The sequence below is a fragment of the Streptomyces sp. 142MFCol3.1 genome, assembly GCF_000424945.1.
Taxonomy (GTDB): domain Bacteria; phylum Actinomycetota; class Actinomycetes; order Streptomycetales; family Streptomycetaceae; genus Streptomyces; species Streptomyces siamensis.
This window is the reverse complement of the sequence record NZ_AUKV01000031.1, coordinates 1-56563: the sequence shown is the minus strand read 5'-3', so window position 1 is coordinate 56563 and position 56563 is coordinate 1. Positions and strand designations below refer to the sequence as shown.

Here is a 56563-nt window from a genome sequence, read left to right as displayed (position 1 = left end):
GGGGTCGTCGTCCTCGGGGATGTCGTCCTCGATGGAGACGTGGGGCGGCTCCGGGGCCGGAGGCGGCGTGGGAGCGGGAGCGGGGGCGGCGGCCGGAGCATGGCTCGCGGACGGGCCGCCCTGCGGGCCCGTGGTGCGCGGGGCCGGGGCGGAGGGCTGCTGGGCGGCCGGGCGCGGCGCGGCCGGAGCCCCGCCGTACCCGCCGCCACCGCCGAAGGCCGGGCTCGCGGGGGCCGACGGCGCCGATCCGCCCGAGGCGTCGACGATCGCCTCGATCTTCCACTGGATGTTGAACTGCTCGGACAGCGCCTGGCGCAGCACGTCCTCGCTGCCGCTGCTCGCGAAGTTGTCCCGCGCGCCCGCGTTCACGAAGCCGATCTGCAGGGTGGTGCCGTCGAAGCCGGTCACGGCGGCGTTCTGGCTGAGCAGGATCCAGGTGAAGCGGCGGCGGTTCTTCACCGCCTCCAGGATGTTCGGCCACAGCTGACGGGGGTCGATGCCGCCGGAGGCCGGGGCGGGGCCGGGTGCGGGTGCGGAGGCCCGGGCCTGCGCGGGGGACTCGGCGGCGGCCGGAGCCGACGGCGGCTGAGGCTGGCCGCCGCCCGCGGGGACCGGAGCCGACGGCGGCTGGGGCTGCCCGCCGCCCGCGGGGGCCGCCGTCGGCCACCCGCCGGGGCGCCGGCCGCTGCCGGCGGCCGTGGCGGCGGGCCAGGCGCCTGGGGCACCGCCCGAGGGAGCACTCGCGGCGGGCGCGGCGGCCGGAGGCTGCGACGGGGCGGCGGCGGGCGGGGCCGCCGGCGGGGCAGGAGGCGCGCTCGCCGCAGGAGCCGCAGGAGCCGGAGGAGTGGTGGGGGTGACGGTCTCGGGGGCCGGTGCGGCGCCCTGCGGGGTACCGGCGGGTCCCGCCCCGCGGACCGCGGCACGGGCCGCCGCCGGGCCGCCACCCTGGGGAACCGCGGCCGCGGGGGCGGCCGGTGCCGCCCCGTGCGCCTCGGGTCCGGGCACGTAGCCCATCGCGGGCACGCCCGCGCCGGCCGCGAGGCTCACACCGCGCTCGACGCGGTCCAGCCGGGCCATCACGGACCGCTCGTCCCCGTACGCGGCGGGCAGCAGCACGCGCGCGCAGATCAGTTCGAGCTGGAGGCGGGGCGAGGTGGCGCCGCGCATCTCCGTCAGTCCTTCGTTGACGAGGTCGGCCGCGCGGCTGAGTTCGGCGGCACCGAAGACACCGGCCTGGGCCTGCATGCGCTCCACGACGTCGACCGGGGCGTCGACGAGCCCCTTCTCGGCGGCGTCCGGCACGGCCGCGAGGATCACCAGGTCGCGCAACCGCTCCAGCAGGTCGGCGACGAACCGCCGCGGGTCGGCGCCTCCCTCGATGACGCGGTCCACGACCTCGAAGGCCGCCGCGCCGTCACCCGAGGCGAAGGCCTCGACCACCGAGTCGAGCAGCGACCCCTCCGTGTAACCGAGCAGGGAGGTCGCCATGGCGTACGTCACACCGGCGTCGCCCGCGCCCGCGAGCAGCTGGTCCATGACGGACATGGAGTCACGCACGGACCCCGCGCCGGCGCGCACGACCAGCGGGAGCACCCCGTCCTCGACGGGAATGCCCTCGCGTCCGCAGACCTCGCCGAGGTACTCGCGCAGGGTGCCCGGCGGCACCAGCCGGAACGGGTAGTGGTGGGTCCGCGACCGGATGGTCCCGATGACCTTCTCGGGCTCGGTGGTGGCGAAGATGAACTTGAGGTGCTCCGGCGGCTCCTCGACGACCTTCAGCAGCGCGTTGAAACCGGCCGACGTGACCATGTGGGCCTCATCGATGATGTAGATCTTGTACCGGCTGCTCGCGGGTCCGAAGAATGCCTTCTCCCGCAGGTCACGGGCGTCGTCCACACCACCGTGCGAGGCGGCGTCGATCTCGATGACGTCGATGGATCCCGGGCCGTTGCGTGCCAGGTCGCGGCAGGACTGGCACTCGCCGCACGGGGTCGGCGTGGGACCCTGCTCGCAATTGAGGCAGCGGGCGAGGATGCGCGCGCTGGTCGTCTTGCCGCACCCGCGCGGACCACTGAACAGGTACGCGTGGTTGACCCGGTTGTTCCGCAGCGCCTGCTGCAACGGGTCGGTGACATGCTCCTGCCCGATGACCTCGGCGAACGACTCCGGGCGATAGCGGCGGTACAGCGCGAGAGACGACACGCATACGAGGTTATAGGCGCCCACCGACAACGCGGACCGCCCCGAGCGCATCCCCGGGCCACAGGCCGGGACACCCGCCCGGACCCCGCACCGGGCGCGCGGCCTGCACCGGACAGCCGCCCGCCGGACAGCCGCCCCCGCCGGACAGCCGCCCCGCCGGACCGCCCTTACCGGACCGGCAGCATCCCGACCGCGCTCAGCCCGGCTCCGCAGCGGCCCCGCCGCGCCCAGCCCGGCCCGGCAGCGCCCCTGCCCGCCCCGCGGCCTCCCGCGGCGCACGCCGGGCCCGCCGCCCCGCAAACGCAAGCGCCCCCCACGCACCCGCCAGAGCCGACCTACCCTTGCTGCCTTCCGGCCCTGGGGGAGTTCAGTCAGATAGCGCCACGTGAGGGGCTCCGCACAGGGTACAGGATCCTGACCGGGGGAACGAGTTCGCGAGCACTCCTCAACGTCTTGTATTGTTTGCCGCGGAGGATTCGCCTAGAGGCCTAGGGCGCACGCTTGGAAAGCGTGTTGGGGGCAACCCCTCACGAGTTCGAATCTCGTATCCTCCGCCAGTGCCTCACCGGGCACGATGTCGAAGGGCCCCACCGTTCGCGGTGGGGCCCTTCGACGTTGTCCGTCTCAGTTTCCGTCTCAGTTGGCTTTTCCTTCGGTGCCGGTGTCGGCTCCGGGCAGCCCCCAGAGCGCTTCTCCGACGTGCTGGGCGACCTTGCGGAGCACGGTCCCGGTCACGTGACGGCGTCTGACCGATCAGGCGGATCCCGTCCAAGGTGACCTGGGGACCGCGGAGGGCATCCACGGTGACGCAGGTCGAGCCGAGGGTGTCGCCTTCGTAGGCGACTACGGCCATTCGAGGGGCCGGTCGCCGCGCTGCGCGGAACTCAACGCCTGACTGTCCATGTGGGCCAGACCTGCGCCAACTCCGGCGGGTTCACAGGTGAACCCCAGCCCCTTCATCGCGGCGACTGCTTCCTTCGAACTCACGCCGAAGCGCAGAGGGCCGACGCTTTCGAGCGGTATGCGACGCCACTGCGCTCGATCGGCTTCGGCCACCACGGCCCACGGATCCGACCACATGTGGAGCAGCTCCTTCGAACAGCACTCGCGGGTCGGCCCACGTGCGCCCGTCGTAGGGCAGCTTGTCGGAGCGACAGCACGGTAAGGGATGCGGTACCTGGAGTATGGTGGCTTGTATGGCGACCAGGAAAGTGACGGTGACCATCCCTGAGGATCTCCTTGACGAGATCCGCGCGGAGGCAGCTGAGCGGGGCCTGTCGGCGTATGTAGCCGAGGCACTGCGTTTCAAGCGTGACCGGGACCGGCTGCGGGAGCTCGTGGACTGGCTGCAGGAGGAACACGGTCCGGTCACCGACGACGAACACGCGGAGGCGTTGGAGGCGCTGGCGGACCTCGACGCCGAGCACGAGCGCCGCCACGCCACGGCCAAGCGCGACGCCGGAGAGGCCGCGTGAAGAAGCGGGCGGGTGAGCACGGGCAGTCGCGGCTGCGCGTCTTCGTGCTCGACTGCGAGGCCCTCTCCCTCGCCGTGCGCGGCGACCGGAAGATGATCGCCTGGCTGGACCTCGCGGCGCGGGGCGAGGCCGAGGTGGTCACCTCTCCGATGACGCTGGTCGAGGCATACGACGGCAGAACCACCGAGCAGCGCTGGGACTGGGTGCTCTCGCGCCTCAAGGTTCCCGAGATCGGGAAGGACGAGGCGCGTCAGGCCCGTCGGCTCCTGGCCGACGCGAAGCTGCACGGACACAAGTACGCCATCGACGCGGTGCTGGCCGTCATTGCCCGACAGCAGAAGGGACAGGTCACCGTCTTCACCTCGGACGTGGACGATCTGGAGCGTCTGGTCCCGGGGTCGATCGTCGTCAGGAAGGTATGACCCGCGGCAGACGGGCGACGAGGTGAGTCGACGTCGCCGCGGCGCGCACGCAGCACCCTCTCGTGTGACGTCATCGGCGTTGCCCGTCCCCTGCTGGGCTCGACGAAGGCGGCGGCCACGTCTTCCGTCCACGTCACGCTGTGAGGCCTCCGGAGGCTCGGCAGCACAGGCGCGACCAGTCAGCGGGGCCCGAATCCGCAATGGGTCCGGTGGACGTGGCGGTAGGCCGCGACAATGCCGGCGACATAGCCACGGTTGTACTCGGCGGACGCCCCGGGCTTACCGCTCCGCCCACGGGTGTCGCCGCGGATGCAGTCGCGGGCATATACCAGGCCGTCCCGGTATCCATCCTTGTAGCCCTGGTCGTACGGGCTGATTCTCGTCGAGCTGGGCTGCGCGACCGCCGTCGGAGCGGACTGTGTTGTGAGCGCCTGCGCGTTCGCCGACATCGGGAGCAGAAGTGCGGTGGCAGCCACCGGGGTTGCGAGGAGGACGCTCAGTCGCTTCGCATGCATGGCTTGCTCCTTGACCGGGAAACAGACGCCGGTCACAAGCCGTCACCGACTCAGCCGAGTCACCCGGTTCTCGTTGCTTGACTGGACCCATGCGGGGAGGACGGGCTTCGGCCCGTGGCGAGGTATCTGCCAGACCCGACAGTGCAGTTACGGCGCGCGGAGCCCTCGCTAACAGGCTAGGGCGGGTGATTCCAGGCCGCTACCCGAGAACGTCGCACGGGCGGACGGTGTGGCGCATTGGTCCTCACGAAGTGCCCCCAGTCTCGGGGGAGTTGCATCGATGTTCTCCCTGCCGGTGCCCGGCGGTCACGGGCGCGCGGGGCGTTCCCCCCGCACGGTGCAGCCGTTTCCGTCCGACGGCCGGCGAACGCCCGCCGTCGGAGCTCCTCGGCGTCGCCGTCCTGGTGAGGCGGGTCGCACCTTCGCGCGACTCAGCCGATCTTCACGGACTTCTCGACCGTGACCTGGTCGATGTCGGTGGTGCGCACGGTGACCTTCATCGTCCAGGTGCCGGCGATCGGGAGGGTGACGCCGTCGGTTCCCCAGTAGCCGCCCCTGTCGGTGAGTTCCGCGTCGATGGGGCCGACCTTCTGTGCGGCGAGGGTGAAGGTGAGGCGCAGCTCGGGGACGGTCGAGATGCCTCCGTCGGGGCCGAGGACGACGGCCTGCACCGTGTTCTCGCCCACCCCGGCGGGACTCATCTCGATCTGCACCTCGCCGTGCCCGCCCGGCGTACCGACGTCGAAGGGCACGAGGGTCGTGGACGACGTCGGGCGGTCCGCGGCGACGGTCGCGGCCGCCGTCTCCGTGGCCGCCCGGCCCGGCTGCGTGCCCGTCAGCACGGTCGTGACCACCAGGACGAGGACGGCGACGGTGACCTCGGCGAGGACCGAGCGCCGCAGTCCGCGGCGGTACACGGCCGCCCCGTCGCCGGCGCCGGTTCCGTCCGGCGCGTCCGGGGCGGTCGTGGTGTCCGTGAGGGGCGGGCCGCCGACCGGCTCCGGCACCCGGGCGGCCGGGACCGTGGCCTTCGCCCCGGCGGACACGCGCTGCCCGGCCGTCGTCTCCTGGCCGGCCGCGATCGTCCACCGTCGTGTCCACCGCCGCGAGTACGCCGCTCCCGCCAGCAGGAGCAGGACCGCGCACAGCTTCACGACGAGGAGCCGGCCGTACGACGTCGACGTCAGGGCGTCCCAGGAGCCGAGGCCGCGCCACGACTGGTAGAGGCCGGTCGCGGCGAGGACGGCGACCGAGGCGAGGGCGAGCCGGGAGAAGCGGGCGACGACCGTCCGGGGGAGGTGCTCGGCGGGCCGGTGGAGCGCGAGGAGCAGAGCGGTCAGTCCGCCGAGCCACACGGCCATGGCGAGCAGGTGCAGCACGGAGGACAGCATCGCCGCGGGCACCTGGATGCCTGCGGACGCGTGCTCGGCGACGGCCCAGGTGACGGCGAGGCCGAGGGTGAGCAGTCCGCCGAGGACGACGACGGCCCGTTCCCGTCCGGGCGCGGATCCCGGCGCGGGACGCCGTGCGCCGTCCGTCCCCGCGTCCCCGGCATCACCGGTGTCCGGGGCGTCCGCCGCGGCCCCGCGCAGGACCGCGCGGACGGGGAGGAAGGCCACCGCGCCGAGCAGCACCAGCCGGACCACCAGTGCCGCACCGGGCCGGCCGGTGAGCGTCGCACGCAGCACGTCCGGGTCGAAGGCGGCGGCCGGGCCGGTGCCGCGTTCGTACGGGCCGCGCAGCAGGAGCAGCGCCAGCGTGGCCGTCAGCAGGGTCCACCACCCGGTCAGCAGCAGGCGCCGTACGTCGCCCGGGTAACCGCAGGCCAGCGTGAAGGCCGTCGCACCGATGAGCAGGGCCAGGCCGGTGTACGCGGCGTAGCGGGCGATGTCGTAGAGGGTCTTGGACGCGGGGTTCTCGGTGGCCGGCAGCGCGGCGGCGGTCTCGGAGGGTTTGCCGACGGAGAAGGTGAAGGCACCGGAGACGGGGTGGCTGTCGGCGGAGACCACCCGCCAGACCACGGTGAACGTGCCGGTGCCCAGGCCGCGCGGCAGCGTCACCCGGGCGGTGTCGGACCGTCCGTCCGCGTGCCCGGTCCTGCCCGTGTGCAGCCGCCGGTTGTCGGGGCTGAGCACGCGGAAGGAGTCGTCGAGCAGACCGACGGACTCGCTGAACGTCAGGGTCAGCTGACGGGGTGCTGTCTTCAGGACGCTGCCGTCCCGTGGGTCGGTGCCGGTCAGCGCGGCGTGCGCGGACGCGCCGCCCACGCCGCCGAAGAGGACCAGCAACAGGACGCCGCCCAGCAGCGCCAGGCCCCGGACGAGGTACCGCCGTCGGTCTCGCTGTCCGCTCACACGCCGTCTCCGTATCCGCGTTCACAGGCTCTCGGACAGATACGGACACGTGCGGTGCGGTGCTCACCGCGGCGCCGGGGAACCCTCTCCGAAGGCCGCCGCCCGTGTCAGGAAGGCGAGTCGGGCGCGTTTCTCCGGCAAGTAGACCTCGGGGAGGTCGATTTCGGGAAGCACGATCTCCCCGGCGGGGACGAAGCCCTGCCGGGTCAGGCGGTCGATCGCCTTGGCGTTGCGGGCGTCGGGTTCGACGACGATCCGCTGCCGGTCGAGGCCGATCAGCGCGTACGTCGTGAACGCGCCCAGCAGGGCGGCCGACCAGCCCGGCCGACCGCCGCCGGGTCCCGCCGGCCCGATCAGCAGGTGGACGCCGATGTCGCCGGGCCGCACCTCGTAGCACTCGCCGACACGGTCGGCCTCGGGCTCGTAGGTCTGGAAGAGGGCCGCCGGCACACCGTCCTTGACCATGAGGAAGGCGTGGTGGGTGTCGAGGGAGTCCAGGTGCAGATAGGTCTCCAGGATCTGCTCCTCGGTGAGCCCGTTCATCCCCCAGTGGACGGCCCGCTCGTGCGTGACCCAGCGATGGACGACGTCGAGGTCGGCGCGCGGGTCGAGGGGCAGGACCCGCAGCGTGCCGAAACCGTCGACCAGTTGCTCGTGCACGGCCTCGCGGTCGTCGCCGTACCGGTCAGTCATCGTGGTCCTCCGTGTTCTGCCGGTCGTGCCGCCGTCCGCCGCGAGCCGGTCCCAGTCCGTGCACACGCGGACGAGTTCTCCCGCGACCCACAGGGGGAGCTGGTCGCGGTGGTGGTCCGAGCCGGGCACGCCGTCGGCGCCGAACGGCACCACCCAGAGGCTGTCGTCCCGGTCGGCGAGGTCCCACACGTACCGGGCGGCGGGGCCCCGGGCGCTCAGATCGGTGACGCCGGGCACCGCCGACGTGCACAGCACGCAGTCGTGGTCGCCGGAGAGCCCCGGCTCGTCGTACGGGGTACCGGGGAGGGCACGCCAGGGCGCGAGCCGGTGGGTGTCCCCCCAGGTGCGGGACGTCCGCCGGGCGGCCACCTCCTCCACGGCCGCGCGGACCACGGCGTCGCGGTCGATGCCGTACAACTCCTTCGCCCGCAGCAGGTTTTCGAGGGCGAAGCCGACACGCGGGGTGAGGGCGAGCCAGGGGAGGAAGACCTCCGGGTAGGGGGGCGGGTCGGCGAGGACGGCGAGCGCGGGGTGCGCCGCGAGCCGCCGTACGACCGCGTCGCGCAGCGCCGCGTAGGCCGCCGCGTCGGCGCTGCCGGCGTCCATGTGCCGGTCCCAGCCCAGGAGCCGGTCCCGCAGCGCGACCGCGTCGGGGCCGAGGTCCTCCCCGAGGCCGGGCAGGCGGTCCAACAGGGCCGCGGCGGAGGCGAGACGGGTGTCCATGTGCACGGCGGGCATGTCCTGTGCGGACCACGTCCGCGCCCCGTCGAGGAGCTGCCGGATACGGCGGGCGCGGTGCGGCGGGGCGAACTCCACGCCCAGCGGGGTGGCCGGGCCGCGCTGGTTCGCCATCACGGCGAGGCCGTCCTCGACCGGGCCGTACGGCATCTCTTGCCAGCCGTGCCACTCGTGTCCGGCCTCCCAGGCGGGCACGACCCGTGTGCGGTTGTCCTCGCCGCGGACCGGGACGCGTCCCGCGACCCGGTGCAGAAGACCGCCCTCGGTATCGGCGGCCAGCACGACGTTCACGGGCTCGGCCCACCGCTCGAACGCCCGGTCCACGTCCGCGACCCGTCGGGAGCGCAACAGAGGCAGGAGCGCGCCGAAGCCGAGGTCCTCCGTCACCCGGGGCGGGCAGCGCAGGCTGACGGTCTCCTCCGCGCCGACCCCGCCGACGACCACGGGCCCGCGCTCCGTCTCGATCACCTCGACCTCGACGGGCTCGCCGCCGGCCACCTCGACGATCTCCACGTGCCGCGCCACGGCCCGCCACGCGCCGTCCGGGCCCAGGGCCTCGACGGTCTCGCGGGGACCGGTGCCGGACGCCGCATCCCCGTCGGCCGGGCCGCCGGGCGCCCGGCGCAGACGTTCGCGGTACAGGTCCTGGTAGTCGGCCATCGCGTTCGTGATGGCCCAGGCGACCGTTCCGGTGTGGCCGAAGTGGGCGATGCCGGGCACACCGGGGACGGCGAGACCGACGACGTCGAACTCGGGGCAGGCCAGATGGATCTGCTGGTAGACGCCCGGGTCCTCGATGAAGCGGTGGGGGTCACCGGCGACGACCGCGTGCCCGGTGACCGTGCGTGCGCCGCTCACCAGCCACCCGTTGCTCCCGGACGTGCCGGGCCCGTCCGTGGCGAACAGGGCGACCGCGTCGGCACCCAGCCGCCGTACGACGTGCTCGCGCCACAGCTTCGCGGGGAACCCGGCGAACAGGATGTGCGCCCCCAGCCAGACGCCGAGGGGGCTCCACGGTTCCCAGCGGCCGGGTGCGAGCCCCGTCGTGATGAACTCCGGTGCCCTGCGCGCCCCTTCGGCGAGCCCTTCGTTGACCCCGTCGACGTACGCGCGGATCCAGTCGGCGGTCTCCGGGTCGTCCTTCTCCAGGGCCGCGAAGCAGCGTCGCGCGGTGTCGTCGAGGCGGGCCTGCCGGGCGAGGCGGTCCCATGCGACGGCCTCGGCGCCGAGGAACGCGGCCGAGGTGCCCTGCGAGCGGTGGCGTTCGACCTCCAGCTGCCAGGCCCGGTCCACGGCGGTGACGCGGCCCTGCGCGTGGGCGAGCTCCCGCACGCCGGTGGCGCGCAGATGAGGGATGCCCCAGGCGTCACGACGGATCTCGACGGTCACGGACCACCCCCACTTTCCTCAGGTGAGGCTAACCTTAGTCACCCGCTCCGGAATCGTACGTGCGGGGCGAAGAGTCCCGTGCGCCGGGCCACGACCGCGCGGCCCCACCGCGTACGCGGGATCATCGGTCCATGGACGTCACCCTTCACCTCGCCCAGCAGCCCGAGGCCGACGAACTCCTCGGCCGCAGCCCGCTCGCCGCCCTCGTCGGCATGCTGCTGGACCAGCAGGTGCCCATGGAGTGGGCCTTCGCGGGGCCGTACACCATCGCCCAGCGGATGGGGGCGGACGACCTCGACGCGCACGAGGTCGCCGCGTACGGCCCGGAGGAGTTCGCCGCGCTGCTGTCCGCCAAGCCCGCCGTACACCGGTACCCCGGTTCCATGGCCAAGCGCATCCAGCAGCTGTGCCGGTACCTCGTGGAGCACTACGACGGTGACCCCACGGCGCTGTGGAAGGACGTCGCCACCGGGGACGAACTGCTCCGGCGCCTCAAGGACCTCCCCGGCTACGGGCCCCAGAAGGCGCAGATCTTCCTCGCCCTCCTCGGGAAGCAGCTCGGGGTGCGCCCCAAGGGCTGGCGCGAGGCCGCCGGCGCCTACGGCGAAGCGAAGTCCTACCGCTCCGTGGCCGACATCACCGGACCCGAGTCGCTGGCCAAGGTGCGCGCGCACAAGCAGGAGATGAAGGCCGCCGCCAAGGCCGCGAATGCCTCCGGCGACTGAACCCGGCCCTGTGACCCCGGCGCCGGGGCCCGACCACGCGGTCGCCGGCAGCTGAGCCCGGCCGTGCGGCCCCGGCCGCCGCCCCGGCGCCCCGGCCCGCCCGCTCACGTCGGCGGCCCCCGATCCCGGGCGTCCCGGGCGTCCGGGGCCGCAGCCCGGGTGCGAAGAGACGGCGGCCGTAGGGCCGGCAGGTACGCCAACAGGGCGGATCTGCCGCTCGGACCGGTGCGGTGACGGGGTCCGAGGGGGACATGACCTCTCATGAGGCTCTTCCCGCGCCCCCCGCACCCGCTGCGCCGGTGCGCGCGGGCGCGGGAAGGGACTCGGGCCCGCCGCTGCGCACGACTCCTCGTCCTGCTGGTCGTCGCGATGCTCGCGGCCGGCCCCCACTCCGAGGCCCTCGCCGCCTCCGCGCCCAGCATCACCGCCGAACCCGGCGCCGCCGAGCACGACGTACTCGACACCGCCCTGCGTCCGCCGGTCCGCCAGGGCCACGACACGCTCTCCCCGCTGCGTGTACCCGCCGCCGCGGGACTCCCGGAGCCGGAGCACCGGCTCGTCCTCGTCCCGGCCCCCGCGCCCGCCTCGTACTCCCCCGCCCTGCGGTCCCTCCGCTGCGTGGTGCTGCGCTGCTGACGGTCCCGGCCCTCGACCGGTCGCCCACCAGCGCGAACAAGCACACACACGAAGGACTCAGGACACAGCCATGCCCAGCGATCCCTATGCGGTGCTGCGCGCCCTGCTGCGCGCGGAGGCCGTACGCAACGCACCGAAGCCGGAACCCCGGACCGAGCCGGACGCACAACTGCCGGACGGGCCACCCCCGCAAACACCCCCGAAGGAACAGGGCGGCGACTGACCGAGCCGGCGGCCGCCCCTGCCCGGGGCGGCCGCCCTACCTACGGCGCCGGGCCGTCCCGAAGACCGACCGGGTGATCTCGCGCCCGATCTGCGTCCCCACCGACCGGGCCAGCGACTTGAACAGACCGCTGCCGACGACCTGTTCGACGACCGAGACCTCCTCCTTCGGACGCCGCCCGCCGGCGGACCGCGCGGCCTGCGGCGCCTCCCGGCCGGTGTCACGCTCCGCCGCCTGCGCGGCCTGCGCCGCCGTGAGCTTCTCGTACGCCGACTCCCGGTCCACCGCCTGCGCGTACCGCCCGTACAGCGGCGACCCCTGCACCGCCTGGTCCAGCGCCCCCTCCTCGACCGGCCCCATCAGGGACTGCGGCGCCCGCAGCCGGGTCACCGCCACCGGCGTCGGCGCGCCCTTCTCGCTGAGCACGGTGACGACCGCCTCGCCGGTGCCGAGACCGGTGAGGACCTCCTCCAGGTCGTACGCGGAGTCGGGGAAGGTCTTCACGGTGGCCTTCAGCGCCTTCTGGTCGTCCGGCGTGAAGGCCCGCAGCGCGTGCTGGACGCGGTTGCCGAGCTGGGCGAGGACGTCGCCGGGGACGTCCTTGGGGGTCTGCGTCACGAAGAACACGCCGACCCCTTTGGAACGGATCAGGCGCACGGTCTGCGTGATCGAGTCCAGGAAGGCCTTCGAGGCGTCGTCGAAGAGCAGATGGGCCTCGTCGAAGAAGAAGACGAGCTTCGGCTTGTCCGCGTCGCCGACCTCCGGCAGATCGTGGAAGAGATCGGCGAGCAGCCACATCAGGAAGGTCGAGAAGAGCTGCGGCTTGTCCTGGAGCGCGGGGAGTTCGAGCACGGACACGACGCCGCGCCCCTCGGGCGCGGTGCGCAGCAGCTCGCTCGTGTCGAACTCGGGCTCCCCGAAGAACGGGCTCATGCCCTGCGCCTCGAACGCCGTGAGCGACCGGAGGATCACTCCGGCGGTCGCGGTCGACAGCCCGCCGATGCCCTTCAGTTCCTGCTTGCCCTCGTCCGACGTCAGGAAGGCGACGACCGCGCGCAGGTCCTTGAGGTCGACGAGCTCCAGGCCCTTCTGGTCCGCGTAGTGGAAGATCAGGCCGAGCGACTGCTCCTGCGTCCGGTTGAGCTGGAGCACCTTGGACAGCAGCACCGGGCCGAAGCTGGTGATCGTGGCGCGCAGCGGAATGCCGTGGCCCATGCCGCCGAGTGCGTAGAACTCGGCGGGACAGCCGGCCGGCGCCCACTCCTGGTGGACCTCGCTCGCACGCTCCTGGACCTTCGCGCCGGGCAGGCCGGGTGCCGAGACTCCGCAGACGTCGCCCTTGACGTCGGCGAGGAAGACGGGCACGCCCTGGGCCGACAGCTGTTCCGCGATCAGCTGGAGCGTCTTGGTCTTGCCGGTGCCGGTGGCGCCCGCGACGAGGCCGTGCCGGTTGAGCATCGGCAGCGGGACGCGGATCTGCGCGTCGGGCAGGCATCGACCGTCCCAGATCAGGGCGCCCAGATCGAGAGCGGGACCGGAGAACGCGTACCCGGAGGCGATCCTCAGGGCCTCCTCGGGGAGCGCCGGTGCGCCGCGGGTCGCCTCCGGGTGCCCCTCGGGGGTGGTGCCCGAAGTCCGGGCAGCGGCGTCCGGCGCGCCGCCGGTCGTCGGAGCGGCCGTGGCGGGATCCGTCCGGGGTCCGGTGGCCGCGGGCACGATCTCGCCGTCACTCATATCGGACCCCTGTTCCCCATTTGCATGGATTTACGGCGCCTTTTCCAGCGTCGCACTCCGTCGCCATGGCTGCGCCCGGAAGCTCTTGGCCGGTAGGCTTTCCGTGTGATCTTCAAGCGCATCGGAAACGGCCGGCCGTACCCCGACCACGGCCGGGAAAGCACCCGGCAGTGGGCGGACGTCGCGCCGCGCCCGGTCCGCCTCGATCAGCTCGTGACGACCAAGGGCCAGCTGGACCTGGAGACCCTCCTCGCCGAGGACTCCACCTTCTACGGCGACCTCTTCGCGCACGTCGTGAAATGGCAGGGCGACCTGTATCTGGAGGACGGCCTGCACCGCGCCGTCCGCGCGGCGCTCCAGCAGCGCCAGGTGCTCCACGCGCGCGTGCTCGAACTCGACTGACGCGACCGGCCGGTGCGGCGGGAGCGCCTCGCTCCACGGACCGGCGCAGCCGACGGCCGTCCGCATCTCCCGGCCGATCCGGCCGCCGGGAGCGACACGGCCGCGGGCTCCGATGCGCCCGTACGGCCCTCGGGAAACCCCGCGTCGACCTGGCGCCGCTTAGAACATTGACCCTTTTGGGTTGGACTGAGCCTCGTATGATGATCGTTTAGTAGGCATCGTGGTCCGGGCGCACTACGCTGCGCCCATGAGCATGCTGACTCCCCCTGGCATGGGCGGCCAGTACCGGATCACGGGGGACAAGTACCCGCGGATGCGCCGACCTCGAGGGCGCCGCAGGCTCGCCTTCCTCGTCGTCGCCTCCGTCACCGCACTCGGGCTGATCGGGTGGGGGACCCTGCAGCTCATCGACGTCTTCACGGGCGGCGACAAAGCCTCGGCGAGTTCCGCCGCCTGCAAGAAGAAGACCGGCGCCGCGGCCGAGGCGACCTCGGCCGCCCGGACCTCCACGACGTCCGCCGCCGTCGGGGCCGTGCCCGAGCCCGGCCGGATCACCGTGAACGTCCTCAACGCCACGCCCCGCGGCGGGCTCGCCAAGAAGACCGCGGACGAGCTGAAGAAGCGCGGCTTCAGGATCGGCGACGTGGGCAACGCGACGGCCGCGTACGACAAGAAGGTCAAGGGCCCCGGGCTGCTGCTCGGGTCGAAGGCTGCCTACGCGACCGTGCTCCGCGTCCTCGGCACCCAGCTCTCCGGCGCCGAGCTGAAGACCGACGGACGCGCGAAGGCCACCGAGGTCGACCTCATCATCGGTACCGCCTTCACGTCGCTGACGAAGAAGGCGGACGCCGACAAGGCCCTGGCCGCCCTGGCCCAGCCGACGCCGGCGCCCTCCGCCTCCAAGAAGAGCTGCTGACGCGAGGAGCCGCCGCCGGCCCGAGGGCCCGCGGCGGCTCCTGAAAACCCGCTGTCCGCCTACTCCGCGGCGCCGTACATCCGGTCACCGGCGTCGCCCAGCCCCGGCACGATGTAGCCGTGCTCGTTGAGCCGTTCGTCCACCGACGCGGTCACGACCGTCACCGGCGTGCCCGCGAGCTCGCGCTCCATGACCTCGACGCCCTCGGGAGCGGCGAGCAGGACCACGGCGGTGACGTCGTCCGCACCGCGCTTGATCAGCTCCTGGATCGCCGCGACGAGCGTGCCACCGGTGGCCAGCATCGGGTCGAGGACGTACACCTGACGGCCGGACAGGTCGTCCGGCATACGGGTGGCGTACGTGGAGGCCTGGAGCGTCTCCTCGTTGCGCACCATGCCCAAAAAGCCCACCTCGGCCGTCGGCAGCAGCCGCACCATGCCGTCGAGCATGCCGAGGCCCGCCCGCAGGATCGGCACGACGAGCGGGCGCGGGTAGGAGAGTTTGACGCCCGTGGTCGAGGCGACCGGGGTGGTGATGTCGACCTGCTCCGTGCGCACGTCGCGGGTGGCCTCGTAGGCGAGCAGGGTGACCAGCTCGTCGGCGAGCCGCCGGAAGGTCGCGGAATCGGTGCGCCGGTCGCGCAGGGTGGTGAGCTTATGGGCGACCAGGGGGTGGTCGACGACGTGGAGACGCATGTCCACAACAGTAGCCGGGGTCCGGCACCCCGCCACTGCCCAGCCCGGCACGGCCCCGCCCGTACGTTCGCCCGGATGCTGGCATCAAACCGCCCGTCGGAGGGAAAGTGGGAGGGACTGACCTGGGGTGGTGTGTCTATGCGGAACCGGGACGAGGAGTCCGCCGAGCAGACCGAGACCGACGCCGAGCGCAGGAGGCGGCGCGCCCAGTTCCTCCGCGACCTGGCCGAGGCACGCGAGCTGCGTGACCGGGTCCAGCCCCGCCGCGCCAAGGCCGCACGCCTGCGCCACGCCATGCGCATGCGCACCTTCCGCTGGTAGCCGACCGCTGCGGACCGGTGTCCCGCCCACGCCGTGTGACCTCGTGTCCGGGCGAAGAGGGGCCCGCACGACGCCGGGGGCCGCGTACGATCCGCTGTTAGCGATCAAAACAGGCAGACACAGCAGGCCGAAGACGTCCCCTGAGCGCTCTGTTTCTGCCACGATTCCGAGTGGGTGGGGCTCGGAGCTGCACGCCCCGCCCACAGCCTCCGCCGGGGGGACCCCCAACCGGCACACCTATGACCAGTGGGAGAGTCACGGTGTACTTCGCCGCACTGCTCGCGCGCACCGAAGACGGGTGGGAAGCGAGCGACACAGAGCTCGACGATGTGGAAACCCTGTCGGATCTGACCGACCTGGCCCGCGAGGCCTCGGACGAGGACACGGTTCTCGTGCTCATCGAGCAGGAGGACGCCTGGTTCGGCGTCGTCCGCGTGGACGGCGAGGAGGACCCTCGTATCTACGTCTCGGACGCCGCCGCGGCGTCTCGCAGCTCGTACGGCGAGATCCTGCTCACGGACGAACTTCTAGGACGGGAGCCCGGCGACGACGACGCCGACCTGGACTCCCTCGACCTCGACGGCACGGAGGACGGCGAACCCGAGTCCTCCGACGACGAAGAGGACGAGAACGAGGCCGGCGACGCCGTGTCGCACAGCCCCGTCGGGGACCGCGACATCCTCGCGGACCTCGGAGTGAGCGAGAAGGAACTGCTCGCCCTGGACGAAGGCGACGCGCTCAGCACGATCGCCGACGCCCTGGGAGCGGCCGAGGTCCTGGAGACCGTCCGCTAGGTTCCCCCGGATGAGCACCACTCATCAGGCACCCCGACCCGATCCCGTGCGCGACCGCTGGCGGGCCGCGATGCGGCTCGCCCTGGACGAGGCCCACCGGGCCGTCCGGGGCGGGGACGTTCCCGTCGGCGCCGTCGTGCTGTCCGCGGACGGTACGACGGTGCTCGCGACCGGGCACAACGAGCGCGAGGTCACCCACGACCCCACGGCGCACGCCGAGATCCTCGCGCTGCGCCGTGCCGCCGCCGAGGTCGGCGAGTGGCGGCTGTCCGGGTGCACGCTCGTCGTCACCCTGGAGCCCTGCACGATGTGCGCGGGCGCGCTCGTGCAGTCCCGGGTGGACCGGGTCGTGTACGGCGCCCGCGACGAGAAGGCGGGCGCGGCCGGCTCCCTCTGGGACCTCGTGCGCGACCGCCGGCTCAACCACCGCCCCGAGGTGATCGAGGGCGTCCTCGCGGACGAGTGCGCCCGGCTGCTCACCGACTTCTTCCGCGACCGCTGACCGCCGGGCGCTCAGGCCCCGGAAACGGATTTCAGACCACGGCCCACCTTGGGGTAGGGTCTCCCTCGGTAGCGTGTCCGAGCGGCCGAAGGAGCTCGCCTCGAAAGCGAGTGTGGCGCAAGTCACCGAGGGTTCAAATCCCTCCGCTACCGCTTGAGAAGGGCCTCGTCGAAAGACGGGGCCCTTCGTGCGTCCCGCACCCCTTCGGCGTCCGGCCGCACACCCCGGGCCGTCGCGCCCGCACCACCGTGTCGTGTCCGCGCACCCGGGCCGTCGTACGCGAAGAGCCCCGGCGCCGCTCAGTCGCCGGGGCTCTTCCTTCCCTCGCCCGAGGAGAACGGGGGAAGCGGCATCGGGGGGACAAGCCGCTTCCCCCGACGGAGAGGACCCACAAGTCCACGCCGCGCCATCGGGGAAGCGGCGGCGGGGACCCCGCAATGGAGTCCGTCCCGGCCCCGCGGACTCCTGCTGGAACCGCCGGGCTCCGTCCATCCTGGTCCGCGGCGTGCCCGGACCGGACCGGCAAAAGACCTGGACCAGCGGGCCGTTGGTCCTTAAAAGCGGCGTGAAGGTTACACTCGCCGCCGGCAACAGGGGGCCCACCGGGCGCAGAAGTCACAGGGAGGCCGCGATGGCGGTGAACTCGAAGAAGATCGCCATCTATGTGCTCGTGGTCTTCATCCTGTACGTGATCATCACCGATCCGGCCAAGGCCGCGGACTACGTGCAGATAGGGTTCGAGGGCATATCGAGTGCCGCTCAGGCCATCGGCGACTTCATGACGTGGATCGCCGACGGGGCGAAGAACTGAGAAGAACCGGGCCGGCGGCCGGCGCACAGAACCGCACCACCAGGGAGTGCCCGTGATCCGCCATCTGGTCCTCTTCAAGCTCAACGAGGGCGTCGAGCGCGACGACCCCCGCGTCGTCGAGGGTGTCGCCGCTTTCCGCGCGCTCGGCGGCCAGATCCCTGAGCTCCGGTTCTGGGAATGCGACTGGAACATCACCGACCGGCCCATCGCGTACGACTTCGCGATCAACTCCGCCGTCGAGGACACCGACGCCCTGAAGCGCTACCTGGAGCACCCTGCCCACCAGGCGGGTGTCACCCTGTGGCGTGAGTTCGCGACCTGGGTGATCGCCGACTACCCCTTCTGAGCCCTCCGGCAGCCACGGCTCCCGGGCCGCGCCCCGCCCACGCTCCACCTCCTCCTCGACACCCTCGCCACCTCGTCGGCCCCTCGCCGCAACGGGCGGGGGCCTTTCGCGTCCCGCGCCTCAACTCACCCTCAACACGGCGTTATGCGGTGCTTGCACACAGTGCACATGTCTTGTGATGCTATGACCGCTTTTGACGGAGAGTTGACGGATGAGTTGACGGATGAAGAGGTGGCGTTGACCGTGTCGGCCAGTACTGCGCCGCCCCAGGAGGGGGCCTCGGCTCCGGCCCAGGCGCCACCCCAGGACGTCACGCCGGAACGGCGCCGCGGCGCCGACACCCGAGCCCTCACTCAGGTCCTCTTCGGCCAGCTCAAGACCCTGGAACCGGATACGCCGGAGTACAACCGCGTACGCGGGGCGCTCATCGAGGCGAACCTCCCGCTCGTGCGGTACGCGGCCGCCCGCTTCCGCTCCCGCAACGAGCCGATGGAGGACGTCGTCCAGGTCGGCACCATCGGGCTGATCAACGCGATCGACCGTTTCGACCCCGACCGGGGGGTGCAGTTCCCGACCTTCGCGATGCCGACGGTCGTCGGCGAGATCAAGCGGTACTTCCGCGACAACGTCCGCACCGTCCACGTACCGCGCCGCCTGCACGAGCTGTGGGTGCAGGTGAACAGCGCGACGGAGGACCTGACGACCGCCTTCGGGCGCTCGCCGACGACCGCCGAGATCGCCGAGCGGCTGCGCATCTCCGAGGACGAGGTGCTCTCCTGCATCGAGGCGGGGCGCTCGTACCACGCCACCTCGCTCGAAGCGGCCCAGGAGGGCGACGGACTGCCGGGCCTGCTCGACCGGCTCGGCTACGAGGACCCGGCGCTCGACGGAGTCGAACACCGCGACCTCGTACGGCATCTGCTCGTACAGCTGCCCGAACGCGAGCAGCGGATCCTGCTGCTGCGCTACTACAGCAACCTCACCCAGTCCCAGATCAGCGCCGAACTGGGTGTCTCGCAGATGCATGTGTCAAGGCTGCTCGCCCGCAGCTTCGCGCGTCTTCGATCCGCAAACAGGATCGAGGCGTAACCGACACGAGCGAATCGCTCAACAGCTTCTTTTCCGACAGTTCAGCGCTGAAAAACCGTCAGACCCCCTTTTTCCAGGGCCGATCCACCCTCCACATGTCGACATGTCACTACAGCGTGTTGCCGACATGTGACATTCTGCCGGAAGCGCGTTTGCCGCGGCCCCGCCTCCGGTATTCAGGTGGAGGCTGCGTTCCTCCGACGGGAGCGACTGCCGCGACCGTCCGCGACCCAAAGGGGGTGGCATGTCCGCAGATCAGGGCAGCTCGAAGGTGCTCACGCTCACGAAGAGCGAGGCAGCGCCCGAGGCGCACGACGCGCTTCACGACGTCCCTGCCGCCGAGGCCCCGGAAGCCGTCACGGCCCTCCCGGCCCCGGAAGCCATCGACACCCGCACCCTGTCCCGCTCCCTGTTCCTGCGGCTGACCGCGCTCGACGAGAACAGCCCCGAGCGCGCCTACGTCCGCGACACCCTCATCGAGCTCAACCTCCCGCTCGTGCGGTACGCGGCAGCCCGCTTCCGCTCCCGCAACGAGCCGATGGAGGACATCGTCCAGGTCGGCACCATCGGCCTGATCAAGGCGATCGACCGCTTCGACTGCGAACGCGGCGTGGAGTTCCCGACGTTCGCGATGCCCACGGTGGTCGGCGAGATCAAACGGTTCTTCCGCGACACGTCGTGGTCGGTCCGCGTCCCGCGCCGCCTCCAGGAGCTGCGCCTGGCCCTCACCAAGGCCAGCGACGAGCTCTCGCAGAAGCTCGACCGCTCCCCGACCGTCACCGAACTCGCCTCCGTGCTGGGCGTGTCCGAGGAGGACGTGGTCGACGGCCTCGCCGTCGGCAACGCGTACACCGCCTCCTCCCTCGACTCGCCGGCCCCCGAGGACGACGGCGGCGAGGGCTCCCTCGCGGACCGCCTCGGCTACGAGGACACGGCCCTGGAGGGCGTCGAGTACCGCGAGTCGCTCAAGCCGCTGCTGGCCAAGCTGCCGCCCCGCGAGCGCCGGATCATCATGCTGCGCTTCTTCGCCAATATGACCCAGTCGCAGATCGGCGAGGAGGTCGGCATCTCGCAGATGCACGTCTCGCGACTGCTGACCAGGACCCTGGCGCAGCTGCGCGAAGGCCTCATCTCGGACTGAAGGACCGCCCGAGGGTTCATAATTGACGGATCGTCAGCCACACTGGCGCGATGCGTCGAGAGTCGATACGCGGTCGCCGTGGTGCCCTTGTGGCCGCCTCGGCGACCGCGGTCTGCCTGGGTGCCGTCCTGGCCGCCTGCGGGAGCGGCGGGGACGGTGACGGATATGTCGCCGTAGGGGCCGCCGGGGGGACGCCCGGAGCGTCCGGGGCCGTCGTGGCCCCCACGGGAGACGTTTCGCTGATGCCGCTGGACGGCACGGCCGAGGCTTCCGGGACAGCCGGCGGGAAGCAGAGTACGGACTCCGTGGGAGCGGAGGCCACGGCATCGCCCCCGGGCTCGGGCCCGTCCGGCACGCTTCCGGGCCCCGCCTCCACCGCCGGTCACTCCGGGAGCACATCGGCCCCGTCGTCCGGGACCGGCGGATCCGGCCGTACGGGCACGGGTTCGGACGGGACTTCGAGCCACGGCCCGTCATCGCCCGCCACGCCACCGTCCGGATCTCCCCCGGCGCCCGCCGGGCCCGCGGCGCTCAGCGTGGGCGATCCCAGGCGCGAGGCGACCGGTCAACGGTGGTGCGAGAAGGTGACCGTCTCCTTCCGCAACACCGGTGGGACAGCGGTGCGTTCGGGCACGGTGACCTTCGGGACCCACATCATCGGGGCACTCGGGATCGACTGGGCGACGATCGAGTCGTCCGAGGACCTCCCCGCGCCGATCGCCGCCGGCGCGAAGAAGGACAAGACGTGGACGGTGTGCGTCGACGCCTGGCGCGTGCCCCTGGGCATGCACATCGAGACGCAGGACGTGTCCGTCCACTGGGAGTAGGCCGAGGCGGGCCCGGCCGTACGCCGCGCCCGGTCGTCAGGGGCGCGAGGACGCGCCCGGGCCGCCGCACAGCCCTCCCCGGGCCGTCCGTCCGGCCCGGGACAGCCGCCGGCCGGACTACTTGAGCGCGAGCCAGGCCACGGCGGCCACGACCACCACGGCGAGGACGACGCCGACGATCAGACCGACGCGGGGACCCGCCGGAGCGGCCGCCTGCTGCTGCCGGCCCTGGGGGGCCTCGTCGACGAAGGCGCGGAACATCTGAGTGCTGCCCGCGGGGTCGTAGTTGCCCTCGGGGCCCTGGGTGTTAGCCATGAGCCAGGACCCTAGCGAATACGCGGGGCCTGCCCAAGTGCCGGGTTCCCCTTCATCGCACGTGACGCGCTTCCCGGCGCTGCCGCAGCCCGCCCCGTCCGCCGGGACGGCCCGGCGGGGCGCCGGTGGAGCTCACAGCGGGGTCAAAGGAAAGCACCCTGCCCCACCTGCGGGTTTACGTTCGCCAATACTTGCCTTTGCCAAGTTTTTATCCCGTCGGACCCTCATTTAGTTTGCCTGCGGCAACCAACCTTCTTATGGTTGCCCCAAGCAACGAATATGGGAGGTGCGATGGCCGAGCAGGAGCAGTACGAGGAGTTGGCTCGTCAGCTCAGCGCCATCGGTGCCGTGAAAAGGGACATGGGCCGCATCCTGCCGCCCGACTGCCCAGGGGGGTCCGCCGCCGTGCTCACCCTGCTCGGGCGTTACGGCGAGATGCGGATGAGCCGGCTCGCGGAGCTGCTCTCCGTGGACATGTCGGTGACCAGCCGCCATGTCGCGCACGTCGCCGACCGGGGCTGGATCGAACGGTTCCCCGACCCGGCCGACAAGCGCTCACGCATCCTGCGCCTCACCGTCGCGGGCCAGGAGCAGCTCGACGAGCTGTCCCTGCGCACGTCGCGACTCCTCGCCGACCGGCTGAGCGACTGGTCCGACCACGAGGTCGGACTGCTCATCGAGCTCATGGGCCGGCTGCGCGAGAGCTTCGGCGACTGCCGTGCCACACCGCGGCCTCCGCACCCGCATGCGACAGACGCAACAGAACTGACCACCCGTACACCCGCGTAAGTACGCAAGAAAAGGAAGCCCATGGCAACGACCACACCTACCGGTGTGCGGGGCTCTCACGCCAAGCACGGAGGCGCCGTGGACGGCGCTCCGATGACGCACCGGCAGATCATGGAGGCGCTCTCCGGGCTGCTGCTCGGCATGTTCGTCGCGATCCTGTCGTCGACGATCGTCTCCAACGCGCTCCCCGAGATCATCGGTGACCTGGGCGGCGGCCAGTCCGCCTACACCTGGGTCGTCACGGCCGCCCTGCTGTCCATGACCGCGGCGACGCCCCTGTGGGGCAAGCTCGCCGACCTGTACAGCAAGAAGGCGCTCGTCCAGATAGCACTGATCATCTATGTGCTGGGCTCGGCCGCGGCCGGTCTCTCCCAGAACGCCGGCATGCTCATCGCCTGCCGTGTCGTCCAGGGCATCGGCGTCGGCGGTCTGTCCGCCCTCGCGCAGATCGTGATGGCCGCGATGATCTCCCCGCGTGAGCGCGGCCGCTACTCCGGCTACCTCGGTGCCACGTTCGCCGTCGCAACCGTCGGCGGCCCGCTGCTGGGCGGTGTCATCACCGACACCAGCTGGCTCGGCTGGCGCTGGTGCTTCTACGTCGGTGTGCCCTTCGCGGTCATCGCCCTGATCGTGCTCCAGAAGACCCTGCACCTGCCCGTCGTGAAGCGCGAGGTCAAGGTCGACTGGGGCGGCGCGTTCTTCATCTCCGCCGCGGTCTCGCTGCTGCTGGTCTGGGTCACCTTCGCCGGTGACAAGTACGACTGGATCTCGTGGCAGACCTACGCGATGGTCGGCGGCGCGGTCGTTCTCGGCCTGCTGTTCATCCTGGTCGAGTCGAAGGCCAGCGAGCCGATCATCCCGCTGCGGCTGTTCCGCAACCGCACCATCACCCTGTCCTCCCTCGCGTCCCTCTTCGTGGGTGTCGCGATGTTCACCGGCACGGTCTTCTTCAGCCAGTACTTCCAGCTGGCCCGCGACAAGTCCCCGACGATGTCGGGCGTCATGACCATCCCGATGATCGGCGGACTGTTCGTCTCCTCCACGGTCTCCGGCCAGATCATCACCAAGACCGGCAAGTGGAAGGCCTGGCTGGTCTCCGGCGGCCTCCTGGTCACGGCGGGTCTCGGCCTGCTCGGCACCATCCGCTACGACACGACCTACTGGCACATCGCGATCTTCATGGCGCTGCTGGGCCTCGGCATCGGCATGATGATGCAGAACCTGGTGCTGTCCACGCAGAACCAGGTGACGCCGGCCGACCTCGGCGCGGCCAGCTCCACGGTGACGTTCTTCCGTTCCCTCGGCGGTGCGATCGGCGTGTCCGCGCTCGGCGCGATCATGGCCCACCGGATCACCGACTACGTCAAGGACGGCCTGACCGACCTCGGACCGAAGTACGCCTCCCTGGCCGGTTCCGGCTCCGACGCGAGCATCCCGGACATGGACAAGCTGCCCCGGCCGCTGCGCACCGTGATGGAGAGCGCGTACGGCCACGGCATCGCGGACGTCTTCATGATCGCCGCGGGCATGGCGCTGATCGCCTTCCTGATCGTGCTGTTCATCAAGGAGGTCCCGCTGCGGACCTCGGGCGCACTGGCCCAGGCCGCGGCCGAGCAGGCCGGCACCCCGGCCGCCGAGGTCCCGGCCACCGCTGCGGCGTCCGCCGTGGAGGCCCCCGCAGAGAAGATCCCGAGCTGGGCGGCGGCCGTCGGCGGGCCGGACGCGGAGACCGCCCCCGATGGCACGCAGCGGCTCGCCGCCGTCGCCACCGCGACGCAGGGGTCCACCCCGCTGCCCGCGTCCGCCGGGATCCCGGTCCGCGGCTACGTCCGCGGCGCGGAGAGCTCCCCCGTGCCGCAGGCCGCCGTCACGCTGATCTCGCTCGCGGGACGCCAGCTGGGCCGCTCGGTCGCACAGCTCGACGGCTCCTACGCGCTCGACGCTCCCGGTGTCGGCTCCTACGTCCTGATCGCGTCCGCCGACGGCTTCCAGCCGCAGGCCTCGACGATCGTCGTGAACGACGAGCCGCTCGCCTACGACATCCTGCTGAGCGGCACGAGCGGGCTGAGCGGCGTCGTGCGGGCCGCCGACAGCGGCACCCCGGTCAAGGACGCCATGGTCATCGTGACCGATGTGCGCGGTGACGTGCTGGCCACCGGAACCACCGGTCAGCAGGGCGAGTTCACCTTCGCCGAGCTGGTCCCGGGTCCGGTGACCATCGCGGTGAACGCGGCGGGCCACCGTCCGCAGGCCCTGCCCGTCGAGGTCGGCGGCACCGGGGTCACCCGGGTCGAGGTCGAACTCAGCGCGGGTGCCCAGGTCCAGGGCGTCGTGCGGGCGCCGTTCGGTCCCCTCGCGGACGCCCGCGTGACCCTGGTGGACGCGGCGGGCAACGTGGTCGGCACGGCCAGGACCGGTGCGGACGGCGCGTACGCCTTCACCGACCTGGACGGCGGCGAGTACACCGTCATCGCCACGGGCTACCCGCCGGTGGCCACGGCGCTGACCGTCAACGGCTCCGGCGTCGACGACCACACCATCGAACTCGCCCACCCCGGCGAGTAGTTCGGACCCCGGCCCGTGGGGACGCGCGCACTCCGAGCGGAGGTGCGCCCCCCACGGGCCGGTCTCATTGCCGCATCGCAAGGAGTTTGACCATGGGACTGACCGCGAAGATCCGTACGCGGGACGGATGGGCCGTGTCGCACGCGGTCGTCACGGTGACCGACACGACGGGCAGCCAGGTGGTGCGGGCCGAGGCCGACGCGGACGGAGCAGTTCAGGACACCACCGCCCTGGCCCCCGGCGCCTACACGGTGATCGTCACCGCGGTCGGATACGCGCCCGCCGCGTCCAGCGCCATCGTCACGGCGAGCGGCCGTGCCGAGATCGGTCAGGTCACCCTCGCCCGGCAGGGCGGCACCGAACTCCCGCCGCCCGGTCCCTGGACCATCGACCCGGCCCACTCCTCCGTCGGTGCGGTGGCCCAGCACCTCGGGATCTCCAGCGTCCACGGCCGCTTCACCGACTTCTCCGGCACGATCGAGATCGCGCCCGACCACGTGGCCGGGTCCCGGGTCGAGGCGACGATCTCCGCCACCTCGATCGACACCGGCAACGGCATGCGCGACGGGCACCTCAGGTCGCCGGACTTCCTCGACGTCGAGCGGTACCCGGTGATCACCTACCGGTCGGTGGGGGTGAGCCCCGCCGGCGCCGACCGCTGGACGGTGCACGGCGAGCTGACCATGCACGGCGTCGTCCGCCCGGTCGATCTCGACCTCGCCTACCTCGGAACCGGCGCCGACCCGTGGGGCGGCACGCGCGCCGCCTTCCGCGCCACCGCCGAGCTCCACCGCGAGGACTTCGCCATGCACTACAACCAGGTGGTCCAGGCGGGCATCTCGGCCATCGGTACGACGCTCAAGGTGGAGCTGGACATCCAGGCGGTGCAGGGCGAGTCGCTGCCGGCCGCCTGAGCCGCCGGGCGCGGCTCAGGCGTCGCCCGGCCCGCGTGCCGGCCCGTCTCACGCGTCGCCCCGGCCCGCGTCGACGATCCGCCGGGCCAGGTCGCGCAGCTTGACGTTCTCCCGCTGGGATATCCGCACCAGACTGTCGAAGGCCTCCGCCGCGTCGGTGTCGAGGCGCTCCATGAGGATGCCCGTGGCCTGCCCGATCAGGTCGCGGGTGCGCATGGCCTCGGTGAGCTGTTCGCGCACCGTCGCCGACTCCAGGGCGATGCTGACGTGCGCGGTGAACAGCCGGCCGATCCGGGTGGCCGAGTCGTCGAAGGCCCGCGGCTTGCGCGCGTACGCCGTCAGTACGGTGATCCGGCGCCGGTCGGCGCGCAGCCGCAGCGACAGCACCGAGCGCAGCCCGAGACCGGAGAGCCCGAGCTCGCCGTCTGCGGACGCGCTGTCCTCGATGCCGGCGACGGGCGCGGTCCACAGCCGGCTCCAGTACGGATGGTCCTCCCGGCCCGTGTTCAGGGAGTCGGCCAGACGCACGACCTCGTCGGTCCACACGAGGGTCCGGTGCGTGTCGCGCTCGATGACCGAGATCCCGGCGTGCTCGGCGCCGGGCAGCAGGTGCACGGCGAGCCGGGCCGCGGTGCGCAGGGTGCCGTGGGGACTCGGCGTCTCGTGCAGTCGCTGAGCGGCCGCCGTCAGCGCATCGGCCAGCTCAACACCCGCCGTAAAACGGGACAATTCAGAAAACTCGGACGCAGTCACCACGAACCTCTTCGGCATGCACGGCCGAGCGGCCGTGCGCAGGAGAGCTCCGCAGCACATTCCTGACTGCGAGCACAGGACGAACAGCACTTTAGCTGTTCCGACGCGGCTGGGCGCGACCCGCCGGGAGGCCGCCACGGCCACCGCCCGCACCCGCGCCGTAGGCTGTCCGCATGGCTCCCAACATCGCGACGAACACCGCTGTCTCCCGGGACGAGTTGCTGGACTTCGTGCGTCCCCGGCACCGTGCCGTCCTGCTCACCCGCCGTGCCGACGGAAGCCCGCAGGGCTCGCCCCTGACCTGTGGTGTCGACGACTCGGGCCGTATCGTCGTGTCGACCTACCCGGAGCGGGCCAAGACCCGCAACGCCAAGCGCGACGAGCGCGTCAGCCTGATCATTCTCAGCGACGAGTGGGACGGTCCCTGGGTCCAGGTCGACGGTACGGCCGAGGTGATCGACTCCCCCGACTCCGTCGAGCCTCTCGTCGAGTACTACCGCAACATCGCGGGGGAGCATCCGGACTGGGACGAGTACCGCGCGGCGATGCGGAAGCAGGGCAAGTCGATCATTCGCGTCACCCCCACGCGCTGGGGGCCGGTGGCGACGGGCGGTTTCCCCGCGCACCTGTCCCAGGACTGACCCCGGGTTCCTTCGCCCCCTCCGCCCCTACCCGACCAGAACCCCCGAGGACTCCGCCCGCGGACCCCCGTTCGGCCTGAACGGCCTCGTCCTCGAACGCCGGACGGGCTGGAAGGCGGCTGTCCGCCCTCGATGCGGGGCGGGAGCCGCCGCCGGACGGGCTGAAGGGTGCCCCCGCTCCAGAGGCGTGCGGGGACCCGCGCCGGACGCACCCGCAGCCGCCTCTCACGGCCCCGACCCACCCACCGGACAGACGGCGAAACGGCCACGGTCAGCCCCGGGCGACCATCGTCTCGATCCCGGCGACCAGCATCTCCAGCGCGAACGTGAAGTCCCGCTCGCGTATCTCCTCGACCGTGTCACCGCCCCGCGCCTCCATGAGATCGGCGGCGCTCGCGAGGTTGGCGGCGAACTGCGGCTGCTCGCTGATCGTGCTCATGGCCTGCCGGAAGTACTCGTCCTGCGACATCCCCGCCGAGGCGCAGCGCTGCACGAAGTGCCCCTCGATCGTGCCGAACCCGTAGACGAACTGGAAGACGGCCGAGAGCGCCCCCATCTGCCCGTGCGGCGGCAGCCCGGTGTTGCGGACCACCTGCTGCACACAGAGCGAGAAGGACATCGAGCACGGTCCGATGTTCAGGAAGTTGCCGATGAGCGGCGACACCCAGGGATGACGTACCAGCAGAGCCCGGTACCCGACCGCGAGCGCGCGCAGCTGCTCCCGCCAGTCCTCGCCCGACTCCGGATCCGGCAGCCCCAGTTCACCGAAGACGGCGTCGAGGGCGAGTTCGAGCAGGTCGTCCTTGGTGTCGACGTACCAGTACACGGACATCGCGGTGACGTTCAGCTCCGCCGCCAGCCGCCGCATGGAGAACTTCGCCAGCCCCTCCGCGTCCAGCAGCCGCACCGTGGCCTCGGTGATCCGCTCCCGGTCGAGCCCCGACGGCTGGCCGCCACCACGGGCCGACCCGCCCCGGGACGCCTTGCCCTCCAGCCAGACACTGGTCCGCGCCGGACGCTTGGCCCGGTCGGCTGCCCTCACCATGGCGCACCTTCCTCGGAGCTCGTACCGCGGGACGGTCCGGAATTCCCTGGTCCGCCCTCCCACATGATGCCAAGCGCGCGTTTCGGCACAACCGCTACGGAGACCGCGCGGCACCCCGCGAAGAGCACCCAGGAGAAAGCGCTACGCGGAGACCGCCACCGTGGAGTCTGCCCTCTCCGCCCGCCAGGGCAACGCGGCCGCGAGCAGTCCACCGAGAAGCACCGCACCCGCACCGGCCAACTGGCTGGTCTCCAGCCCCGACGAGAACGCGTCCGTGATCCGCTCCCGCTCGTCCCCCGGGCCCGTCGAGGCGAGTGCGGCCGGCGGCGACGTGGCCGCGACCGGAATCAGCGCCGCGAACCGCGAGTTGAGGATCGCGCCGAGCACCGCCACCCCCAGCCCGTTGCCGAACTCCGCGAGCGTGCCGTCGATCCCGGCGCCGACGCCCGCCTTCTGCCGCGGGATCGCGCTCGTGATCGCGTGCGCCACGGCGGGGTCGGCCACCGCACAGCCCCGGATGAGCAGGAACAGCGCACCGCCCGTGCCGAAGGTGATGAGCACGGCGCCCGCGACGGCGCCGGTGAAGCGCCGGTCCCAAAGAAGTGAAGGTCGAGCATGGGGTGGGGAATCCGGGACGCCCAGTAGGCGAAGCCGCCGAGCACCAGGAGCGCGACCGCCGCGGTCAGGAGGACCCGCCCTGTCCGGTGACCGGTGACCGGAGCCCACCACACAGCTCCACCCCACACAGGCCGGTGGCCCGGAGCAGAACCGCCCCGGGCCACCGCCCAGCCCCGCACACGGCCCGCGATCAGCCGTTCCGTTGCGTCAGGTCGTAGAACGTCGCGGACCCCACCGTCACCTTCTTGAAGTCGGCCGTGACCCAGGAGCTGATCTGGGACGAGGAGCCGGAGCCACCGCCCGTTCCGCCGCCCATCCCTCCGCCGGAGATGAAGTAGTGGATCTTCCCTGCCGCCACGTAATCCTTGAACTGGGCCAGGGTCGGTGAAGGATCGGTGCCGTTGAAGCCGCCGATGGCCATGACGGGCTTGCCGGTCGCGAGCTGGTAGCCGGCGGAGTTCTGGGAGCCGATGGCCGCGGCGGCCCAGGTGTAGTCGTCCGCGTTCTGCTCCAGCAACTTCTTGGCCGCGGAGCTGACGTTCGCGCCGTTCAGCAGCCCCCCGGCACCGCCGCCCGCGCCCATCGGGCCGTCGCCCTGGACCATGCCGCCCGCGCCGGGACCGCCCTGCTCGTTCTGCCCCTGACCGCCTGCGCCGTTGCCGTTCCGGGTGTTGCCGCCGCCGTTCTGGCCCGGCATGCCGCCGCCGGGGAAGCCGCCGGCCGGAGGCTGTCCCGTACCGCCGCCCTGCTGGGTGTTCCCGTTCTGCTGGTTCTGGCCCGGCATGCCGCCGCCGAAGCCGCCCCGCATGCCACCGCCGCCACGGCCCCCACCAGGACCGCCCATCATGCTCGCGCCGGCGGGACCGGCCGTCACGATGGAACCGGTGTGCCCGGTGTCCACCGTGGAGAGCGTGTACGCGGTCGGACCCGCGACCGAGGCCACCACGCTCAGCCCCACCGCCGCGAGGGCGAACGGGCGTCCGATCCGGGTGATGAAGATCAGGCCGAGCGCACCGGCCAGTCCGCCGACCAGGACCAGCCACTTGAGCCAGGGCAGGTAGTCGGGCGTGCGGTTGAGGAGGACGTACCCCCAGGCGGCGGTCGCGGTGACCGCGCCGGCCAGGCTGAGCGAGACCCAGATCCTGGACCGCTCCTCCCACAGGACCGTCGCGCCCATGCCGACGACGGCGGCGATGCAGGGGGCGAGAGCCACCGTGTAGTACTGGTGGAAGATGCCGGCCATGTAGCTGAAGACGACCGCGGTCATCAGCAGCGCGCCGCCCCACGCGAGGAACGAACCGCGGGCCAGGTCGGTACGCCCGGCGCGGGCGGCGGTCCCCTCGCCCGGACGGAACCGGGAGCGGGTGAGCACGAGCCCGGCGACCAGCAGGATCAGCGCGGCGGGCAGCAGCCAGGAGATCTGGCCGCCGATCTCGGAGTTGAACATCCGGTCCCAGCCGGTCTCGCCCCACTGACCGGTCCCGCCGCCACCGCCGACGCTGCCGCCACCGCCGACGCTGCCGGTCTCGTCGCCGTTGATACGGCCGAGGCCGTTGTAGCCGAAGGTCAGCTCCAGGAAGGAGTCGTTCTGCGAGCCGCCGATGTACGGGCGGGAGGACGCGGGCCACAGCTCCACGATCGCGACCCACCAGCCGCCGGAGACGACCATGGTGAGCGCGGACAGACCGAGCTGCCCGAACCGCTTCCTCAGGGAGACGGGTGCGCAGACCGCGTACACCAGCGCGAGCGGCGGCAGGATCAGGAAGGCCTGGAGCGTCTTGACGAGGAAGGCGAGGCCGACCGCGGCACCCGCCCGCACCAGCCACTTGGTCCCGCCGTCCTCAAGACCGCGGATGACGCAGTAGACGGTGACGGTCATGAGCAGCGCGAGCATCGCGTCCGGGTTGTTGAACCGGAACATCAGCGCGGCGACGGGGGTGAGCGCGAGCACCGCGCCCGCGATCAGGCCGGCGGCGGGGCTGAAGCGACGGCGCACGGCCGCGTAGAGGACGCCGACCGTGGCCACGCCCATGAGGACCTCGGGCACGAGGATCGCCCAGGAGCCGAGGCCGAAGATCCGGACCGACAGGGCCATCGGCCACAGCGAGGCCGGGGGCTTGTCGACGGTGATGGCGTTGGCGGAGTCGAGCGAGCCGAAGAAGAAGGCCTTCCAGCTCTGGCTGCCGGCCTGCACGGCCGCGGAGTAGAACGAGTTGGCGTATCCGGAGGCGCTCAGGTTGTACAGGTAGAGGAGCGTGGTGGCGGCCAGCAGGCCGAGGAGGGCGGGTCGCACCCAGCGCGGGTCCTCGGGCCGGCCACGCCAGAGGCCACGGCGGAACGGCTGCCGGGGCTCACCCGAGCCGGAGCCGGAGCCGGGACCAGGTGCGGGAGCGGAAGGCGGAGCGCCGGCGGGCAGGCCCGGCTGCCGCGGAGCCGTCGCCGCGGGCGGCTCCCACGTGGGACTCACACCCTGTGGACGGGTCGTGTCGGGCTGAGTGGTCATCGTGCGTTCCTCGGATCGTGATCGTGCGGACGCATCGCCTGCAACTGCATGGTCGAGTCCCCCCAGGTGCGGTCCGCGGCCTCACAGGCGCGGAACTGGGTCGTGTCGTACGGGGCTTGGTCGTGCGCGGCATGGCCGTGCGGGGCCGGTACCTGTGACACCGGGCCGTGCGGGGCGACCGGAGCGTGCGGGGCCGGGCCGTACGAGGCCGGACGGTGCGAGACCACGACGTGCGACGTCCCCTCGTCGCGCCGGTCAGGGAAGACCCAGGCCCGGAAGAGCAGGAACCGCAGCACGGTCGCCGCGAGGTTGGCGGCGATCAGTACGGCCAGCTCGGTGGAGTGCGAGGGGTCGCTGCTCGCCGCCTTCAGCGCGGCGAGGGAGCCGCTGGTGAGGGCGAGGCCGATGCCGAAGACGATCAGTCCCTGCGCCTGGTGGCGGACGGCGCCGCTGCGGCCGCGCACCCCGAAGGTCAGCCGCCGGTTGGCGGCCGTGTTGGCGACCGCGGAGACGAGCAGGGCCAGCGCGTTGGCTGTCTGTGCCCCGGCGAAGGAGCGGCAGGCGCTGTAGAGCAGCAGGTAGAACAGGGTGGACAGGCCGCCGACGACGCAGAACCCGACGAGCCGGCGGGCCAGGCCGCCCGGCACGTCGGTGAGGTCCCGGTCACGCGGATCGTCCCCGAAGGGCCGGGCGAGCCGGTCGAGCGGCAGCGAACCGGTGGCGAGGGCGCGTCCCACCCGCCACACCCCCTTGAGGTCGTCGGTCGCGGTCTTCACGAGGTGCACGGTCGAGTCCGGGTCGTCGACCCAGTCGACGGGCACCTCGTGGATGCGCAGTCCGGCCCGCTCGGCGAGCACCAGCATCTCCGTGTCGAAGAACCAGCCGGTGTCCTCGACCAGCGGCAGCAGCGCCTGGGCGACATCACGGCGGATCGCCTTGAAGCCGCACTGCGCGTCCGAGAAGCGGGCCTGCAGCGAACCGCGCAGGATCAGGTTGTACGAGCGGCTGAGGAACTCCCGCTTGGCACCACGCACCACCCGGGAACTCCGCGACAGCCGGGAGCCGATCGCCAGGTCCGAGTGGCCGGAGATCAGCGGCGCGACCAGTGGCAGCAGGGCGTTGAGGTCGGTGGACAGGTCCACGTCCATGTAGGCGAGGACCGGCGCGTCCGACGCCGACCACACGGCCCGCAGCGCCCGGCCGCGGCCCTTCTGCTCCAGCCGGAAGGACCGGACCTCGGGGATCTCCGCCGCCAGCACCTCGGCCACCCGGGAGGTGCTGTCCGTGGACGCGTTGTCCGCCACCGTGATACGGAACGCGTAAGGGAACGTGCGCTCCAGGTGCTCGTGCAGTCTGAGCACACAGGGCTGGAGGTCCTTGTCCTCGTTGTAGACGGGGATCACTACGTCCAGGACAGGCGTGTCGGCGTCTGTGGCCGGGAGGTGCTCCCGCGCCGGCAGCTTGCCGGGAGAAGGGTCGGTTCGCATGCGAACGACTCTCGTCAAGCGCCCTGTCGCGCCCATGTGGTGGTGCTGTGCTGTGCCTGTGAGTGCGACGACCGGGCCGCTTCGGGGGCGGGCCGCGGCACGGCGGGGCCGAGTGCGGGCAGACGCAGCGTGAACACGGTCCTGCCGGGCCCGCTGTCGACGGTCACGGCACCGCCGTGCGCGGTCGCGACCGCCTGCACGATGGCGAGCCCCAGACCGGTGGACCCGGTGGCCCGGGACCGGGCGGAGTCCCCGCGCGCGAACCGTTCGAAGACGTGCGGCAGCAGTTCGGACGAGATGCCCTGGCCGTTGTCCTCGACGTCGATGCACATCCACGGACCGCGCCGCTGGACGCGGGCCGTGACCGTCGTGCCCGGCGGGGTGTGCTTGCGGGCGTTGCCCAGCAGGTTGACCAGCACCTGCTGGACGCGTGCCGCGTCCGCGGCCACCAGGGCCGGTTCGTCGGGCAGGTCGAGGCGCCAGTCGTGGTCCATGCCGGCCGCGCGCGAGTCGCTGACGGTGTCCACCACGAGCGGGACGAGGTCGGTGTGCTCGAACTGGAGGGGGCGGCCCGCGTCCAGGCGGGCGAGCAGCAGGAGGTCCTCGACGAGCAGGGTCATCCGGCCCGCCTCGGATTCGATCCGGCCGAGCGCGTGCCGGGTGTCGGCCCCGACCTGCTCCCTGCCGCGCCGGGTCAGTTCGGCGTAGCCCCGGATGGAGGCGAGGGGGGTGCGCAGCTCATGGCTCGCGTCCGCGACGAACTGCCGTACCCGCGTCTCGCTCTGCTGGCGGGCGTGCAGGGCACCGTGCACGTGGTCGAGCATCCGGTTGAGCGCGGCACCGACCTGGCCGACCTCGGTGTGCGGGTCGGTCTCGGACTCCGGGACACGTTCGCTGAGGTTCACCTCGCCGCTGTGCAGGGGGAGTTCGGAGACGCGGGTGGCAGTGGCGGCGACCTTGCGCAGGGGGCGGGTGGCGAGGCCGACCAGGACGTAGCCGGCGACGGCGGCGGCCACCAGGCCGGCGGCGGTGACGCTGATCTCGACGAGGATCAGGGTGTCGACGTTGTCGTCGGTGTCCTCGGTCGGCAGGCCGACGTAGTACGAGTCGCCGCCGTCCCGGCTCGTGGCGTACTCGACGAAATAGCTCCCGAGACCCGGGAGATCCACGGAGTGCCCCTTGCCGTCCTTGGCCACGGTGGCGAGCGCCGTCCTCTGCGCCGTGGAGAGCTCGGCGGCGTTCATCTTCTTGAAGATGCCGTTGGTGTCGTTCTTCTGCTCGGCCACCGCCGCATCGGTGATCTCGCCGTCCGCCACGTACGCGGCGACGGTCCTCGGCTGGGTGGGGGCCTGGGTGACGAAGTTCCGGACCTTGCCGCTCGGCGTGGTGCTGTCGTCGGGGGCGCCCGTGTCTGCGACGGGGGCTCCGGGGCCGCTGCCCATCCTGTCCGGCGGACGGGCGCCCACCGCGCGCATGGCGGTCTCGTGCAGCTTGTCGCCCAGCTGGTCGTACAGGTGCGAGCGCAGCGCGATCGTGGTGACGGTGCCGATCACCGCGCACACGACGGCGATCAGCGTCACGGACGCGACGACGAGCCGCGTACGCAGGGTGCGCGGCTGTCCTCGCCTCTTCTGCGTACGCGGCCGTCGTCGTCCGCTCATGACGCGGCGGGCTTGATCAGATAGCCGGCTCCGCGCCGGGTGTGGATCATCGGCTCACGGCCCGCGTCTATCTTGCGCCGCAGGTAGGAGATGTAGAGCTCGACCACATTGGCCTGGCCGCCGAAGTCGTAGGACCACACGCGGTCGAGGATCTGCGCCTTGCTGAGCACCCGGCGCGGATTGCGCATCAGGAAGCGGAGCAGTTCGAACTCGGTCGCGGTGAGGTGGATGTTCTCGCCCGCCCGCGACACCTCGTGGCTGTCCTCGTCCAGGGTGAGGTCGCCGACCACCAGCACGGAGTCCGAGCGGCGGTCGGCAGCGCCGGAACGGCGGATCAGTCCGCGCAGCCGCGCCACGACCTCTTCGAGGCTGAACGGCTTGGTGACGTAGTCGTCGCCGCCGGCGGTCAGGCCCGCGATGCGGTCCTCGACGGCGTCCTTCGCGGTGAGGAACAGCACCGGCACGTCGGGCAGTTCGCGGCGCAGCCGGCCCAGGACGGCCAGTCCGTCCATGTCGGGCAGCATCATGTCGAGGACGACGGCGTCGGGCCGGAACTCGCGCGCGGTCTGCACCGCACCCAGTCCGTCGCCCGCGCTGCGGATCTGCCAGCCTTCGTAGCGCAGGGCCATGGACAGCAGCTCGGTGATCGACAACTCGTCGTCCACCACGAGCACTCGGACGGGGCTCCCGTCCGGCCTCAGCAGTTCGGTGCGCCCCTGGGGCGAGGTCGTGGTCATGGCGGACACCTTGCTGGGCGCCGCTGAGAGCATCCTTTCGGGAACCTGTGATTTGCCTGAGAAACCCACAGGTGTCTCTCAGGGGACTCCTGGGAAGATCATCGGCCGTTCCGGGCGGCGTGGTTCACGGGGCGATCGAGAACAGGCGCGCGCCGTTCTCCCAGCAGACCGCGCGCAGCCACGCGTCGCCCAGTCCGAGCCGTTCCAGGGCGTGCAGCTGATGGGCGTACGGATAGGGGATGTTGGGGAAGTCGCTGCCCAGCAGCACCCTGTCGCCGAGGCCGGCGAGGCGGTCGCGTGCCCGGTCCGGGAAAGGTGCGAGCCGTTCGGTGAAGTCGGTGAACGCCATGGTGGTGTCGAGCCGCACCTCTTCGTACCGCTCGGCCAGGTCGAGGAAGTCCTCGTACTCCGGCATACCCAGGTGCGCGACGACGAGCCGCAGTCGCGGGTGGCGCGCCAGGAGGCCCGCGACCGGACCGGGTCCGGTGTGCTTGCCCGGCGAGGGCCCGGACCCGCAGTGCATCACGACAGGCACGCCGGCCTCGGCCAGGGCGCCCCACGCGGGGTCGAGGAGCGGGTCGCCGGGGTCGTAGGCCCCGACCTGCACATGTGCCTTGAAGACGCGTGCCCCCGCGTCCACCGCCTCCCGTACGTACCTCTCCACACCCGGCTCGGGGAACAGGGTCGCCGTGTGCAGGCAGTCGGGGGTGCGGCGGGCGAAGCCGACGGCCCAGGAGTTGAGCCATTCGGCCATGCCGGGCTTGTGCGGGTAGAGCATGGCGGTGAAGGCCCGCACTCCGAACGCCCGGATCACCGCGAGCCGTTCGTCCTCGTCCGCGCGATAGGTGATCGGCCACTCGACGCCGCCGGTCAGCGGGCCGAGTCCGTCGAAGTAGTCCCACACCTTGCGCAGCACGCGGTCGGGCATGAAGTGGGTGTGCACGTCGACGAGACCGGGCAGGCCGAGGCGCCGCCAGAACCGTGTGACGTCGGCGGCGTCGGCCGGGGCGCCGTCGCCGGGGCCGCCTGCCGGGGGTCCGCTGTCGCCGGCCGTGCGGTCGCCCGGTGCGCCGCCGCCGGTCCGCTGCCCGCTACCGCCCGGCACGCTCGAACCCGTGGCTGTGCTCGACCTTGGCGATGTGCAGGGTGTAGCGCGTGTACCAGTGGTCGCGGCCGTGCTTCTTCGCCGCCCGGTGCTCCATGTGGTTCCGCCACGCGTCGATGGCCGCCTCGTCCCGGAAGTAGGCGACGGTGACGCCGAGTCCGCCGGGTGTGCGGGCGACGTCCTCCCCGAGGAATCCCGGGATCTCTTTCACCAGCTCGCTCAGCCGCTCACCGGTCTCGTCGTAACCGTCGTCGTCCTGCGTGCGCACGGAGGTGAACACGACGGCGTAGTAGGGAGGTTCGTGTGGGGCGACAGGCGCAACGGAGTGATCGCTCATGTCGCCACTCTCGGGTCGGGCACCCGGCTCCGTCCAGCGCCTTTCCGTACGGGATCCGAAAGGGATCGAAGTCTTGACCATTCCCCCGTCCGGTCCACCCCGGTCCGCCCCGTCCCGCCCCTGCCGGATCCGCCCGAGTCCCGCCCCTCTGAGCTCCCGCTCCGCCGCTCGCCGGCCCCCGCCGCCCCTCGCCGGCTCCGTTCCGCCGCTCGTCAGAACAGGCCGTCCTGCACCCCGTCGTCCCTCAACTCCCGTACGGGAACGCGCAGTCCCGTCTCCCCGTCGGCCGCGGCGGTCAGTTCCCAGCCGGTCATGAGCCGGGTGTCCAGCACGGCGACCCCGCGCTCCGTCGCGAGGTGCAGGTCGGGACCGGCGGCGGCGAGCAGCTCACCGCTCACCACGCCCCCGGGGACCAGCCCGCTCACGACGGCTTCCGCGGGCGGCAGCCCCGCGAGCCCGAACACGCCGGTGTGGTCGACGGGCTCGAACGGCAGACGCCGGAGCGACTCGGGCCAGGCGTCGAGCCGCCCCGCCCGCTCGTGCAGCTCGCGGATCTCGGCCACCCGCTCCTCGGGCCCCGGCAGCGCCGACCGCACCGCCCGCTTCTCGGCGTACGGAATCCGGTCGGGCACCTTGAGCGCGGCCCGCAGCAGTTCCTCCGAACGGCGTGCGGCCATCAAGGGCCCCTGCCCCAGCCGGCCGAACGTGACGGCGCCCTGCTCCAGGAGGCGCGCGGTGCCCCGCTCGACCCTGGTGATCCCCACCTTGACGAGTCCGGGGCCGAACCACGCCAGATACACGTGGTACGGCCGCGGGTCGTCGGCGATCGTGTCCGCGGCCACTGAGTGCGACCGCTCCAGCCGGGCGCACTCCTCGCACCGGGCGCCCGTGCTCCGCCCCGGCACGACCGCCCGCACCGGGCACGCGTGACCCCGGGCCCCCACGCACGTGCGCGCGGCGCCGTCCGGCACGGCGAACGCCACCCGCCGGCCGCGGACCAACGGGCTCCGCTGCCCGCCGGCCCACATCAGCACGGGCCCGTCCGCCGACCACCGAAGACCCGAACATCTCCACACCCGCCGCACACCGACGACAGTAGAGGCCGGCACCGACACCGGCCCCGGCCCGCACGTCAGAGACCGGACCCGGTCACGGCCTCGCCCGTGCCCGTGCCGCCCCGGCCCGCCTCGCCGCTCACCCGCGCGGGGACGCCCGCGGGCCGCCCCCGTCCCGCCAGCCGGCAGCCGAGGCACCCGGGGTGCCCGTCCCGCGCGCCGAGGTCCCTGACCCGCCAGCCCCACTCGTCGACGGGCCGACGGCCGGGCGGCTTGCCCCAGCCGGCCAGGTGCAGCGCCCACGTGGTCAGCACGCCGATCAGCACGACGCCCAGCCCGCCCCACAGCCCCAGGGCGCTGCCGGTGCACAGGCCCAGCCCGCTGCCCGTCGCGCCCACGGTGGCGATGGTGAACCCGGTCCATCCCGCGAGCGTGTGCCCCTCGTCCCACTGGCTCATCCGCTACCCCCTCATGCCGTGACGACTAAACTCACACCTACCTCACTACCTAAGCAATTTAGCGCCTAAACCTCTCACGACGTAAGGGAATATCGATGGCTCAGGGCACGCCGCGCCCGCCCGCGACACCGGCCCGGACCCTCTCCGCGATGGACCACCTGATCGCGACGAGCATGTTCGGCCAGCAGGAGATGGCCCAGCGGCTGAACCTGAACGTCACCGACCTCACGTGCTTCGCGTTCGTCCTGGAGGCGGGCGACGACCTGCTCACGGCCGGCGACCTCGCGGAACGCGCCCATGTCACCACCGGCGCCGTCACCGGCATCCTCAACCGCCTCGAACGTGCCGGCTACGTCGCCCGCCGCCCCGACCCCGCCGACCGCCGCCGCGTCCGCATCGCCGCACAGCCCGACGCCGTCGCCCGCGTCACGGCGCTCTACGAGCCGTACTACACCCGCCTGAACGCGCTCCTCGCCGAGTACACCCCCGACGAACTGGCCCTTCTGGACGACCTGTTCATCCGCACGGGCGCGCTGATGAGCGACTACCTGGAGGAGCTGCGCGAGCCGAACGGCTGACGACTCCTACGACGGCAGCGGCCACAGCGGCGACCCGTACCGCGCCGGGCGCTCCTCGGCCAGGAGCCGCCGGAGCTCGTCGTGCCGCGCTCTGCCGAGGCCCAGCACCTCGGCGAGACGGCCGAACGTCACGTGCGTGACCCCCCGGTCACGCGCCTGCGCCTCGAACCGGTCCAGCCGGTCGAGCAGGACGCGCGCATCGAGCTCCTCCGCCGACTCCTCGCCGAACCGTGCGGCGCTCTCCCGCTCACGGTCGATCTCCGAGAAACCGCAGATCTCCCGGCTGCTCGCCTCGACCTCGCGCAGGGTCTCCGTCTCCATGATCGCGCTGCCCAGCCGGCTGCGGGCGAGGGCGGCGTCCAGGTCGGCCTCGTGGACCGTCGGGCCCTCGTCGGTGAGAGGCACGGCGCGCCCGGCGCCCGCCGCCTCGCAGACGCCGCGCACTCCGCGGGCGGTCGCCGCGAGCATCGCGGCCGCTTCGGAGGGGTGCCATTGCAGGACCGCGCCGACCGCTTCGACGTCCTCGGCCGTGAAGGTGTGGACGACAGGGCCGAGCAGGTCGCGCAGTTCGTCGGGCGGGAGTTCGCCGTCCAGCCCGGGGCCCGCCACCAGGAGCCGCACGGACGCGTTCACCTGGCAGCACGCCGCGAGGGTCAGCGCGTCCGCGATCGGACTCTGCAGCGTCGGCTCGTCGCCGCGGGCGAGGATGTCCCCGCCGACGTCCAGAAGATCGATCGAGTCCGGCCCCAAGTGGCTGATCAGCTCTTCGACTTGGCGGGTGATGCCCTCGGCGCCGTGGTCCGGGTCGATCAGCGCGAGCGTCTGCGGGAGGGCGGCCGCCAGGCGCGGCAGGGTGGAACCCGCCGGGGCGATCGGGCGGGCCCCGCCCGGCACGGTCAGGACCGCCGGGGTGAGCCGTTCGAGGCCGGTGAAGCGGTCCGGCCCCCGAGGGCCCGGCACCGCGTCGCTCAGCAGGCGGTCCCAGGCGTACGTGAGGATCACCGTCCGGTCCCCGTCGCCGTGCAGAGCGCCGTCGAGCATCGCGGCGGCGACGGCGTCACCCCCGCCTCCCGCTGCGACGATCAGCCTCGTCATGCCTTCAGCCTACGAGCAGTGCGGCCCGGCCTCCACGGCTCGGCGCCACCCGTCCGGGTACCCGCGCCGGCACTCCCCGGGGCGTACCGGCACTGCCAGGGGCCCACACCCGCGCTCCGCGCTCCGGGCGCCGCGGTCCCGGCAGCTCCCGCCGCGCTTTCCTGCCGGCCCGCGCACGTACTGCCGAACCGCCGCGCGGCGGATCAACGAAACGCAAGAGGCCCCGGATCTCTCCGGGGCCTCTTGTCCATGTGCACTCGGCAGGATTCGAACCTGCAACCTTCTGATCCGTAGTCAGATGCTCTATCCGTTAAGCTACGAGTGCTTGTTCTGTTGTGCTTTCGCCTCCGCTCCCCGGCCTTTCGGCCCGCTCGCGGCGACAGGAAGAACATTACATGACTGCCGCCGCCATGTGAAATCCGTTTGCCGCACCCCTTGTGAGCTGGGCAAACGCTCTTCAGGACCGTTTCACCGGCACGCCGGGACCATGTCCGGGGCGCATGAACGCCGAAGCCCCGGTCCAACTGGACCGGGGCTTCGGATCTCGAGGCGGAGGCGGAGGGATTTGAACCCTCGATGGGCTTTAAAACCCAAACCGCATTAGCAGTGCGGCGCCATAGACCGGACTAGGCGACGCCTCCCGCACAGCCGCCCGCGCGAGCGCGAGTGGTGCGTGCAGATGATGACACAGTCGAGCGCGATGTCACCAATCGCCCCCCACGGTACTAGGCAGGCAGGCCGCAGAGCAAAGCCCGTACGAGGTGACACGGGTGTCGCGGCGAAGAACCGGGCGGGGCCGGGAACGGACACCCGGTGGGGCCGGCGGCGGCCGCCCGGCCGGGCGCCGGCCCCACCGGGTGTCCGCGTGACCGGATCGGCGCGCAACCGTGCGGGGCGCCCGGCGTTAGACAGGGCATGCTCCACCGAATCGTTCTCACCGCCGCGGCGTCCGCCGCCGCGCTCTCCACCGCACCGGCCGCCCTGGCCGCCGTACCGGCCGTGCCCGCGGTGTCCTCCGTGCCGGCCGTCGCGTCCGCGCCCGGCCCGGCCTCGCACGGCACACCGGTCCACGCGCGGCCGGTCCTCATGCCCCCGCCCGCCCGGGACGAGGACTCAGGGGACCGGCTGACCGTGACCGTCCACGACGCCGGCGGCGACGCGGACGGGACGTACGAACTGCGCTGCCACCCCAGCGGCGGCAGTCATCCGGACGCCGCCGAGGCCTGCGCCGAGCTGGACCGGAACACCACGTGGGGCAAGGACCCCTTCGCCCCCGTGCCGCCCGGGACGATGTGCACGATGCTGTACGGCGGTCCCGCCACCGCGCATGTCACCGGGACCTGGGCCGGGCGACCCGTGGACGCGCGCTTCGACCGCACGGACGGCTGCGAGAACGCGCGCTGGGACGGTCTCGTACCGCTGCTGCCCAGCCTGGGGCCCTAGCCGGAACCCCGGTCCGGCGTCCGCCCGGACCCACGGCCGGTCCGGGCGGGCAAGGGACGACCGGAGCCCGGACCGGAGCGGGAGCGCCGGTGGAGTGGGGACGAAATGCGTGGTCACAGGTTCTGCGTCTGTTCTGCGTGCGACCTCCCTCTCATCCGGCGTCGCGAGCGCAACCACTGCCCGTAGACTCCCTCGCGTGACACGCTGCGGGACGGTTGGCAAGATGGCACCCGCGGTCGGCAAGATGCGGTAACAGGGAGGAAGCGTCTCGTGAGCAGCAGGCCATCCCGAGGCGCTGCTCGCCTCGCAGCCATACTGGACGCGCTGCCCGATGCGTTGGTGCTGGTCAACGCGAACGGGACCGTCGTCAACGCCAACACCATCGCCCTGGAGGCCTTCGAAGCCCCGGGCACGGCTCTGGTGGGCCGCGGACTGCTCGACCTGCTGCCGCAGTTCGACTCCCGGCTGATCCCCGGCTCGATGCGGCGGCCCGACACCATCGACCAGAGCGGGCGGACCAAGCCGACCAGGATGATCGCGCGGCGGACCGACGGGAGCGAGTTCCCGGTCGAAGTCACCAGTGCGAATCTGGAGAACGGCCAGCAGGCCTACGACAGCTACGGCTACAGCGCCGACGAGCTGCTCATGCTGGTGGTCCGCGATCTGTCCGGCACGGTCGACACCGAGGCCGAACTCGCGCGTTCGCAACGGCAGACCGAGATGATCCTGCGGGCCGCGGCCGAGGGCGTGGTCGGCACCGACACCGAGGGCCGCGTCGTCCTCGTCAACCCGGCCGCCGCCCAGATCCTCGGATACCGGGCCAGCGACCTCGGCGGCCAGGACCTGCACGCCCTCATCCTCCACTCGCGCGCCGACGGCGAGAGCTTCCCGTACGAGGAGTCCCCGCTCGCCGACACCCTGCGCTCCGGGCGCAAGCACCGGGTCCGCGGGCAGGTGCTGTGGTCGAAGTCCGGGGACAAGGTGCCCGTCGACCTGACGACCGCTCCGGTGCGCGACGGCGACCAGCTCGTCGGCGCCGTCATGACCTTCACCGACCGGCGGCCGTACGACACGCTCGCCGAGCAGAAGGACGCCGAGGCCACCCGGCACGCCGAGGAGCTCGCACGGCGTGCCGCGGAGCACGCCGAGGAGCTCGCGGCGCTGCGCGAGCAGCACGCCGCCGAGCTGGCCGAGCAGCAGGAGCGGCACGCGGAGGAACTGGCCGCGGGCGACGAGCGCTACGCGGCCCTCGGCGAGCGCGAGAAGGACCGGTACGAGGCGCTGGCCGCCCGCCACGAGCAGCTGCTCGCCGTGCTCGGCCAGTCCCTGCGCGGCCCCCTGGACCAGCTGCGCGGCGAACTGTCCAAGCTCGCCGCGGACGACGCCGGCCAGCTGTGGCCGGAGGCCAACCAGGTCCTGCACCATCTCGCCGCGGGCTACTCGCGGATCACGACGCTCGTCGACAACGTGCTCGGCTACCAGCGGCTCGACTCCGGGGCCGAGGAGGTCGCCCGTACCAAGGTGATGCTCGACGCGGTCGTCGCGGCCGGGGTCGAGGGCGCCGTGGACCTGATCGGGCCCGGCCGCGTCCAGTTCGCCGTGCACGCGCCGCCCATCGAGGCGGAGGTCGACCCCATCCGGCTGGCGAACGCCCTCGCCCACCTCATCGCCGATGTGGCCGGGGTCGACGCGACGGGCAACGCGCCGGTGTCGGCGGGCGGTTACATGGACAACACCGTCGTGGTCGCGGCGGCGCAGCGCGGTGAGGTCGTCCGCATCGAGGTGCGCGGCCCGTACGCCGGGGGAGACCCGGTGCACGAGCCGATCGTCCGCGGCATCGTCCGCGCGCACGGCGGTGTGCTCCAGACGCACGAGGTGCCGGGGATGAGCGGCAGCGCGTTCGTCCTTGAGGTGCCGATCGGCGGTGGCGCGGGGGCGGTTCCGGCCGGGCGGGGCGAGGGTGCGCCCGGCACCGAGGTCGCCATTCCCGAGCAGGCCGCGCCCCAGGGAGGCGGCAGGCGGCGGGCCCGGCGGTCCTCCGTGGACGCCTTCCTGGAGAGCGAGGTGGCGGCGGGGTCCGCACCCGCGGCCCCCGAGGCCGGCGACTCCGCGCCCACCGGTCGTCGCCGGCGGCGTTCGGCCGACGAGCAGGAGGCCGGCGAGGTGTCCGTTCCCGCGCAGGGGACGGCGGTCGAGGGTCCCGGTGCGGCCGGTTCCGGCGGTACCGGGCGGCGACGCGGACGGCCGAGTCCCGCCGAGGGCACGGGCCCGAGCGCCACGGACGACGTCTCGGAGGGTGCGGTCGTCACCGCGGCCGAGCACGCGGCGGGGACCGCCGCCGCGGGCACGGGTCTGGGCGGGACGGTGCCTCCGCAGGGTGTGCCCGTGCCCTCGGGGCGGCGCGCGCGCCGGGACGGCGAACAGCACGCGCTTCCCGCGGCGTTGCCCGCGGCACCGAGCACGCCCGAGGCGGCGGCCGCGCAGGAGCCGGCCGCCGCGGCCACGGACGCGGCGCAGCCGACCGGGCGGCGCCGTCGTGCGCTGGCCGCCGCGGCCGAGCGTGCCGCCACCCAGGACGCGGCCGCACGTACGGTGTTCGCGCTGCCGCCCGCGGAGGCGGACCGCTCTCCCGAGTACGTCCAGGCCGAGGCCCAGGCGCAGGCGCAGTACGCCGCGAGCGTCGCCGCCGGTCACGCCCAGGCCGACGACGGCCGTCACGACGTCATGGCGCACGACCCGGCCGACGATCACACGCCGCCGCAGCCGCACCCCGTCTCCGCGCCCACGGGCCGGCGGCGGGCCCGTCCGGCCGCGAACCGGCCGGAGCCCACGGAGACCCCGGCGCATGGTGTTCCCGCGCAGGGAGTTCCGCCGCAGGGGGCTCCTGGACAGGGCGTTCCGGCTCAGGTGGCTCCCGGGCAGGCCGTGCCGGTGCCCGGTGTTCCCGCGCAGCACGTTCCCGGGGCGGTGGCTGCCGACGCCGCCGGACAGCCCGTTCCCGCACGGACGCCGCGGACCGCTGCCGCCCGGGCCACTCCCGCCGCGGCCACTCCCGCCGCGGGCACCGCGGCCCGGCCGCAGCCCGCCACGGCGGTGACGGCCGCTGCCCCGCAGGCGTGGCCCGACGCGCACGCCGACGACGCCGCGGGCACTCCGGCCGGCGGCACCCCTGTGCAGCCCGCGACTGGGGCACTCCCCGCGCCGGACGCGGCCCGTGCGACCCCCGCCGCGGGCACCCCGCTGCCCCCTGAGCACCCGGTCCAGCCGCGCGCCGCCCAGCCGCTGCCCGCCGAGGCCACGGCACCGGTCGACCCCAACTCGACGCAGGGCCGCGCCATAAGCGTGCGCACGCTCGGTCAGGGTGTCCCGTTCACCCGGCAGCCCGCGCCGAGCCGGCCGGGCCCCCAGGCGCCGGCGCCGTCCCAGACGGCCACGCCGCCCCCGCACCAGACCAACGGCTCGGGCCGCCGCCGCAAGCTCGGCACGCCGCCCGAGCCCGCCGCGGAGCGTCCGGAGACGGGCGCACGGCCGCACCCGCAGGCCGGCCAGGGTCCGGCGGCCCCGGGGTCCCGGCGGCCCGGAGCCACCGAGGGTGCCGGACGGTCGTACGCCATAGGAGCACCTGACGAGAACGCGGACGAGGGCCCCGAGCCGCTCGACGGCCCGGGCGGTGCGGTAGAGATCGCCGACCCGCCGCAGCCGCGGCCGATGGACGACGAACTGCCCCCCGAGCCGCTGGACAACCCGCGTCGGCTGCTCGTGTGGCCCGCGCCCGACGTCACCACCCAGCAGGCGCTGAGCGACCGCGGCTACCGGCCCGTCGTCGTGCACTCCCGGGAGGAGGTCGACGCCCAGATCGCCGCCTTCCCGGCCGCGCTCTTCGTGGACCCGCTGACCGGGCCGATCACGCGGACGGCGTTGCAGTCGCTGCGTCAGGCAGCCGTCGCCGCCGAGGTGCCCGTCCTCGTGACGGCCGGGCTCGGCCAGGCGACGCGCGAGGCGGCCTACGGCGCCGATCCCGCCGTGCTCCTCAAGGCGTTGGCGCCCCGGGACTCCGATCAGCACCCGCCGCGCGTGCTGCTGATCGAGGAGCACGCGGAGATAGCGCTGGCGCTGACCGCGACACTGGAGCGGCGCGGCATGCAGGTCGCCCGGGCGTCGACGGACGCGGACGCCGTCACGCTGGCCTCGCAGATGCGGCCGAACCTCGTGGTGATGGACCTGATGCAGGTACAGCGGCGACGCGCCGGGATCATCGACTGGCTGCGCGCCAACGGCCAGTTGAACCGCACTCCGCTCGTCGTCTACACCGCCGCCTTCGACCAGGCCGAACTGCCGCGCCTGGCCGCGGGCGAGACGGTGCTGTTCCTCGCCGAGCGCTCGACGAGCGCGGAGGTGCAGGACCGGATCGTCGACCTCCTCGCGAAGATCGGCACCAACTGACCGACCGGCGGCCCGCACCGACGGGCCGCCGAGCCGTCCAGGACATACGCAGGCCGGGACACGCACGCAGGCCGGGCCGGGAGTCGTGACTCCCGGCCCGGCCTGCGTGCGTGTCAGAGCTGGGTCACGTCCAGCTCACCCTCCGCGTACTGCCTGCGGAGCACCTTCTTGTCGAACTTGCCGACGCTGGTCTTCGGGACCGACTCGATGATCGTCCAGCGCTCGGGGAGCTGCCACTTGGCGATCTTCCCCTCCTCGGCGAGGAAGCCGCGCAGGGTCGCGAAGTCGGCGGTCGAACCCGCCTTCAGGACGACGGTGGCCAGCGGGCGCTCGCCCCACTTCTCGTCGGGGACGGCGACGACGGCGGCCTCGGCGACGTCCGGGTGGGACATGAGGGCGTTCTCCAGGTCCACCGAAGAGATCCACTCGCCGCCCGACTTGATGACGTCCTTGGCCCGGTCGGTGAGGGTCAGGAAGCCGTCCGCGCTGATCGTGCCGACGTCACCGGTCTTGAGCCACCCGTCCGCGCTGAACTTGTCCGCGGGACGCAGCGGTTCGGCGCCCTGTCCGCCGTAGTACGCGCCCGCGATCCAGGGGCCCCGCACCTCCAGCTCGCCGGCGGACTCGCCGTCCCAGGGGAGCCGTTCGCCGCCGGGGCCGGTGAGGCGGGCCTCGACACCGGCGGGGAAGCGGCCCTGGGTGAGCCGGTAGCCGAACTCCTCGTCCGTGCCCACGGCGTGCGCCGGGGGCCGGGCGATCGTGCCGAGCGGGGAGGTCTCGGTCATGCCCCAGGCGTGGCAGACCCGCATGCCGAGGTCGTCGAAGGCCTCCATGAGGGAGGGCGGGCAGGCCGAGCCGCCGATCGTGACCTGGGTGAGCGAGGACACGTCGCGGGGCTTGGCCCGCAGTTCCGTGAGCAGGCCCTGCCAGATGGTGGGGACGGCCGCGGCGTGCGTCGGCTTCTCGCTCTCGATCATCTCGGCGAGCGGCCCCGGCTGCAGGAAGCGGTCCGGCATGAGCATGTTGATGCCGGTCATGAACGTGGCGTGCGGCAGACCCCAGGCGTTGACGTGGAACTGCGGGACCACGACGAGCGAGGTGTCGCGGTCGGTGAGCCCCATCGACTGCGCCATGTTGACCTGCATGGAGTGCAGGTAGATCGAACGGTGGGAGTAGACGACGCCCTTCGGGTCCCCGGTGGTGCCGGAGGTGTAACACATCGCCGCGGCCTGCCGCTCGTCGATCTCCGGCCAGTCGTACGTGGTCGGCTTCCCGGCGATCAGCTCCTCGTACTCGTGCACCCGCACGTTCGTGCCGTCGAGCAGCGAGCGGTCGCCGGGGCCCGAGACGACCACGTGCTCGACGGTCGGCAGGTGGGGGAGGAGCGGGGCGAGGAGCGGAAGCAGCGAGCCGTTGACGATGACCACGCGGTCGGCGGCGTGATTGACGATGAAGACGAGTTGCTCGGCGGGAAGGCGGAGGTTCAGCGTGTGCAGGACCGCGCCCATGGAGGGAATCGCGAAGTACGCCTCGACGTGCTCGGCGTTGTTCCACATCAGCGTCGCGACCCGCTCGTCGCCCGTCACACCGAGGTCGTCGCGCAGGGCGTTGGCGAGCTGGACGGCACGCGTACCGGCCTCACGGAAACTGCGCCGCTGGGGTTCGCCCTCCCCCGTCCAGGTCGTGATCTGCGACGTCCCGTGCACGAGCACTCCGTGCACGAGGATGCGGGTCACGGTCAGCGGTACGTCCTGCATCGTGCTCAGCACGGCGTCCTCCCGGGGGCGACATTGCCTACGCGGCAGTAAGGGTTGCGCTGATTCTGCGCACATACCGCGCGGTATGTCACTAGGTCCGGGCGATCGATCGCGTCACGTATTGGTCGCGCGCGCCTCCTCTCGGCGCACCGGGCTGAGCTCGGGGTCCTCACGGAGCTTGCCCAGCGCACGCGACACCGCCGACTTGACCGTCCCGACGGAGACCCCGAGCACCTCCGCCGTCTGGGCCTCGCTCAGGTCCTCGTAGTACCGCAGGACGACCATCGCCCGCTGCCGCGCCGGCAGCTTCGTGATCGCCCGCCACATCGCGTCGTGCAGCGCCTGCTGTTCGGCCGGGTCCCCCGTGGGCAGCACGTCAGGCTCCGGCAGTTCGTCGCAGGCGAACTCGTCGACCTTGCGCTTGCGCCACTGCGACGTCCGCGTGTTCAGCAGCGCGCGCCGCACATAGCCGTCCAGCGCCCGGTGGTCCTCGATCCGGTCCCAGGCGACGTACGTCTTCGTCAGGGCGGTCTGCAGCAGGTCCTCCGCGTCGCTCGGGTTCGCGGTCAGCGAGCGGGCGGTACGCAGCAGCACCGGCTGGCGGGCCTTTACGTACGACGCGAACGACGGGTACGGCGCGTAAGGACGGGTCTGCCTCGCCGGTGTGGCGGCGTCCGAAGCGCTGGTGCAGACGGGTGTGGTCATGGCTCCACGCTAGGTTCGCCCCCTACTCCCGCGGATCGGCCGCAGGTCCCGAAGCCGTGTCCGCCTCAGGTTGTAGGAGTGGGGCTGACCTCACCTCCTGAAGGTGGACTAGTGGGCACGCCCCCTGAGGGTTCATCCCTGAGGGACGACTCCGTCCGCAGTACGGGAGCGCGGTGCGCGCCCGCGCCCGTGGACCGCGCGCCGGGCCCCGGACCTGCCCCGATGCCCTCTCGCGCCGGGCCCGGGACCTACCCCGGCTTCACCCCGCGCGGGGCACCCCCATCGCGGGGCGTATCCCGGCGGACCTCTCAGGTGTGCGTACTGCGGACCTCTCAGGTGTGCGTACTCAGGATCAGCCCCGAGGTCGGGACCCCGGTCCCGGCGGTGACCAGGACACGGCCCGCCCCCGGTATCTGGTTCACCGACGTGCCCCGCACCTGCCGGACCGCCTCCGCCACTCCGTTCATCCCGTGCAGATACGCCTCCCCGAGCTGCCCCCCGTGCGTATTCAGCGGGAGCCGCTCCTCGGCGACGAGATCCGCCGCCTCACCCGGTTTGCAGAAGCCGAACTCCTCCAGCTGCATCAGCACGAACGGCGTGAAGTGGTCGTACAGGATCCCCACGTCGATGTCCGCGGGATTCAGCCCGGCCGTCCGCCACAACTGCCGGGCCACCACGCCTATCTCGGGCAGCCCCGTCAGGTCGTCCCGGTAGAAGCTGGTCATCTGCTCCTGGGCCCGGCCTGCACCCTGGGCGGCGGCCGAGATCACCGCCGGGGGACGTGGCAGGTCGCGGGCCCGTTCCACGGAGGTGATCACCAGCGCCTGGCCGCCGTCCGTCTCCTGACAGCAGTCCAGCAGTCGCAGTGGCTCGACGATCCAACGCGAGGCCGCGTGCTCGGCGAGGGTGATCGGTCTGCCGTGGAAGTACGCCGCGGGGTTCGTCGCCGCGTACTTGCGGTCCATCACGGCGACGTGTCCGAACGCCTCGGACGTCAGCCCGTACGCGTGCAGGTACCGCTGGGCCGCCATCGCCACCCAGGAGGCGGGCGTGAGCAGTCCGAACGGGAGGGACCAGCCCAGCGCGGCCCCCTCCGCGGAGGGCTCCCGCTGCTGCACCCCGGACCCGAACCGCCGGCCCGAGCGCTCGTTGAACGCCCGGTAGCAGACCACCACCTCGGCCACCCCGGACGCCACGGCGAGCGCCGCCTGCTGGACGGTCGCGCAGGCCGCCCCGCCCCCGTAGTGGATCCGCGAGAAGAACGACAGCTCTCCCATGCCGGCCGCCTGGGCGACGGTGATCTCCGGGCTGGTGTCCATGGTGAACGTGACCAGGCCGTCCACGTCGCCGGGCGTCAGGCCGGCGTCGTCGAGCGCGGCCCGAACCGCCTCCACCGCGAGCCTCAGCTCACTGCGCCCCGAGTCCTTGGAGAACTCGGTGGCCCCGATCCCGACGATCGCCGCCCGGCCGCCGAGACCGTCCCGTCCGCGCACGCTCACGACACGCCTCCCTCGGAGACCGGGGCACCGGCGGATCCGGAGCCGACGTCCGGGCCAGGGCCGGATCCGGCGCCCGGGGCGGTGCCGGAGGCGGTGCCGGAGGCGGTGCCGGCGCCCGGGGCGATGCCAGCGCCCGAAACCGTGCCGGTGCCCGGGGCACCGGTGCCCGGGCTGCCGGTCTCGGGGAGCGTCACGGTCACCGTGCCGGTGACGTGCTTGCCGATGCCGTTGAGTCCGACGACCTTGACCGTGGCGGTGTCGCCGTCGACCTCCTCGACCGTGCCGGTCAGCACCATGGTGTCCCCGGGGTGGTTGGGTGCGCCGAGCCGTATGACGACCTTGCGCAGGACGGCGGACGGGCCGAAGTGATCCGTGACGTACCGGCCGACCAGGCCGTTGGTCGTCAGGATGTTCATGAAGATGTCCGGCGAGCCCTTCGCCCTCGCCAGCTCGGCGTCGTGGTGCACGTCCTGGTAGTCGCGGGACGCGATGGCGCCCGCGACGATCAGCGTGCGCGTGATGTCGATCTCCAACGATGGCAGCCGGTCGCCGCTCTTCATCCCTCTCCCTCCCCGTCCCCCACGGCCTGCGCGCCCTCGGTGGCGATCAACTCGCCCAGCTCCTGGAGCACTTCACCGCCACATCCCAGATACGCGTCCAGTTGGCGCCCCCACAGGAAGTGCCGGTGCACGGGGTGCTCCACGTCGGCCCCCGCCCCGCCGTGCAGATGCTGACCCGTGTGCACGACCCGGTGGCCCGCCTCTGACGCCCACCAGGCGGCGGTCAGGGCATGCGTGGCGTACGCCAGCCCCGCGTCTCGTCGCCAGGCCGCCTCGTACGCCGTCACCCGTATCGCCTCGGTGTCCATGTGGGCGTCGGCCGCCCGGAGTTGGACTGCCTGCCTGGCTGCGAGCGGGCGACCGAACTGCTCGCGCGCGTTGGTGTGCTCCACCGCACGCGCCAGCGATCCCGCGCAGACCCCGGCCTGGAGCCCGGCGAAGGCGGTGCGGGCGGTGGCGAGCACGTCGTCGTACGCGCCCTCGCCGCCCAGTCGCTCGCCCGGGGTGCCGTCCAGGGTCAGCCGCCCCGCCGACCAGGGCGCCGTCAGCTCCACGGGACGGCACTGGGCGTCTGCGGTGCGCACCAGCCACAGCCGGCGCCGGTCGTCGGCGGCCAGGACATGGGTGGCGTCCCGCAGCCAGGGCACGACCGGGACGACCCCGGTGAGCCGCCCTGCGGCCTCCCGCACGGCCGAGGGCCCGAAGAGCGCGCCGGTCACCACCACCGACCCGTCGGCGACGGTCGGCAGCAGACGGTCGCGCTGTTCCCCCGAACCGTGCGCCGTGACCGCGAGGAGCCCGTGGACACAGCTCGCCGCGAACGGCACCTGAGCCGTGACGCGTCCCTGCTCCTCCAGCAGGAGCACCAGGCCGAGCAGCCCCGTGTCACCGACGGCCGCGACCAGTCCGGCCGCGCACAGCTCTTTCCACAGTTCGGGATCGCTTCCGGTCCCGGCCGCGGCGAGCCGCTCGGGGGTGGACAGGTCGGCGAAGATCCGGGCGGCCAGGTCACGGGCGGCCGTCTGCTCCTCGGTGGGCGAGAAGTCCATGTCAGCTCCCCCCGCCGGCGGTCACAGCGCCACGGGCCGCGCCGTCGCCTGCCACGGCGTCGTCGACCGCGCCGGCCCGGAAGACCGGCAGCTCCAGCTCCTCGTCACAGCGTTGGAACTCGAGCCGCACGGGCATTCCGATCCGTACCTGGTCGTGCGGCACGCCCACCACATTGCTGACGATCCGTACTCCCTCGGCGAGCTCGATCAGGCCGACCGCGTAGGGCGGGTCGAAGGCCGGGAAGGGCGGATGGTGCATGACGACGTACGAATAGACGGTCCCCTCGCCGCTCGCCTCGACCGTGTCCCACTCCGGGCAGCCGCACGCGTTGCATCCCGGCAGCCAGGGGAAGCGCAACGCTCGACAGCCCGTGCACCGCTGGATCAGCAGGCGGTGGCGCCCGACGCCCTCCCAGAACCCGGCGTTGTCCCGGTTCGCCACCGGCCGGGGGCGTCTGGCCTTCGGCGTGCGGCGGGCGGGCGCGTACTTCAGGATGCGGAACCGGTGCGTCCCGGCGGGGTCGCCTGCCGCCCTCACATCCATCCGGGTCGTGACGAAGTGGCCCGTCCCCAGCCTGGTCGTCTTGCGCTCGGAGACCGACTCGATCACCGCGTCGAAGGTGATCTCGTCCCCGGGGCGCAGCGGGCGCAGATACTCCTGCTCGCAGTCGGTGGCGACCACCGAGGTGTACCCGGCGTCGTCGAGCAGTCCGAGCAGTTCGTCGAACGCTTCCGAGCGACCCGTGTGCCCCGACAGGCCGCCCATCGTCCACGCCTGGAGCATGGTGGGCGGCGCGACGGCGTCCGGCCCTTCGTACGCCGGGTTGGTGTCGCCCATGGCCTCGCACCAGTGGCGGATCATCGCCTCGTTGACCCGGTCCTTGCCGACGGCCGCGACGGCGGCCACCCGGCCCTCGTACGCCTTGAGCCGCCCGTACAGCTCGACCGAGCCGTCCGCACGCTCCGGGACGGCAGGCACCGGACGGTCCGATCCAGCCGGTGCGACGCTCTCCGGACCGTCCGACCGAGCCCGTGCGACCGACTCCGGACCGTCCGACCGACCCCTTGCCTGCGACTCGGACCGCTTCCCCTGTTCCCCGCTCACCGCCGCCCCCTCTTCATCCCGAGCCGCATCGTCGCCACGATCTCCCGCTGCACCTCGCTCACCCCGCCCCCGAACGTGTTGATCTGCGCCGCCCTGTTCATCCGCTCCAGCCCGCCGCCCCCGAAGGCCCCTGGCGAACCGGAGCGCACGAGCGCTCGCTCTCCGACGATCTCCTGACACATTCGGTACACCGCCACCGCGGATTCGGTTCCCATCACCTTCACGCCGCTGGCGTCGCCGGGGGCCGGTCCGCCGGCCCCCACATCCCCCACCAGACGCCAGTTGAGCAGGCGTGTCGCCGCCAGCCGGGCATGCACCTCGGCCAGCCTCGACCGCACCCACGACTCGTCAATCCGGCGCCGACCGGTCACCGGATCGGGTGTACGCGCCGCCTCCAGCGCCGCCGTGTAGAAGTCCTCGGCCTGCATCCCGATCGCGGCGAGCGCGACGCGTTCGTGGTTGAGCTGGCTGGTGATCAGTGCCCAGCCGCCGTTCTCCTCGCCGACGAGGTTCGCGGCGGGCACGCGGATGCCGTCGTAGTACGTCGCGGTGGTCGTCTGTCCGCCCACCGTCTCGATCGGGGTCCAGGAGAACCCGGGCGCGTCCGTCGGCACGAGGAGGATCGAGATGCCCTGGTGCTTGGGGGCGTCCGGGTCGGTCCGGCAGGCGAGCCAGATCCAGTCGGCGTTCTGGGCGTTGGAGGTGAAGATCTTCTGCCCGTCGACGATCCAGTCGCCGCCGGTCTCCCCGCGCCCGTGGACGCCGCCTTCCCCGACCGCACGGACACCGCCGTCTCCCGGTCCGGGGCTCCCGGCCCGGTCCACCCGCACGGCCCGCGTGCGCAGCGAGGCGAGGTCCGTCCCCGCCGAGGGCTCCGAGTAACCGATGGCGAAGACGAGGTCGCCGCTCAGGATGCGCGGAAGGAAGCAGGCCTTCTGCTCCTCGCTCCCGTACTTCATGAGCGTCGGCCCGACCGTGTTCAGGGTGACCATCGACACGGGTGCGCCGGCACGGTAGGCCTCGTCGAAGAACACGAACTGCTCGTCGGCCCCACGCCCCTGCCCCCCGTACGCGGCCGGCCAGCCGAGCCCGAGCAGTCCGTCCGCGCCGATGCGGCGCAGGACCGCCCGTTGCCGTCCGGGGTCGTCGGCGGGCGGTGGCCCTTCGGGCATCAGGTCCCGGAAGTACGTGCGGAGTTCGGCGCGCAGCCGCTGCTGGCGCTCGGTGGGGGCGAGGTGCACGGCGGCTGCCCTCCCGGGCTTCGCACGGACAAGGATTTCTGACTGTCCGTCAGATACTGCGGGGTGTCAAGGCCGGGAGCAGGACGCCCGGGAGACGCAGAGAGCGTCTGCGCGGCGGTGCCGAAGCACCGCCGCGCAGACGCACTACCACCCCACAGAGCACCCCACTCTGGATGTTCCGGGCCGACGGGAGCTCATCGGCCCCCGGGTCACCAGAGGTTGGTGAAGTTGATGACGGCGGTGGACTGGTCGATGGCGGTGAAGGCCGAGCCGTTCACCTGGGCGGTGTTGCTCCGGTTCGAGGCTCCGGAGCCGACCGCCTGCTGCTGGGTGGTGGAGGAGTTGCCGAAGTTGTCGTGACCGACTCCGCTGCGGCCGATGGTCGCCACCCCCGCGTTCGATCCGTCGTCCGCGAAGGCGCCGTTGTCCGCTGCCGCGACGCCCGTGAAGAGGGCGGCCGCGAGAGGCAGGGCGGCGACGGCGGCGAGAACGCGGGCGGTACGGATGCTTGCCATGTGAGTTCCTCCAGAACCGGTTGTACGCACCGGCGATGAACCGGGATGTACGTGAAATTCGGCTTGTTCCAAGGCAGTTGGCCGACCGCCTCGGCGCTGTGCACGACGTCGCGACTCCAGAGTTGCCCAGCGGAACCCGGCGAACCACCCCGGAAGCCCTGATTCCCCCTCAAGCGTGAGGACATGTCGATAAACCCCCTTCCCGCCCGAGAACTCCCTGCTCAGCCCGCGCCCGACCGCTCAATCCCGGACGCCGCACGGGGTGAAGCGTTCCGGCACGTTTTCGGCCAATCACACCCGTCGGCCACCCCGCGCCCGTGCGTGTCCGGGAAGCACTTCCCTTTTTCGAACACTCGTACGAACATGGAGGCATGGCCACCATCGACCGGCAGGCCACGACCCTGGCCCTGGCCCACGCCCTGTCCGCAGCCGAGCGCGGGCTGGCGGTGATCCCGCTGTCCCGGACAAAGCTCCCGGCCCTGCGCTCCCCCCACCGTGACGACCCCGACCCCGCCCCCTGCCACGGCGAATGCGGCCGCTTCGGGCACGGCGTGTACGACGCGTCGACCGACCCCCGGCGCATCCGCGAACTGTTCGCCGCCGCCCCCTGGGCCACCGGCTACGGCATAGCCTGCGGGCTGCACCCCCACCACCTCATCGGCATCGACCTGGACACCAAATCCGGCACGGACTCGTCGGCCGCCCTGCGCGAACTGGCCCTGCGCCATCTCTTCACGATCCCGGAGACCGTCGTCGTCCTGACCCCCAGCGGCGGTCGTCACCTCTGGCTGAGCGGACCGCCCGACCTCGTCGTCCCCAACTCCGCCGGCCGCCTGGCGCCGGGCATCGACATCCGCGGCGCCGGCGGCTACCTCGTCGGCCCCGGCTCCCGCACCGACCACGGGGTCTACGGCACCGCACCGGGTACCGCCCATCTGGCGCCCGCGTCCTGCCCGAGCGAGCTCCTGCGGTTGCTCACGCCCCCGTCCCGGAGGCACCCTCCCGCGCCCCCGGCGACCGGCCGGCAGGGTCAGGGGCTCGTCCAGTTCGTGCTCGCCGCCCACGAAGGCCAGCGCAACACCCGCCTGTTCTGGGCCGCCTGCCGCGCGTACGAGAACGGCATCGGTGCCGAGCTGTCCGACCCTCTCGTGGAGGCCGCCGTGCGTACGGGTCTCACCGAACGCGAGGCCCGCTCGACGATCGCCTCGGCGGCACGGATGACGGCTCCGGCACCGCCGCGGCGAAGCTGACCGCGGCGGCGCCGGGGCGTCTGCTTGCCGCTGTCCCCGGCGAGGGTGTGGGCGACCAGGGCGTTGGCGTGGCCGTGCCCCAGCCCGTGCTCGGCCTTGAGCCAGGACACGAGCTCCATGTGCTTGGTCAGCGGCGAGGACCGGATGAGGTGCTTCCATTCGGCGACGGGCCGCCCGTACTTCTTCTCGATGGAGGGAAGTAGCCGGCGGGGCCCTTCAGGGCTTCGGTCATGTCGGCGGTATCCCGTCCGTGCGCGAGAAACGGTCTCGGAGCACCGGCACGCCGCCGCACTCCGACTGGTTGCCGATGCGACCGCGCGACCGGGGAGAACTCATCGCTGCGCGCCGGAGAACCGTCCCGCACAGGCCGAAGGGGTGCCTCTCGGCGAGAGACACCCCTTCGAATCGGCACACGTGCCGAACTGCTGCGGTGGGTGTGGGATTTGAACCCACGGTCACATCGCTGCGACGACGGTTTTCAAGACCGTTCCCTTAGGCCGCTCGGGCAACCCACCTCCGCCCCGCCCACCAGGGCCGGAGCAGGTACAGCCTACCGGCCCGGGTGCCAGGCAGGGGCCCATGGTCCACACGGGGCCCACTGGCTCCGTTCCGCTCCCCATGCCCACTGCGCCGATCATCAGCACCCGGTCCGCGGCCCAGGCCGACGCGGGTAAGCCCAGGGCTGCGCCGGCCTTGTCGGCATCCCCAGGGAAAAAGCCCCGCCGGGCCCTGCGCCCGCGCCCTCCCGCGGACTCCGTGGAGCAAGAGCGCAGAGAAGACCCAGCAACCGGTCCACTTCTGCACCCGGCCAGTCTCCGGTAGCGCGGCTCGAACGAAAACACCAACGGACTGCTGCGGCAGTACTTCCCCAAGGGGCACCGACCTTTCGGTGCACGACCGCGAGCACCTGAGCACCGTCGCAGCCGAACTCAAAAGCCACCCACGCAAGACGCTCGGCCGGGAAACACCAGCCGAGCGTCTACGTAAACCGCTCGCCACCGCACGTCGATGGCCACGTGTTGCGACGATCCCTTGGATCCGCCTTGTATCAAGGGGCGCAGTTTCCTCATGAACGTGAGACTTCGCTTCTCAGAAGCCGCCGAGGTTGCAATGCAGCCATGAGAACCGGCGGATGCTATTGAGCCTGGTGACTGCGGCCCTTATGGCCGTTGCCCATCGATCCCTTGTCCCCCTTACGCCCCTTCGGTCCTCTGTCGCCCTTATCACCCTTTGGACCCTTATACCCCCTCGGTCCTCTGTCGCCCTTATCGCCCTTCGGACCCTTATGCCCTCTCGGTCCTCTGTCTCCCTTATCACCCTTCGGACCCTTGTCTCCCTTCGGTCCGGGAGGCCCAGAGGGCCCGGCGGGTCCGGTCGGACCGGCAGGCCC

At 72.4% G+C, this 56563-nt stretch carries 48 protein-coding genes, 5 tRNA genes, 1 other RNA gene and 4 pseudogenes (1 of these 58 cut by a window edge); 26 read left to right on the top strand and 32 right to left on the bottom strand.

Translation table 11 applies throughout. The features are described 5' to 3' along the window. Both H305_RS0134770 and ffs read right to left on the bottom strand, forming a co-directional pair. Positions 1 to 2202, bottom strand: partial view of a DNA polymerase III subunit gamma and tau gene (locus H305_RS0134770; protein WP_028804514.1) — the 5' portion only. The gene continues 87 nt to the left of window position 1, outside the view; only the first 2202 of its 2289 coding nucleotides appear in the window; it begins with the start codon at positions 2200 to 2202; its stop codon lies off the left edge, out of view. A gap of 299 nt (positions 2203 to 2501) precedes the next feature. After that, an RNA gene (gene ffs / locus H305_RS49835) (signal recognition particle sRNA small type) lies at positions 2502 to 2600 on the bottom strand. Positions 2601 to 2671: 71 nt separating this feature from the next. Here ffs and H305_RS0134765 point away from each other — a divergent pair. The 3 genes from H305_RS0134765 (at position 2672) to H305_RS0134750 (ending at position 4099) form a co-directional block, all read left to right on the top strand. Beyond that, positions 2672 to 2759 (top strand) — tRNA-Ser (locus H305_RS0134765). Positions 2760 to 3398: 639 nt separating this feature from the next. Further along, positions 3399 to 3677: a CopG family transcriptional regulator gene (locus tag H305_RS0134755; RefSeq protein WP_028804513.1), complete on the top strand. Its 279-nt coding sequence runs from the start codon at positions 3399 to 3401 to the stop codon at positions 3675 to 3677. Then, positions 3674 to 4099 (top strand): PIN domain-containing protein, encoded by a 426-nt coding sequence (locus H305_RS0134750; protein ID WP_028804512.1) that lies wholly within the window; start codon positions 3674 to 3676, stop codon positions 4097 to 4099. The genes H305_RS0134755 and H305_RS0134750 overlap by 4 nt, the downstream gene beginning before the upstream one ends. 179 nt (positions 4100 to 4278) lie before the next feature. On the opposite strand, the gene H305_RS0134745 is transcribed toward H305_RS0134750, so the two are convergent. The 3 genes from H305_RS0134745 to H305_RS0134735 form a co-directional block, all read right to left on the bottom strand. Beyond that, on the bottom strand, positions 4279 to 4614 hold the full coding sequence (locus tag H305_RS0134745; protein WP_158690634.1) for a hypothetical protein: 336 nt from the start codon (positions 4612 to 4614) through the stop codon (positions 4279 to 4281). Between the two features lie 431 nt (positions 4615 to 5045). After that, positions 5046 to 6968, bottom strand: coding sequence for a copper resistance CopC family protein (locus H305_RS0134740; protein ID WP_107440163.1), 1923 nt, complete (start codon positions 6966 to 6968; stop codon positions 5046 to 5048). A gap of 63 nt (positions 6969 to 7031) precedes the next feature. Further along, positions 7032 to 9788 (bottom strand): GNAT family N-acetyltransferase, encoded by a 2757-nt coding sequence (locus H305_RS0134735; RefSeq protein ID WP_028804509.1) that lies wholly within the window; start codon positions 9786 to 9788, stop codon positions 7032 to 7034. 131 nt (positions 9789 to 9919) lie between these two features. Between H305_RS0134735 and H305_RS0134730 the strand changes: the two genes are divergently transcribed. The 3 genes from H305_RS0134730 to H305_RS53660 all read left to right on the top strand — a co-directional run bounded on the left by H305_RS0134730 (position 9920) and on the right by H305_RS53660 (position 11372). Beyond that, positions 9920 to 10513, top strand: coding sequence for an HhH-GPD-type base excision DNA repair protein (locus tag H305_RS0134730; protein ID WP_028804508.1), 594 nt, complete (start codon positions 9920 to 9922; stop codon positions 10511 to 10513). Positions 10514 to 10774: 261 nt separating this feature from the next. Then, positions 10775 to 11149 carry a hypothetical protein gene (locus H305_RS47920; protein ID WP_051371277.1) on the top strand — a complete coding sequence of 125 codons (375 nt, stop codon included), beginning with the start codon at positions 10775 to 10777 and terminating at the stop codon, positions 11147 to 11149. Positions 11150 to 11219: 70 nt separating this feature from the next. Further along, positions 11220 to 11372, top strand: coding sequence for a hypothetical protein (locus tag H305_RS53660; protein WP_158690633.1), 153 nt, complete (start codon positions 11220 to 11222; stop codon positions 11370 to 11372). Positions 11373 to 11408: 36 nt separating this feature from the next. On the opposite strand, the gene H305_RS0134715 is transcribed toward H305_RS53660, so the two are convergent. Beyond that, positions 11409 to 13106, bottom strand: a complete 1698-nt coding sequence (locus H305_RS0134715) for a helicase HerA-like domain-containing protein (RefSeq protein ID WP_078629399.1) — start codon at positions 13104 to 13106, stop codon at positions 11409 to 11411. Between the two features lie 105 nt (positions 13107 to 13211). On the opposite strand from H305_RS0134715, the gene H305_RS0134710 reads away from it, so the two are divergent. Together H305_RS0134710 and H305_RS0134705 are read left to right on the top strand one after the other, a co-directional pair. Then, complete coding sequence (locus H305_RS0134710; RefSeq protein WP_003999914.1) at positions 13212 to 13508, top strand: type II toxin-antitoxin system VapB family antitoxin; 297 nt, start codon at positions 13212 to 13214, stop codon at positions 13506 to 13508. A 271-nt stretch (positions 13509 to 13779) separates the two neighbouring features. Beyond that, complete coding sequence (locus H305_RS0134705) at positions 13780 to 14424, top strand: LytR C-terminal domain-containing protein (protein WP_028804505.1); 645 nt, start codon at positions 13780 to 13782, stop codon at positions 14422 to 14424. A 59-nt stretch (positions 14425 to 14483) separates the two neighbouring features. Here the strand turns inward: H305_RS0134705 and upp are convergent, their stop codons facing one another. Next, positions 14484 to 15119, bottom strand: coding sequence for a uracil phosphoribosyltransferase (gene upp / locus H305_RS0134700; RefSeq protein WP_028804504.1), 636 nt, complete (start codon positions 15117 to 15119; stop codon positions 14484 to 14486). A gap of 138 nt (positions 15120 to 15257) precedes the next feature. On the opposite strand from upp, the gene H305_RS0134695 reads away from it, so the two are divergent. The 9 genes from H305_RS0134695 (at position 15258) to H305_RS56155 (ending at position 20950) form a co-directional block, all read left to right on the top strand. After that, positions 15258 to 15440, top strand: coding sequence for a hypothetical protein (locus tag H305_RS0134695; protein WP_028804503.1), 183 nt, complete (start codon positions 15258 to 15260; stop codon positions 15438 to 15440). A 260-nt stretch (positions 15441 to 15700) separates the two neighbouring features. Continuing rightward, positions 15701 to 16234, top strand: a complete 534-nt coding sequence (locus H305_RS0134690; RefSeq protein WP_028804502.1) for a hypothetical protein — start codon at positions 15701 to 15703, stop codon at positions 16232 to 16234. A gap of 10 nt (positions 16235 to 16244) precedes the next feature. Continuing rightward, entirely contained in the window at positions 16245 to 16736 is a 492-nt protein-coding gene (gene tadA / locus H305_RS0134685) for a tRNA adenosine(34) deaminase TadA (RefSeq protein ID WP_028804501.1), read from the top strand. A 67-nt stretch (positions 16737 to 16803) separates the two neighbouring features. Continuing rightward, positions 16804 to 16888, top strand: a tRNA-Ser gene (locus tag H305_RS0134680). A 479-nt stretch (positions 16889 to 17367) separates the two neighbouring features. Next, the gene (locus tag H305_RS0134675) at positions 17368 to 17547 is read left to right on the top strand and encodes a hypothetical protein (protein WP_028804500.1); all 180 of its coding nucleotides are present in this window, start codon (positions 17368 to 17370) and stop codon (positions 17545 to 17547) included. 52 nt (positions 17548 to 17599) lie between these two features. Beyond that, positions 17600 to 17893, top strand: a complete 294-nt coding sequence (locus H305_RS0134670; RefSeq protein ID WP_028804499.1) for a Dabb family protein — start codon at positions 17600 to 17602, stop codon at positions 17891 to 17893. A 183-nt stretch (positions 17894 to 18076) separates the two neighbouring features. Beyond that, on the top strand, positions 18077 to 18982 hold the full coding sequence (locus H305_RS0134665) for an RNA polymerase sigma factor SigF (RefSeq protein WP_051371275.1): 906 nt from the start codon (positions 18077 to 18079) through the stop codon (positions 18980 to 18982). 244 nt (positions 18983 to 19226) lie between these two features. Further along, positions 19227 to 20123, top strand: a complete 897-nt coding sequence (locus H305_RS0134660) for an RNA polymerase sigma factor SigF (RefSeq protein ID WP_028804497.1) — start codon at positions 19227 to 19229, stop codon at positions 20121 to 20123. Positions 20124 to 20707: 584 nt separating this feature from the next. Beyond that, positions 20708 to 20950 carry a hypothetical protein gene (locus H305_RS56155; RefSeq protein ID WP_028804496.1) on the top strand — a complete coding sequence of 81 codons (243 nt, stop codon included), beginning with the start codon at positions 20708 to 20710 and terminating at the stop codon, positions 20948 to 20950. Between the two features lie 117 nt (positions 20951 to 21067). On the opposite strand, the gene H305_RS0134650 is transcribed toward H305_RS56155, so the two are convergent. Continuing rightward, on the bottom strand, positions 21068 to 21265 hold the full coding sequence (locus tag H305_RS0134650; RefSeq protein ID WP_028804495.1) for a hypothetical protein: 198 nt from the start codon (positions 21263 to 21265) through the stop codon (positions 21068 to 21070). 291 nt (positions 21266 to 21556) lie between these two features. Here H305_RS0134650 and H305_RS0134645 point away from each other — a divergent pair, with 291 nt between their 5' ends. From H305_RS0134645 to H305_RS0134635, 3 genes are all read left to right on the top strand, one after another. Then, positions 21557 to 22054 carry a MarR family winged helix-turn-helix transcriptional regulator gene (locus H305_RS0134645; protein ID WP_028804494.1) on the top strand — a complete coding sequence of 166 codons (498 nt, stop codon included), beginning with the start codon at positions 21557 to 21559 and terminating at the stop codon, positions 22052 to 22054. Between the two features lie 21 nt (positions 22055 to 22075). Further along, the gene (locus H305_RS0134640) at positions 22076 to 24619 is read left to right on the top strand and encodes an MFS transporter (RefSeq protein ID WP_028804493.1); all 2544 of its coding nucleotides are present in this window, start codon (positions 22076 to 22078) and stop codon (positions 24617 to 24619) included. A gap of 92 nt (positions 24620 to 24711) precedes the next feature. After that, the gene (locus H305_RS0134635; protein ID WP_028804492.1) at positions 24712 to 25533 is read left to right on the top strand and encodes a YceI family protein; all 822 of its coding nucleotides are present in this window, start codon (positions 24712 to 24714) and stop codon (positions 25531 to 25533) included. A 48-nt stretch (positions 25534 to 25581) separates the two neighbouring features. Here H305_RS0134635 and H305_RS0134630 read toward each other — a convergent pair whose 3' ends face one another. Next, complete coding sequence (locus H305_RS0134630) at positions 25582 to 26304, bottom strand: GAF and ANTAR domain-containing protein (protein ID WP_051371273.1); 723 nt, start codon at positions 26302 to 26304, stop codon at positions 25582 to 25584. Between the two features lie 155 nt (positions 26305 to 26459). Between H305_RS0134630 and H305_RS0134625 the strand changes: the two genes are divergently transcribed. Continuing rightward, positions 26460 to 26927: a PPOX class F420-dependent oxidoreductase gene (locus H305_RS0134625; RefSeq protein WP_028804490.1), complete on the top strand. Its 468-nt coding sequence runs from the start codon at positions 26460 to 26462 to the stop codon at positions 26925 to 26927. 271 nt (positions 26928 to 27198) lie between these two features. Here H305_RS0134625 and H305_RS0134620 read toward each other — a convergent pair whose 3' ends face one another. The 10 genes and pseudogenes from H305_RS0134620 to H305_RS0134575 form a co-directional block, all read right to left on the bottom strand. Then, positions 27199 to 27972 carry a TetR/AcrR family transcriptional regulator gene (locus H305_RS0134620; RefSeq protein WP_028804489.1) on the bottom strand — a complete coding sequence of 258 codons (774 nt, stop codon included), beginning with the start codon at positions 27970 to 27972 and terminating at the stop codon, positions 27199 to 27201. 141 nt (positions 27973 to 28113) lie between these two features. Further along, positions 28114 to 28706, bottom strand: a pseudogene (locus H305_RS47915) (MFS transporter); the annotation flags it as partial. 74 nt (positions 28707 to 28780) lie between these two features. Next, on the bottom strand, positions 28781 to 31093 hold the full coding sequence (locus H305_RS0134610; RefSeq protein ID WP_078629396.1) for a glycosyltransferase family 39 protein: 2313 nt from the start codon (positions 31091 to 31093) through the stop codon (positions 28781 to 28783). After that, positions 31090 to 32580: a bifunctional glycosyltransferase family 2/GtrA family protein gene (locus H305_RS0134605; protein ID WP_028804486.1), complete on the bottom strand. Its 1491-nt coding sequence runs from the start codon at positions 32578 to 32580 to the stop codon at positions 31090 to 31092. The genes H305_RS0134610 and H305_RS0134605 overlap by 4 nt, the downstream gene beginning before the upstream one ends. A gap of 14 nt (positions 32581 to 32594) precedes the next feature. After that, positions 32595 to 34241: a sensor histidine kinase gene (locus H305_RS0134600; RefSeq protein ID WP_028804485.1), complete on the bottom strand. Its 1647-nt coding sequence runs from the start codon at positions 34239 to 34241 to the stop codon at positions 32595 to 32597. Continuing rightward, the gene (locus H305_RS0134595) at positions 34238 to 34978 is read right to left on the bottom strand and encodes a response regulator transcription factor (RefSeq protein ID WP_028804484.1); all 741 of its coding nucleotides are present in this window, start codon (positions 34976 to 34978) and stop codon (positions 34238 to 34240) included. Before H305_RS0134595 ends, H305_RS0134600 begins: the two co-directional genes overlap by 4 nt. Positions 34979 to 35102: 124 nt before the next feature. Then, positions 35103 to 35939, bottom strand: a complete 837-nt coding sequence (locus H305_RS47910) for an amidohydrolase family protein (protein WP_051371281.1) — start codon at positions 35937 to 35939, stop codon at positions 35103 to 35105. 130 nt (positions 35940 to 36069) lie between these two features. Next, complete coding sequence (locus H305_RS0134585; RefSeq protein WP_028804483.1) at positions 36070 to 36420, bottom strand: antibiotic biosynthesis monooxygenase family protein; 351 nt, start codon at positions 36418 to 36420, stop codon at positions 36070 to 36072. A gap of 212 nt (positions 36421 to 36632) precedes the next feature. Further along, a complete protein-coding gene (locus tag H305_RS0134580) occupies positions 36633 to 37505 on the bottom strand; it encodes a DUF2797 domain-containing protein (RefSeq protein WP_028804482.1) in 873 nt (290 codons plus the stop codon). A gap of 47 nt (positions 37506 to 37552) precedes the next feature. Then, positions 37553 to 37933: an HGxxPAAW family protein gene (locus H305_RS0134575; RefSeq protein WP_028804481.1), complete on the bottom strand. Its 381-nt coding sequence runs from the start codon at positions 37931 to 37933 to the stop codon at positions 37553 to 37555. A gap of 95 nt (positions 37934 to 38028) precedes the next feature. Between H305_RS0134575 and H305_RS0134570 the strand changes: the two genes are divergently transcribed. After that, a complete protein-coding gene (locus H305_RS0134570; protein ID WP_037766255.1) occupies positions 38029 to 38511 on the top strand; it encodes a MarR family winged helix-turn-helix transcriptional regulator in 483 nt (160 codons plus the stop codon). A gap of 6 nt (positions 38512 to 38517) precedes the next feature. Here H305_RS0134570 and H305_RS0134565 read toward each other — a convergent pair whose 3' ends face one another. From H305_RS0134565 to H305_RS0134555, 3 genes are all read right to left on the bottom strand, one after another. Continuing rightward, complete coding sequence (locus H305_RS0134565; protein WP_028804479.1) at positions 38518 to 39606, bottom strand: DUF1152 domain-containing protein; 1089 nt, start codon at positions 39604 to 39606, stop codon at positions 38518 to 38520. A 252-nt stretch (positions 39607 to 39858) separates the two neighbouring features. Further along, positions 39859 to 39931 (bottom strand) — tRNA-Arg (locus H305_RS0134560). A 225-nt stretch (positions 39932 to 40156) separates the two neighbouring features. Further along, positions 40157 to 40247: transfer RNA gene (locus H305_RS0134555), tRNA-Ser, on the bottom strand. A 274-nt stretch (positions 40248 to 40521) separates the two neighbouring features. On the opposite strand from H305_RS0134555, the gene H305_RS0134550 reads away from it, so the two are divergent. Continuing rightward, the gene (locus tag H305_RS0134550; protein ID WP_037766250.1) at positions 40522 to 41049 is read left to right on the top strand and encodes an SSI family serine proteinase inhibitor; all 528 of its coding nucleotides are present in this window, start codon (positions 40522 to 40524) and stop codon (positions 41047 to 41049) included. Between the two features lie 270 nt (positions 41050 to 41319). Beyond that, the gene (locus tag H305_RS0134545; protein ID WP_028804477.1) at positions 41320 to 45492 is read left to right on the top strand and encodes a PAS domain-containing protein; all 4173 of its coding nucleotides are present in this window, start codon (positions 41320 to 41322) and stop codon (positions 45490 to 45492) included. Positions 45493 to 45605: 113 nt separating this feature from the next. On the opposite strand, the gene H305_RS0134540 is transcribed toward H305_RS0134545, so the two are convergent. The 8 genes and pseudogenes from H305_RS0134540 to H305_RS0134505 form a co-directional block, all read right to left on the bottom strand. Further along, entirely contained in the window at positions 45606 to 47249 is a 1644-nt protein-coding gene (locus H305_RS0134540) for a long-chain fatty acid--CoA ligase (RefSeq protein WP_107440165.1), read from the bottom strand. A gap of 114 nt (positions 47250 to 47363) precedes the next feature. Further along, a complete protein-coding gene (locus H305_RS0134535; RefSeq protein WP_028804475.1) occupies positions 47364 to 47954 on the bottom strand; it encodes a SigE family RNA polymerase sigma factor in 591 nt (196 codons plus the stop codon). A 332-nt stretch (positions 47955 to 48286) separates the two neighbouring features. Further along, positions 48287 to 49453: a lipid-transfer protein gene (locus tag H305_RS0134530; protein ID WP_028804474.1), complete on the bottom strand. Its 1167-nt coding sequence runs from the start codon at positions 49451 to 49453 to the stop codon at positions 48287 to 48289. Positions 49454 to 49635: 182 nt separating this feature from the next. After that, a pseudogene (locus H305_RS47905) lies at positions 49636 to 50013 on the bottom strand (MaoC family dehydratase); the annotation flags it as partial. Further along, complete coding sequence (locus tag H305_RS47900; protein ID WP_037766247.1) at positions 50010 to 51062, bottom strand: acyl-CoA dehydrogenase family protein; 1053 nt, start codon at positions 51060 to 51062, stop codon at positions 50010 to 50012. The pseudogene H305_RS47905 and the gene H305_RS47900, both read right to left, overlap by 4 nt. A gap of 1 nt (position 51063) precedes the next feature. After that, positions 51064 to 52041, bottom strand: coding sequence for a bifunctional MaoC family dehydratase N-terminal/OB-fold nucleic acid binding domain-containing protein (locus H305_RS0134515; protein WP_028804473.1), 978 nt, complete (start codon positions 52039 to 52041; stop codon positions 51064 to 51066). A gap of 122 nt (positions 52042 to 52163) precedes the next feature. Next, a complete protein-coding gene (locus H305_RS0134510; protein ID WP_028804472.1) occupies positions 52164 to 53408 on the bottom strand; it encodes an acyl-CoA dehydrogenase family protein in 1245 nt (414 codons plus the stop codon). Positions 53409 to 53617: 209 nt separating this feature from the next. Continuing rightward, complete coding sequence (locus H305_RS0134505; protein WP_028804471.1) at positions 53618 to 53923, bottom strand: hypothetical protein; 306 nt, start codon at positions 53921 to 53923, stop codon at positions 53618 to 53620. A gap of 371 nt (positions 53924 to 54294) precedes the next feature. On the opposite strand from H305_RS0134505, the gene H305_RS0134500 reads away from it, so the two are divergent. Continuing rightward, positions 54295 to 55173, top strand: a complete 879-nt coding sequence (locus H305_RS0134500) for a bifunctional DNA primase/polymerase (RefSeq protein WP_028804470.1) — start codon at positions 54295 to 54297, stop codon at positions 55171 to 55173. A gap of 23 nt (positions 55174 to 55196) precedes the next feature. Here the strand turns inward: H305_RS0134500 and H305_RS56150 are convergent. Then, positions 55197 to 55405: pseudogene (locus H305_RS56150) on the bottom strand (DUF4287 domain-containing protein); the annotation flags it as partial. A gap of 196 nt (positions 55406 to 55601) precedes the next feature. Further along, positions 55602 to 55688, bottom strand: a tRNA-Ser gene (locus H305_RS0134495). A 307-nt stretch (positions 55689 to 55995) separates the two neighbouring features. Between H305_RS0134495 and H305_RS55260 the strand changes: the two are divergent. Then, a pseudogene (locus H305_RS55260) lies at positions 55996 to 56245 on the top strand (hypothetical protein); the annotation flags it as partial. Positions 56246 to 56563: the final 318 nt, after the last annotated feature.

Bases quoted from the DNA above. Each gene is read 5' to 3' on its own strand.
- H305_RS0134595 (WP_028804484.1), bottom strand. From the start codon at position 34,978: ATGACCACGACCTCGCCCCAGGGGCGCACCGAACTGCTGAGGCCGGAC.
- H305_RS0134650 (WP_028804495.1), bottom strand. From the start codon at position 21,265: ATGGCTAACACCCAGGGCCCCGAGGGCAACTACGACCCCGCGGGCAGC.
- H305_RS0134730 (WP_028804508.1), top strand. From the start codon at position 9,920: ATGGACGTCACCCTTCACCTCGCCCAGCAGCCCGAGGCCGACGAACTC.
- H305_RS0134585 (WP_028804483.1), bottom strand. From the start codon at position 36,420: ATGAGCGATCACTCCGTTGCGCCTGTCGCCCCACACGAACCTCCCTAC.
- H305_RS0134610 (WP_078629396.1), bottom strand. From the start codon at position 31,093: ATGACCACTCAGCCCGACACGACCCGTCCACAGGGTGTGAGTCCCACG.
- H305_RS0134640 (WP_028804493.1), top strand. From the start codon at position 22,076: ATGGCAACGACCACACCTACCGGTGTGCGGGGCTCTCACGCCAAGCAC.
- upp (WP_028804504.1), bottom strand. From the start codon at position 15,119: ATGCGTCTCCACGTCGTCGACCACCCCCTGGTCGCCCATAAGCTCACC.
- H305_RS0134625 (WP_028804490.1), top strand. From the start codon at position 26,460: ATGGCTCCCAACATCGCGACGAACACCGCTGTCTCCCGGGACGAGTTG.
- H305_RS0134635 (WP_028804492.1), top strand. From the start codon at position 24,712: ATGGGACTGACCGCGAAGATCCGTACGCGGGACGGATGGGCCGTGTCG.
- H305_RS0134505 (WP_028804471.1), bottom strand. From the start codon at position 53,923: ATGGCAAGCATCCGTACCGCCCGCGTTCTCGCCGCCGTCGCCGCCCTG.
- H305_RS0134645 (WP_028804494.1), top strand. From the start codon at position 21,557: ATGGCCGAGCAGGAGCAGTACGAGGAGTTGGCTCGTCAGCTCAGCGCC.
- H305_RS0134745 (WP_158690634.1), bottom strand. From the start codon at position 4,614: ATGCATGCGAAGCGACTGAGCGTCCTCCTCGCAACCCCGGTGGCTGCC.
- H305_RS0134570 (WP_037766255.1), top strand. From the start codon at position 38,029: ATGGCTCAGGGCACGCCGCGCCCGCCCGCGACACCGGCCCGGACCCTC.
- H305_RS0134620 (WP_028804489.1), bottom strand. From the start codon at position 27,972: ATGGTGAGGGCAGCCGACCGGGCCAAGCGTCCGGCGCGGACCAGTGTC.
- H305_RS0134755 (WP_028804513.1), top strand. From the start codon at position 3,399: ATGGCGACCAGGAAAGTGACGGTGACCATCCCTGAGGATCTCCTTGAC.
- H305_RS47920 (WP_051371277.1), top strand. From the start codon at position 10,775: ATGAGGCTCTTCCCGCGCCCCCCGCACCCGCTGCGCCGGTGCGCGCGG.
- tadA (WP_028804501.1), top strand. From the start codon at position 16,245: ATGAGCACCACTCATCAGGCACCCCGACCCGATCCCGTGCGCGACCGC.
- H305_RS0134600 (WP_028804485.1), bottom strand. From the start codon at position 34,241: ATGAGCGGACGACGACGGCCGCGTACGCAGAAGAGGCGAGGACAGCCG.
- H305_RS0134575 (WP_028804481.1), bottom strand. From the start codon at position 37,933: ATGAGCCAGTGGGACGAGGGGCACACGCTCGCGGGATGGACCGGGTTC.
- H305_RS0134675 (WP_028804500.1), top strand. From the start codon at position 17,368: ATGGCGGTGAACTCGAAGAAGATCGCCATCTATGTGCTCGTGGTCTTC.
- H305_RS0134500 (WP_028804470.1), top strand. From the start codon at position 54,295: ATGGCCACCATCGACCGGCAGGCCACGACCCTGGCCCTGGCCCACGCC.
- H305_RS0134695 (WP_028804503.1), top strand. From the start codon at position 15,258: ATGCGGAACCGGGACGAGGAGTCCGCCGAGCAGACCGAGACCGACGCC.
- H305_RS0134535 (WP_028804475.1), bottom strand. From the start codon at position 47,954: ATGACCACACCCGTCTGCACCAGCGCTTCGGACGCCGCCACACCGGCG.
- H305_RS0134565 (WP_028804479.1), bottom strand. From the start codon at position 39,606: ATGACGAGGCTGATCGTCGCAGCGGGAGGCGGGGGTGACGCCGTCGCC.
- H305_RS0134705 (WP_028804505.1), top strand. From the start codon at position 13,780: ATGGGCGGCCAGTACCGGATCACGGGGGACAAGTACCCGCGGATGCGC.
- H305_RS0134665 (WP_051371275.1), top strand. From the start codon at position 18,077: ATGACCGCTTTTGACGGAGAGTTGACGGATGAGTTGACGGATGAAGAG.
- H305_RS0134550 (WP_037766250.1), top strand. From the start codon at position 40,522: ATGCTCCACCGAATCGTTCTCACCGCCGCGGCGTCCGCCGCCGCGCTC.
- H305_RS53660 (WP_158690633.1), top strand. From the start codon at position 11,220: ATGCCCAGCGATCCCTATGCGGTGCTGCGCGCCCTGCTGCGCGCGGAG.
- H305_RS0134540 (WP_107440165.1), bottom strand. From the start codon at position 47,249: ATGCAGGACGTACCGCTGACCGTGACCCGCATCCTCGTGCACGGAGTG.
- H305_RS0134630 (WP_051371273.1), bottom strand. From the start codon at position 26,304: ATGCCGAAGAGGTTCGTGGTGACTGCGTCCGAGTTTTCTGAATTGTCC.
- H305_RS0134605 (WP_028804486.1), bottom strand. From the start codon at position 32,580: ATGCGAACCGACCCTTCTCCCGGCAAGCTGCCGGCGCGGGAGCACCTC.
- H305_RS0134660 (WP_028804497.1), top strand. From the start codon at position 19,227: ATGTCCGCAGATCAGGGCAGCTCGAAGGTGCTCACGCTCACGAAGAGC.
- H305_RS0134715 (WP_078629399.1), bottom strand. From the start codon at position 13,106: ATGAGTGACGGCGAGATCGTGCCCGCGGCCACCGGACCCCGGACGGAT.
- H305_RS47900 (WP_037766247.1), bottom strand. From the start codon at position 51,062: ATGGACTTCTCGCCCACCGAGGAGCAGACGGCCGCCCGTGACCTGGCC.